Below are 57,671 nucleotides of genomic sequence, written 5' to 3'. Positions count from 1 at the left end.
GCTCGCTCGAACTGCAGGTGGCACGCACGCATACGGAACTCGCCGCGCTCGACAATGACCTCCAGAAGTACCTGCTCCTCTCCGATCTGCAGGCGAGAAACGAGACCCTGTTCTACGCCACGATCATGTCCGATCCGGCGACCTTCATGCCGCTCGTGTACACGCCGACCGTCGGCGAGGCCTGTCAGAAATTCAATCATATTTTCCGGGCGACGCGCGGCATGTATGTGCCCATCTCGGCGCGCGGCCGCGTGAAGGAGCTTCTCCAGAACTGGCCGGAGAAAGAAGTCCGGTTCATCGTGGTGACGGATGGTGAACGCATCCTCGGACTCGGCGATCTGGGGGTGGGCGGCATGGGCATTCCTATTGGCAAGCTGTCGCTTTACACCGCGTGCGCCGGCGTGCCGCCGCAATATTGCCTGCCGGTCATGCTCGATGTCGGCACGAACAACAGCGATCTGCTCGATGACCCCCTTTACCTCGGCTTGCGGCAGGAACGCGTGCGTGGCGACGAATATCATGCATTCGTGAACGAGTTCGTTGAAGCGGCGCTCGAGTTGCATCCGCAGTGCTGCGTGCAATGGGAAGACTTCGCGAACTTCAATGCCGTGCCGCTGCTTGCGCGTTACAAGGACAAGATCTGCACCTATAACGACGACATCCAGGGCACCGCTGCGGTCGCGCTGGCGGGCATCTTTGCCGCGCTGCATATCTCGAAGCAGAAGCTCGTTGATCAGCGTTTTCTGTTCCTCGGCGGCGGTTCGGCGGGGACCGGCATTGCCGAATTGATCAGCCAGGCAATGGTGCTGGAGGGGCTGACCATAGACGAAGCGCGCGCCCGCAATGCGCTATTCGATGTCAACGGCCTCATGGTGAAATCGCGCACCGACCTTGCTGATTTCCAGAAGCCCTTCGCCGTCGATCACGCGCCTGTAGACACCTTCACCGACGCGGTGAAGGCGCTGAAACCGACCGGCATCATCGGTGTGAGCACAGTGCCCAAGCTCTTCAATCAGCACGTGATCGAAGCAATGGCCGAAATCAACGAACGCCCGATCATCTTCCCGTATTCCAATCCCACCTCCCGCTCGGAATGCACGGCGGAAGAGGCCTACAAATGGTCGTCGGGCCGCGCCATCTTTGCAAGCGGAAGCCCGTTTCCTCCGGTGGAAATCGAGGGGAAGACGTTCGTGCCGGGGCAGGGCAACAACGTCTATATTTTCCCGGCGCTCGGCATGGCCGTGTTCGCCACGCAGGCGAGCCGCGTGACCGATGAGATGTTCATTGCCGCAGCGAAGGCGGTCGCCGAGCAAGTGTCCGACGCGAGTCTTGCGACCGGTTTGATCTATCCGCCGCAAAGCAAGATCTTCGAGGCGTCACTGCATGTGGCCGTGCGGGTAGCCGAATGCATCTTCGATAACGACCTCGCACGCGTGCCGCGACCTGACGACATCACCGCAATGATCCGCGATTGCGCTTACAAGCCGGCTTATACGCTCTAGGCCGGCTGCATCAGGCGAGAGCAGCCCTGATCCGCGCGATCGCATCGATCTCCGGTGCGCCTTTTGCAAGTCGATCGCGCGGGCACCATGGATAGGGCAAGTCCTGCGCCCATTGGAGGATGGGTTCGGCCGTTTCTTGCGGCAAGCTCATCATTTCTTCGATGGTGATCCGCAGCGCCCGCACGCGCCCGGTATCATCGGCCGTCCATTCGTACCGGCCGAACCCGGCGCGCGCCGATCCTGTCTCTTTCTCCGACATGCACACAAGCCAGTCGCACTCGAACATGGTTTCGGCGCCTGGTTTTTCACCGATACAAAACGTATAGACGTTTTCATAACGCACTGCGAATTCGCTGACCAGCACATCGGAAATGGCTTTCGCGCCCTTCACGGCCGGCGGAAACGCGATGTCCCGGGTATTGATTTTCATCGTCAATTCGGCGTCGGCGGCGAACGCCTGGGCGATCAGATGCGGCCGGTTGCCATCCTTCGCGCGAATGTAAGTTTCGATGGATTTTTGAAGCGTGATCATGTGAAGTGCCTGCGCGCGAGGGACGAGCCGTCAAGTGTAAGGTCGCACTAAGTCCGCGGCCCGAAAGGCCCCTGCGCCTTGATGGACAAGGCATCCAGCGCATCGGCAGGTCACTTCCGCGCAGCCGGGCGTTGCCTAAGTTGTAGGGAATCACTTCCTCGAACGCAACTTTTCGCGTAGATTTGCGACCGCGAAACAAATGTCACCCCGGTAAAGTAAGAGGAATCCATCCATGTCCACGGCCAAGCGAATCCGCGAAGTGTCCAAGCTGAGCGGCGATTTTCTGCTGCGCTCAGGCAAGCGCAGCAATACCTACTTCGATAAATATCGCTTCGAATCCGATCCGTCCCTGCTCAAGGAGATCGCCGAGGCGATGGTCCCGTTGATCCCGCCCGGCACGGAAATCCTTGGTGGCCTCGAGATGGGCGGGATTCCGATCGTGACGATGCTGAGCCAGGCAACCGGCCTGCCCGCGGCGTACATCCGCAAGGAAGCCAAGGAATACGGCACGTGCAAGTACGTCGAAGGTGCGGATCTGACCGGGAAAAAGCTCGTGCTGGTGGAAGATATCGTGTCGAGCGGTGGTGCTATTGCCGATGCAACCGCGAAGCTGCGCGCTGACGGTGTGCCGGTTTCGGTGACGTTGTGCGTGATCGATCGAGAAAGCGGCGGCAAGGAAATGCTGGAAGGCATCGGCATTGAACTGAGGTCGCTTTTCACGTTTTCGCAAATCGAAGGCGCTTAAGCTCTTTCCAGCACACTCCTTATGCAGCTTCTTGATCACGTGTCGATTGGCGTGCCCGATATGGATGCTGCCCGGCGTTTCTACGATGCCATCATGGACGCCCTCGGCGCTGCGAAAGTCTACGACTTGCCGCATGCGCTGGGGTACGGCGAGCGTTGCACGCCGAAGGATGCGGCGTCGACCTGTCTTGCGGTGTATCTCGACCACGGGCAAGTAACGGATTCGAAACGCCACTGGTGTTTCAAGGCTGCGTCGCGCGAACAGGTCGATGTGTTTCACGCTGCAGGGCTCGCTGCGGGGGGGCGCTCGGATGGTGAACCCGGTTTGCGCGCTGATTACCATGCCGGATATTACGCTGCGTTCCTGTGCGACCCGGCGGGTAATCGCGTAGAAGCGGTTTGCCATCTTCTTGCGTGAGCGGCTGTTCAAGCCTGCGCGCTGCCCGAAAAATAGTTGTATGCGCCGGAGGAATCGTCGTCGGTGATGGGCTGTTCGCCGCTTTTATCGATGATCCTCTTTCCCTGACGTTTGAGCACGAAGCGCGGTCTGCCCGCGCGTGAATCCACGCTGAGATGGGTGATTCCGACGTGGACATCGATCTGCCTGTCCGAATCCGCGCCCGGCAATTGCACGATCAGCGTGGCGGGGGCTGTCAGGAACACCGATACGTGGATACGCGTCGAGAGCGGCGTTTGACTCTGCGGTGGCGTGCCCGCAGCCGAAGCCGGCGGATTCAACCGATAAAAATAAAACAACTGGTCGCGCAAGATCGCCGGTTGTTTACCGGTCTTGAACCACTGAATGTAATAGGCGCTGGCATCGAGGTAAGCCGCGTGCGAGGGCAACTCCCCAAAGCGGTCATCGTAGACATGAGCACGGCCGGCAGCTCCGGCAGGCATGGGCAAGGGCGCCACATACGTGGACTCGGCCCAGTCGTTCCACGTCACGATCTGCACCCACGACGCATTCGATGCGATCGCCGCCTCCCATTCGGCTGCCATGCCCGAGAAACCCTCCGTCTCGAACGCACGATAATTCGTGCCCGCAGGCAATCCGCGATAGTACGGCGTCACCGGCGCCATGAAGAGCTTGCCGTGTGCACGCAGTTCTGGGCCAAGAGACTCGACGGAATCCGCGATCAGCTCCGGCAAACCTGCTGCTCCGAAGTAGAAATACCCATCGGCGGTTCCTAGCCGCTGCACGATTTGATCGGCTGCAACGGGCGTGATGAGTCGCTCTCCGGTCTCGGGGAAAAAGTGCGGCACGAAGAACGCACCAAGCCTTCGGGCGTGGTCTATCAGCGCGGCGCCATTGCTGAATCCTTTGCCTCCGGCAGCGTATGCCGAAAGAACCGGTTTGCCATCCATACGTAATTGCGCTTTCAGGTCGCGCGTACTTTCGACTATATCGTCGATCTCGTCCTGCGCGTGGCCATCGGCGGAAACAAAAAGCGTGAAGTCGAAATCAAGGCTCCCGGCCGCTTCATACATGCTCATCACACGTTGCTTGTATTGCGGTTCGCTTCGGTGCCAACCGCCGCAATTCAACGCGAAGCCATCGATTCCGCGTGCGTGTGCATCGCGCATTTCAGATCGATAAGACTCGATGCTCGCCTGTCGTCCGCCCCGCGGCCATGCAACCATGTAATGAGCGAAGACTCGTTTGCGATTTTCGTCGAGACCTGATAACGGCGCAATGGCGCGAGCAGTGATGGGCACCGGCAATGCGCAAGACAGCGACAAGCAAGCGAGTATCAAGCGACGGCGGCTTTGGAGAGGACCTGGATTCACGACGGCGACCAAGAGAAGTGTCGCCGTCATGGTAGCTGCATCGCGCGGCGCATGCTGCTTGGAATTGCCAGGGAAACGAGCTTCGAAACCGACCGTGCAATTGTGAATGAGAATGCGCGCACAACCTTGTCTACGCTACTTCGTCAATGATCAGGTATCCAAACGTATAGAGGGATTCGCGAGATGACAGGATGAAAAAAAGCCCATCGCTCACGATGGGCCAAGCTGCAGTCACTTACACCACTCACAACACGTCTTTGGGAAAAGACGCACCTTCAGTTTAAACGCGCTTGCTGTCCGCTTGGTTGCGGAGCCGCTTACATGCATTACGCGGCGTGACAGGCGTCGAAACAACACGGCGAAGTGGAACGCGGCTTGCGATTGAGCAATGGTGAACACTTTCAGTTCACGGGCAGGCATCTGGGTCAGGCTTACACTTTCAAATTCGTAAGCTTGTACGGGCATACTGCCACTACCCGTTACTCTATGGAAAACATTATGAAGAAGATCGCTCTCACGCTTACAGTCGCGATATCGACGTTCTGCGCAATTGCTCCTGCGTTTGCCGCTGATAATCATCACCATCGCGAATGCCATAAGGTGAAGGTGCATCACCACTGGGTTAATCGATGCCACTGAGCTGAGCTTCCTGCTAGAAGCCTGGCGCCGGTAAGCCGTTCCTTCGCGGGAACGGCTTTTGCGCTTTATGGAGCGATTAAAGGTGCTGTAATGGCAATAGAATAGGCGCTTAGCGGGAACACATTAAAATAAGCCTACAGTGTAACTGCGGCGGGTGCACACTTGTAGTTAGCGGAATCTAACGCTGAATGCCCGTTTTGCAGACCGCAGCCTTGAAGGAAGATGGAACCCCGGCGGCAACGCTGGCGATTCCGGCCACCAAGCATGTAAAAAGGTCATGGTGAAATGCCGAAAACCATCGCCCGAGCGTTGGAAGCCTTCGAATGTTAAAGAAACCGACCATTTTCTTTCGGCTAAGAGCGGCATTGGCGCGCCACCCGAACGCAATCAGTCTTGGAAGCATTGCATTCTCGATCATCGTGCTCGTCTCTGCGATGGCGATTCTCCTGCAAGCGCGAAACGACGCGACACTTCGTGCAACCGAAAATGCCGACAACCTCGCGCGCGTGCTGGAACACGACATCACGCACACCACCGAACTCACGGATCTATCGATCCAGGCTGCCGTCGACGGCGCGGAAGACGCGGACGTCATGCAGTTGCCGCCGCGTTTGCGCAACGAGTTGCTGTTCGATCGGTCCGCCAGCGCAAGCCGCTACATAGGTTCTTTCCTGTGTCTCGATGCGCATGGAAAGATCATCGTCGATTCGTCGAGTATCGTGCCGCGTGGTAACAATCTCGCCGACCGTGTCTGGTTCACCATCCACCGCGACAATCCGGGCATTGGCTTATATGTCAGCCGGCCGCTACAGTCGCGTCTGATTCCGGGTGAAGTCGATCTGATGTTCAGCCGCCGCGTCAATCGGCCCGATGGATCGTTCGCCGGCGTGGTCGTCGCGGCGTTCCGGCTGGACTACTTCAAGAACCTGCTGTCTGGCGTTAGCGTCGGGCCGGGCGGCATCATCACGCTGCTTCAGGACGACGGCCATGTGATCCTGCGTTATCCCAACGACGGAACCCGCGTCGACGAGAACTTCGCCGGGCGCAAGAATTTTGAGCGGTTCAAGTCGACGGGCGTCAGCTCGTTCTTCGGTGTATCGAAGGACGGTACCGAGCGGCTTTACAACTTCCGGCGCTTCGAGAAGCTCAAGATGATCGTGATCATCGCGCCAACGAGCCATTACGTGTTCGCGGACTGGAACAGCCGGGCGTGGTACATCGGCGTTGTGACACTGCTGCTGGTCTTCGGGCTGGTGTCGGCGGCGCGGCTGTTATCGGTCGAGTTTCAGCATCGGCTGGAAGTCGAGGCGCGTCTGCGCAACATGACACGGGTGGATGGACTTACCGGACTGAGCAACCGGCGCAATCTCGATGAACGTCTGCTGTTCGAATGGCACAGGTCGAAACGTTCGGGCGAACCGCTGGCTATTCTATTCGTGGATATCGACCGCTTCAAAAGTTACAACGATACCTACGGACATCAGTCCGGCGACGACGCGCTGACCGCTGTCGCGCAGGCGATTGCGAAAATCAGCCAGCGTCCTGGCGATATCACCGCGCGTTTCGGCGGGGAAGAGTTTGTCGTGGTGCTGCCGGGAACGAACAGCAAGGGCGCCACGCTCGTTGCTTCGGCGATCCATTGCGCCGTGCACGCGCTTTCGATTGAACATACGGGCAGCGAGCACGGCATGATTACGGTGAGCATCGGAGTTGCATCGACGCAGGCAGACGATATCGCCGATGCGCTCGCGTTGATCAGGGCGGCTGACCGCGCTGCTTATCGCGCGAAGGCCTCAGGCCGGAATCAGACGAGCGTGGCCGGGCCTTATAGCGATGAAGTGCTGATCAGCTAGCAATGCGGGCAGCAACTCAGCTTGCGCGCAGCGTCAGCGCGTCATCTCATTTCAGCAACCCGAACACGGCGACCCCATTTGTCGTGCCGACATAGACCTTCCCGGCTGCGATCATCGGCGTGATGAACTTGTTGCCAGCGCCGAACTGATCGCGCGCGCCGGCCTGATTGCTGTTGTACAACTCGTGCGCGAGGTTGGTGGCGTCGTAGGCGTGCAGCGCTGCGACCGTGCCATTTTCCGCCGCCCACACAATACCGTTGCTGGCGCCGTTCGCCGAGATGGCGGGCGTTGCGCCGGGATAAGGAAACCGCGTCGGGCTCCGCGAGGACGCCGCGGTGGCGAGCAGTGCGTTAGTGACAGGCAGCGCCTTGAGCGCATCGGTCTGTCCGCCGTAATAGACCACGTTGTTGTAGTACGCAGGCGACCCCCAGATACCACCGGCCAGGACCCCGGTCAGCGTTTGCCAGATGTTGTTCGACGTCGGGCTGAACTTGCCCATGTTGTCTCGATCGACCACGTAGATGTTGTTGTCCTTGCCCGCGCCCACCGCCAGATGCTTGACCGTCCCGTTCGCAGTGGTTTGATCGGGCAGCAGCATTGCGCCTCCTGAGCCGAAATCGTTGTCGGCAGCAGCTTGTGCCACGACATCCGACATGGCGAAGTAGTCGGTGACGGCCGGCGTGGCGGTTGCGGACAGCTTGATGAACGCATCGCCGAGATCACCGTCTGCCGGGAAACCCTGCGCGTTCAGATTCGTGCCGAAGGTGCCGTTGCCATCGATGAAATAAATCGATGTCCCGTCCGACGCCATGCCCGAACCCGCCATCCAGATCGATCCCTGGCTGCCGTTCGGCGTCACGGGAAGCGCGCTGGTTTGCTTGAGCGTAGCCGCGCTGTAGGTCATCAGCCAGCCGTTGTAGCTGCCTGACATGCAGTGCGCTGTCCACCCCATGTAGATGTTGCCGTTGACGAGCGTCAGCGCCGCACGCACCGTGTGCAGGGCCGGATTGAAAGTCAGAACTCCGTTGACGCCTTCTGCGCCGGTGCCTGGATAGGTTGCAGAAATTTCAGTTGGGCCCCCGAACAATTCCGCACCGGTCGCAAGATCGATTGCATGCAGGCGGTGATGAACGTTGCCGCTCGCGTCCGTGCTCATGGCAACGGCATAGAGCGCGCCGTTCGCACCGCGCGACCGGTCGATGACCGGCGTGGCCGTAATCCCGATCTCCGGCGTGAGGTCCTGGCAACCGGTATCGAGGCTCGGCGTTTCTCCAGCACCGGCCAGCGATTTTTGCCACAGTGCGGCACCGCTGTCGGCGTCATAGGCATAGACGCTGTCGTGCTCAGTGACCACGTAGACGACGTTATGCGTCGCGGCGCCTATCGTCAGGCTGGTGACGAAGAGCGGCTGGCCATCGACCTTGCCGTCAGCGGGAAGGAAGCGCAGTTTGCCGAACGTTGCCGAATTGACATTAGCGAGCGTGAGTGTTGTTTCCGCCAGCATCTGACCGGTTCGCGCGAGGTCGTTGTGATGCATCAGCACGTCCGTTGCAAAGGAGGGGACGGGCGTTGGCGTGGTGGTCGTCGAACCGGAGTTCGTGCCGCTGGACGCGGGCGTGCTGGGCGTGGCGGGGGTGGCGGGTGTCACGGCGGGTGTGGTCGCGGATGGCGCCGAGCTCGCGCCTGGACTTGCGGCGGTTCCGCTGGCACCGCTGGCGCCGCTCGCACCCCCCGCACTGGCCGATGTGGAAGGACTGCCGCCTGAACCGCCGCCACATGAACCGAGGCATACCGCGATCAGCAATCCTGCACAACTCTCGAACAGACGACGCTGACAGACTGCGTAAACAGCGAATTTGGAGTGCAGAGATTTCACGGCGGTTCTCCCGTGGCAGATGGACACCACAGCACGTGATACCCGCATCGTTCTCGCACGAGTTACTCGTTTCTGATCAGCATGACGAAGCGGCGTGTGGTGTCCCCGATCAGCAAGAAAAGCGCCCGACCAGGCGATGATCCTGCCTGCTTAAAAAGGGCTTAGCTCGCCGGTGCGAACGAGGTTTTCAAACCGCGAATATCAGATGAATGACCTGTTGAAGATGCTCGGGAGCAGAGAGAACCGTATGATGAAAAACGAGGCCCAAGCCGGGCTTGGGCGCGACCCACGACCTCATTGCAAACCGGCAACCACAGCGTCGGCGAACCGCTTCAAATAAACAGGCGAAGCGTCGGTGATTGCCCAGAACACCATCCCGTTCTGCCGCCACTTGATCAGTGAATACCCTTCACTCGTCTCGGTGGTCATGGCTGCAGGCACCGCTGCATGACCTGCGGTATCAGGGAAAACATAGAGATCGATAGGGTGTTTGAGGTAGTGATAAATCATGACAGCCACCGGCCGATGATCTACATAGTCAAGTCTTCCACCAACCAATGGAAATCCTTGCGCTTGTGGGTCGACCACAGGAGGTGCGTAATCAATGCGCCCGTTGAACCACGGCTTCACCGTATGCTGGTCGCTTGAGAGCACATCCATGGTCCGCGACGACATCAGCGCCCGCACGTGGCTCGCAACGATCTCCTGTTCGATCCCGTTCGTTCCACCGGGACGTTGAAAGAACATCATCGAGAAGAACACCAGCGCGCATGCGCAGATCCCGGTGATACCCCCGCCGGCGAACAGCAAGCCTGCAGAGCGCATCGGCCAGCGCAACGAGAACCACCGCTTCTTTTCGTGTTGTTCGTTCAGCCGTGCGCGCACCTGAGCGTGCAGCGACGAAGGCGCGCGTTCGTACAGCGATCCATCGCGCAGCTTCTCGGCGAGTGACACGTTGTTTTCAGTTTCCACGCTTGGACTCCTCGGCGCCGGCAGGCGGTGTTTTCACCAGACGAATGGCAGGGTATTCCGGATTGCCTTGCGCTATGCGCACTGCACTGCACAACAGTCGCCGCGCGCGCGAGAGCCGCGACATGACCGTGCCAATAGGAATGCCCGCAACCTGCGCCACGTCCTTGTAACTCAAGTCCTCCAGTTCACGCAGCACGATCACCTCACGAAATTCCACCGGCAACATGGCAAGCGCGCGATGCACGAGATCAGTCTCGTCCTGTCGCACCGCCATCTTCTCGGGGTCGTCGCCGCTTTCGTCGGACCAGCCGGGAAGCTGTTCATCGACTTGCAGCGAGTCGTCGTAGGGCGTGGAGTCCGCCTGATGACGATGCTTGCGCCACTCCGTGAACCACGTGTTACGCACGATCGCGAGCAGCCATGCGCGCGGGTTGTCACCGGTATATCCATCGAAGAAACGGAAAGCCCGCAGGAAAGCTTCCTGCACGACGTCGTCAGCTTCGGTCGCGCTGCCGCTCAACCAGCGGGCGAGGTTATACGCCGCGTCCAGATGCGGCAGCATCACCTGATCGAAGCGATTCGGCGGGGACTTCCCCATCGGCGTTCTCCTGACTACTCCAGCTGCGAAAGGACGCAAGCACTCGATCTAACTTACCGGCGCTGACATCGATTTATTCCCCGTTACGCGAGTTTGCGGAAAAAATAACCCTGGAATAAGGCAGGGCGTATTGCAGTTCGATGAGCATGGGGCAATCAAACCCATTTCCAACACTACAAGGAACCCGTCATGCCCGACATCACGAAAGATACAGCGGAGCCCGAATCACTCGGCGAACATGGCGCCAAAAGGCGCACCGCGCTGAGCTGCATGGCGTGGGCCGGCGCCGGCATGCTATGGACGCTCAGCGGTGGCGTCCCCGGCTCGAAGCTTTTGGGCGGCACGGCGCAAGCAGCCCAGGTCGACACTCACGCGTTCAGCTTCGTGCAGGTCAGCGACAGTCACATAGGCTTCAGCAAGGACCCGAATCTCGATCCGGCGAGCACGCTTAAGGAAGCCGTCGACAGGATCCGCGCGTCGAACGAGAAACCTGCATTCATGATCCATACCGGCGACATCAGCCATCTGTCAAAGCCGGGCGAGTTTGATACGGCCGCGCAAATCATCGGCAGCGCGGGACTCGATGTCCACTACGTGCCTGGCGAACACGACGTACTGGTCGACGACGGCAATGCGTATTTCGAACGCTTCTCGAAGCCCGCCGATAAAAAATGGTACAGCTTCGACCAGGGCGGGGTTCATTTTATCGGTTTGACGAATGTGCTGAACATGCGCGGCGGCGGCCTGGGTTATCTCGGCGATGAACAACTTGCATGGCTGAAACAAGACCTGGCGCGCCGTTCGAGCAGCACGCCGCTTGTCGTGTTTGCGCACATCCCGCTGTGGTCGTTGTATCCGCAATGGGGATGGGGCACCGATGACAGTGCGCAAGCATTGAGCATGATGAAACGCTTCGGGTCTGTGACGGTTCTGAACGGCCACGTGCATCAGGTGGCGCAGAAGGTGGAGGGCGACATCAGCTTCTACTCGGCAATGTCAACAGCCTTTCCGCAACCTGTGCCGGGCACGGCGGCAGGCCCCGGTCCAATGAAAGTTCCTGCCGACACGCTGCGCACCTTGCTCGGCGTTCGATCCGTGAATTACGTGCCAGGTCACATGGAACTTGCCGTCGTCGACACGAGGTTGAGCGTATGAACCTTCTTTCTACTCTACGGGTGGTACGGATTGCAACGCTGCTTATCGCAACCAGCGGTGCAACGGGTCCTGCATTTGCCGATGTAGGACCCACGGCCGCGGTCGTCATCGATAATTTTTCGTTCAGTCCCGCGCAGTTGTCGGTGGCGGCCGGAGCGACCGTGACGTGGGAAAACCGCGACGATATCCCTCATACCATCGTCAACGATGCTACGCCGCGCACGTTCAAGTCACCGCCGCTCGACTCCGGCGAGAAATTCTCTCAGGTGTTCGTCAAGCCCGGTACGTATAAGTACTTCTGTTCCTTGCACCCGCATATGACGGGGACGATCGTCGTGAAATAGGCAAGCACGCAATCACGCACCATGCCGCACGCCCACGCGATACCAGGTGACCTGCCTGTACGTTTCGCCAGGGCTCACGATCACACTGCCGGCATCCGGCATGTTGACCTGGTTTGGAAACGCGCCCGCCTGCAGGCACAGGCCGGCGTGTTTGCCGTAGCGCCGGCCATGCCGTCCGACGATGCCATCGAGATGATTGCCCGTATAGAACTGCACGCCGGGTGCATTCGTGCCCATGGTCAGTTCGCGGCCGCTGCCCGGGTCGTAAAGGCGCACCACGGGCCTGTGTGAATCACCGCGTTCGCCCACTACATAACAATGATCAAAACCACCTGCGCGCGACAACTGATCGTGCGGCCAGTCGAGCCGTGCACCCAGCGGGGCGCTCGCGCGAAAATCGAACGCGTGGCCCGCGACTTCGGCGCGGCCCTCGGGGATCAGGGCGGCATCGACTTCAAAAAAGGTATCGGCGTCTATGGAGATGACATGGCCGCGGATATCGGCTGTGTCGTCGCCCGAGAGATTGAAGCACGCGTGGTTCGTGAGGTTGACGGGCGTCGGCGCGTCGGACACCGCTTCGTATGCGAGCGTGAGCGTGCCGTCGTCGTCCAGCGTATAGCGCAACGTGGTCGATACCGCGCCGGGAAATCCCGCCTCACCTTCCGGCGATTCATGCGTGAGTTCGATACCGCCATCGACTTCCTGCGCGTCCCATAACGCCCGGTGAAACCCCGCCGCGCCACCATGCAGCAGGTTGCCGCCTTCGTTGCGATCGAGCGAATAGGCCACGCCGCCAAGCGCGAAGCGCGCGTTCTCGATGCGGTTCGCCCAGCGTCCGATCACGCCGCCAAGGTACGCATGGCCGGCGAAGTATTCGGCGGGGGTGTCGTGGCCCAGCAGCACGTCCGCCACGCGGCCTGCGCGGTCGGGCGCGTTCCATGAAACCAGCGTCGCGCCCAGGTCACTGATCGCCACGCGCATGCCGTGCGCATTGCGCAGCGTGAACAGCCGGGCGACATCGCCGCCGGGCAGCGCACCCCAGCGTTCGGCGCTTACGCGGACAGAGCCTGGTCGGGCGATGGTAGGCATGGCAGCAAGGTTCATGAAAGAGGGGTCAGCCGGTCTGGTCGCATGGCGCGACGGGCAGCCGCTCCTGATACTCGCGCGGCGTGCAGTCGAGCTCGCGCCGGAATACGGCGTACATGTATTGCAACGACGTAAAGCCACATCGGATGGCGACTTCCGCGCTGGAAAGGTCGTGGCGCGCGAGAAGCTGCTTCGCGACATCGAGCTTGTGGTTAAGGATCTCCTGATGCACCGTATGACCGAGTTCACGCCGGAAATAATCCTCAAGCGAGGAGCGCGATACGCCAACATAATCGGCCACCTGTTCGGTCTTGATGCCCTGGCACGCGTACTGCCGGATGTAGTGGCGAGCACGCATGACATAGGGGCTCGAAACCGGTTGATGGCGTGTCGATTCAAGCACGTTGATGCCGACAGGCGGCACGAGAATCCGTCTGCCATGGAATCGGGCACCGCCCAGCATCTGATGAAGCAGATGCGCGGCGGTTCGGCCCATTTCTTCGGTACCCTGAATGACTGAAGAAAGCGGAATGCGTGTAAGCGAGCGCGTCAACGGATCGTTGTCTATGCCGATGATCGCAACCTGTTCGGGCACGGGTATGCCCGAAATAAGGCACGCCTGAAGCAAGTGACGCGCGCGGGCATCGGTGACGGCGATTACACCAACGGGCTTCGGCAGACTCTCCAGCCACGATGTCAGTTGCGCACTTGCCTGACTCCAGACCGGCGCGCTGGTCGGCAATCCGCGATGAATATCGGCTTCAAGTCCATCCGCCGCAAGCAGCGCCTTGAATGCCAATTCCCGTTCCTGCGCCCAGCGGTTCTCGGGCGACTCCGGCAGGCTATAAAGCGCGAAACGCTGCAGGCCCGCGCCTATCAGATGGGTGTACGCCAATGACATGAGCTTGGCGTTATCGGTGGCAATGTAAGGCAGGTTGGCCGGATAACATGCGGAGTCTGCATACGATGAACCCACTGCAACCACGGGCAACTGCGAATCGCCGAGCGCTTCGGCCACGGCGGGATCGTCGAAGTCCGCGATGATGCCATCGCCTTCAAAGCGTTCAATCCCGTTAAGCCGGCAGCGGAAATCCTCCTCCAGGAACAGGTCCCACGCAACGCGCGTAGAGAGCAGGTAGTTGCCAATGCCCGTGATCACCTCGCGGTCATACACCTTGTTCGCGTTGAACAGCAGCGCGATCCTGTGCGAAGCCTGAGCGGTCTGGGGTCGTGTCATCGAGCTCCGGACGGGTCTCGCGCCGCATTGCAGCGAGATGCCCGTCATCTCCGTTGCGGCGCAATATGCGCCTCTGTGTTTTGTTCTCGCCGCTTTTTAGCGTTTGCTGATTCTAGGCCTCGTGACAGGTCTGCCGCCAGCCTGATTTCCACTTAGCCCAAGAATCACCATGCGCGCTGGCGGATTTCGCAATTGCCCCGAGGCGGACCAAGCTGGCAGCATGGCGTCACATTAAAAGACGGAGACGCCCATGTCGTATTTCGAACACCTGCCGGCCGTGCGCTATGAAGGCCCTGAGTCCGACAACCTGTTTGCCTTCCGTCACTACGACCGCGACAAGCTGGTGCTCGGCAAACGCATGGAAGATCACTTGCGGCTCGCCGTCTGCTACTGGCATTCCTTTGTGTGGCCGGGCGTGGACATGTTCGGGCAGGGCACGTTTCACCGGCCGTGGCAGCAACCCGGCGACGCCATAGAACGTGCGCATCTGAAGGCCGACGCCGCCTTCGAGTTTTTCGCAAAACTCGGCGCGCCGTACTACACCTTCCACGATACCGACGTCGCCCCCGAAGGCGACAGCATCAAGCACTACGTCAACAACTTCAAAGGCGTGACCGACTATCTTGCGGCCAAGCAGGAAGAGACGGGTATCAAGCTGCTGTGGGGCACGGCAAACCTCTTTTCGCATCCGCGTTATGCTGCGGGCGCTGCAACCAGTCCGAATCCTGAAGTGTTTGCTTTTGCGGCCACGCAGGTTTTTCAGGCGCTGGAAGCGACGCATCGTCTTGGTGGCGAGAACTATGTGCTGTGGGGCGGGCGCGAAGGTTATGACACGCTGCTGAACACCGACCTCAAGCGCGAACGCGACCAGCTCGGTCGCTTTCTCAACATGGTCGTGGAGCACAAGCACAAGACCGGCTTCAAGGGCGCTCTGCTGATCGAACCGAAGCCGCAGGAGCCGACCAAACATCAATACGATTACGATGTCGCCACCGTCCACGGGTTTCTCACGCAGTTCGGTTTGCAAAATGAAATCCGCGTGAACATAGAAGCAAATCATGCAACGCTCGCGGGTCATTCATTTCACCATGAGATCGCGACGGCTTATGCGCTCGGCATCTTCGGCAGTGTCGATGCGAACCGCGGCGACCCGCAAAATGGCTGGGATACCGATCAATTTCCGAATAGCGTTGAAGAGTTGACGCTTGCGCTCTATGAGATCCTGGAGCACGGCGGCTTTAGCACAGGCGGCATGAATTTCGATGCAAAAGTGCGGCGCCAGAGCGTTGCGCCGGAGGACTTGTTCTACGGCCATATTGGCGCAATCGACGTCATTGCGATTGCCCTGGAACGAGCGGCCGTACTGATTCAAAACGACAAGCTGGAGGAATTCAAGAAGCACCGTTATGAAGGCTGGGATACGGAATTCGGCCGCAAGATTCTCTCGGGCGGTTACTCTCTTGAATCGCTTGCCATTGACGCACTCGGACGCCGCGTTAACCCTCAGCATGTGAGCGGGCAACAGGAGTATCTGGAGAACATCGTCAACCGGGCGATTTACGGCTGACGTTCAAGTCTGAAAACCTCAAGGAAAAACGTTAAAGCGCCCGGCTGATTTCGCAATTGCGTCAGATGCGGGTAAAGGCGAGGCTAAGCAAAAATCCAAAGACACAAGCTTTCGTAAAACGACGACCGTGAACACGAATTCGCGGCGCACGCAGTAGATTCCGCCGACGTCTCTTTCTCTCGCACATGCGTGGCCGTGACCGGCTACGCAGGGGATGCATCGGCTAGTCAACCATAAAAAAGGAGTGAGACATGAAGTCTGCAATGCGGAAGTCTGCAATGCGCCGTTCAATTCTGGCCACGTTCGCGTGCGGTGCGATGTTCGCCAGCGTATCCCTGATTCCATCGCTGGCGCATGCCAGTAAGGACAAACCCGAGATAGGCTTTTGTATCGATGACTTGCGGGTCGAGCGTTGGTCACGCGACCGCGACTATTTCGTTGCAGCAGCGACCAAGCTGGGCGCGAAGGTATCGGTGCAATCCGCCGATGCCAGCGAGGCGCGTCAGATCTCGCAGATCGAAAATCTGATCTCGCGCGGAGTCGATGTCATCGTGATCGTGCCTTTCAATTCGAAGACGCTCGGCAATGTAGTTGCCGAAGCGCACAAGGCGGGTATCAAGATCGTGTCTTATGACCGCTTGATTCTCGATGCAGATGTCGATGCCTACATTTCCTTCGACAACGAAAAAGTCGGCGAAATGCAGGCGCAAGGGGTCTTCAACGCGCAGCCCAAGGGCAATTACTTCTTGCTGGGCGGCGCACCGACCGACAACAACGCGAAGATGTTGCGTGAAGGTCAGATGAAGATTCTGAAGCCGGCCATCGATCGCGGTGACATCAAGGTCGTCGGTCAGCAATGGGTGCCGGAATGGAGCGCCGCAACCGCGCTGCGCATCACCGAAGATGCGTTGACGGCGAACAACAACAAGATCGACGCTATCGTGGCATCCAACGACGGCACAGCCGGCGGCGCCATTCAGGCGCTTGCCGCGCAGAAACTGGCGGGCAAGGTGCCCATTTCGGGCCAGGACGCAGACCTGGCCGCAGTCAAGCGCCTCGTTGACGGCACGCAGACCATGACGGTGTACAAGCCGCTCAAGCTGATTGCGGGCGACGCAGCCAAGCTCGCTGTCGATCTGGCGAAAGGACAGCCGCCTGCCTTCAACGCCAAGTACGACAACGGCAAGAAGCAGGTCGATACCGTGTTGCTGCAGCCGACGCTCCTGACGAAGGCCAATGTCGATACCGTCATCAAGGATGGTTTCTATACCCAGTCGCAACTGGCTGGCAATTGACACTTGGTGCATGGATGAGCGGCGCGTGAGGGTCTGAAGAGCGCTTCTATAACGGCCTTCACGCGCAATCACGTCAGGGACATATGCATGGCAAACGCGCTGCTGGAAATGCACGGCATCGTCAAGACGTTTGGCGGGGTGAAGGCGCTCGACGGTATCGACCTGGTGGTGGCGCCCGGTGAATGCGTCGGCTTGTGCGGCGAAAATGGCGCGGGCAAGTCGACGCTGATGAAGGTCCTTTCAGGCGTCTATCCGCATGGAACATGGGATGGCGAGATCCTTTGGGAGGGTGAGCCTTTACGTGCGATGAACATCCGCGATACCGAGAACGCCGGCATTGTCATCATCCACCAGGAACTGATGCTCGTGCCGCAACTGTCGGTCGCGGAAAACATCTTCCTCGGCAATGAAATCACGCTGAGCGGCGGCCGGATGAACTATGCCGCGATGTATCAGCGCGCCGACGAATTGCTGCGCGGCCTCAACATCAGCGGCATCAACGTCGCGCAGCCTGTGATGAACTATGGCGGTGGTCATCAGCAACTGATCGAGATTGCGAAGGCCTTGAACAAACGCGCGAAGCTGCTGATTCTGGATGAACCATCGTCGTCATTGACGGCAAGCGAGATCAGTATCCTGCTCGATATAGTGCGCGATCTGAAGAAGCGAGGCGTCGCGTGCGTCTATATCTCGCACAAGCTCGATGAAGTCGAAGCCGTTTGCGACACAGTCACTGTGATCCGCGATGGCAAGCACGTCGCCACGCAGCCCATGAAGGGTTTGGGCACGGACGCCATCATCGCGATGATGGTGGGCCGCGAAATCAAGAACCTGTTTCCACGGGAGCCGCATGAGATTGGCGGGGTGATTTTCGAGGCCAGGAACGTAACGTGTCTCGACGTCACCAATGCGCAGCGAAAGCGCGTGGACAACGTTTCTTTCTCGCTGCGCAAGGGCGAGATTCTCGGCGTGGCAGGGCTGGTGGGTGCGGGGCGGACCGAACTGATGCAGGCCATCTTCGGCGCGTATCCCGGGGTGAGCGAGGCGGATGTTTATCTGAATGGCAAGAAACTGAAGATCAGGACGCCCGCCGATGCCATCAATGCCGGTATCGGGATGGTGCCGGAAGACCGGAAGCGCCATGGCATCGTGCCGCAACTCGGGGTGGGTCATAACATCACGTTGGCTGTCCTCACACGCTTCGCAAAGGGCGGCCGTATCGATTCCGCTGCGGAACTCGACACCATTCACACCGAGATGAAGCGGTTGTCGGTTCGCGCCGCGACGCCCATGTTGTCCATTGCGAGCTTGTCGGGCGGCAACCAGCAGAAGGCCGTGCTGACCAAGATGCTGCTGACGAACCCCGCCATCCTGATCCTCGATGAACCCACTCGCGGTGTGGATGTCGGCGCCAAGTTCGAGATCTACAAGCTGATGTTTGCGCTGGCGCGGCGAGGGGTATCGATCATCGTCGTATCATCGGAGCTCAATGAAGTACTTGGTGTGAGCGACCGCGTGCTCGTGATAGGCGAAGGCGAACTGCGCGGCGATTTCATGAACGAAGGACTGACGCAAGAACATATCCTGGCTGCAGCCATTGGCGCGCCATCCCAGGCAACCCCTATCCAAGCGAGCGTCGCATGACACCTGACGTGACTTCGTCCCCAAAGCGCAGCACAGCCGGTAATGTGCGCACGAGCTCCGGTCAACGCTTCAGGCAAGTGTTCACGCGCTATAAGCTGCTTGCGCTGCTGCTTGCGGTTGCGGTCATCTGGATCTTCTTTTCATTCCTGACCGATGGCGCGTTCGTCACGCCGCGAAACCTGTCGAACCTTCTGAGGCAGATGTCGATTACCGGCATGCTTGCATGCGGCATGGTCTTCGTGATCATTGCCGGTGAGATCGACTTGTCGGTTGGATCGCTGCTTGGACTGCTCGGCGGCGTGGCCGCGATTCTCGATGTTTCGTATCACTGGCCAATCCAGTTCACGGTGCCCGCCGTGATGCTGCTTGGCGTCGCGATCGGGCTCTTCAATGGATGGTGGTCCACGTATCTGCGGGTGCCCTCGTTCATTGTGGGTCTCGGCGGGATGCTGGCCTATCGCGGCGTGCTGCTCGGGGTGACAGGCGGCTCGACTATCGCGCCTGCATCGGAGCATCTGGTCTTCATCGGGCAGGGGTACTTGCCCCGACTGGCCGGCAACGCACTGGCACTGGTCATGTTCGTGATACTCGTTGCGTTGTCCGTGCGTCAGCGGCAGAACCGGCAGCGATACAAGCTCGCCGTCGTGCCGCTCTGGCAGGATGGCGTCAAGATAATCGCGGCAGGTCTGGTGCTGGTTGCGTTCGTGACGACGCTGAACCGGTATGGCGGGATCCCGGTGCCTGTACTGTTGCTGCTGGCGCTGCTTGGGATCTTTACCTACATTGCCACGCAGACCGTGTTTGGCCGGCGCATCTATGCCGTGGGTTCCAATCTCGAGGCGACCCGTTTGTCGGGCGTGAATACCAATCGCGTGAAGCTGATGATTTTCGCGCTGATGGGATTGATGTGCGCGCTTGGCGGGCTGATCAACACCGCACGGTTGGCGGCGGGGTCGCCATCTGCGGGGACGATGGGCGAACTGGATGCAATCGCGGCATGTTTTATCGGCGGGACATCGATGCGCGGCGGTTCCGGCACGGTGTACGGAGCGTTGATTGGTGCGCTGGTGATGGCAAGCCTCGACAACGGCATGTCGATGCTCGATGTCGATTCTTACTGGCAGATGATCGTGAAGGGCGGGATCCTGGTGCTGGCGGTGTGGATCGATGTGATCTCAGGGGATCGGCGTTAAGGCGATAACGGGGGCATGCACATGCCCCCGAGCGTCAGGCACTATACGGTCCAATCCAGAATCACCTTTCCGCTCCGCCCGGAAAGCATGGCGGCAAACGCTTGCTGATAATCATCGACCGCAAACCGATGCGTCAGGATCGGCGAAAGATCAAGCCCGCTCTGCAACATGGCCACCATCTTGTACCAGGTCTCGAACATCTCGCGTCCGTAGATGCCCTTGATTTCCAGTCCCTTGAAGATGACCTGGGTCCAGTCTATCGCCATCTCCGCTGGCGGAATGCCCAGCATCGCGACCTTGCCGCCATGATTCATGGCCTCGAGCAGCCCCTTGAATGCACTCGGCACGCCGGACATTTCCAGTCCCACATCGAAGCCTTCCGTCATGTGAAGTTCCGCCATCACATCGCGCAGTGCAGTCTGCGTAACATTCACCGCCCGCGTGGCCCCCATCTTCCGCGCAAGTTCGAGGCGATATTCGTTCACATCGGTAATCACCACATTGCGGGCGCCAACATGCTTGGCAATCGCCACGGCCATGATGCCGATAGGGCCTGCGCCTGTAATCAACACGTCTTCGCCGACGAGATTGAACGACAACGCCGTGTGCGTGGCGTTACCGAACGGATCGAAGATCGCCGCGAGGTCATCGGAGATTTCCGGCGGGATCTTGAAGGCGTTGAACGCTGGAATCACCAGGAATTCAGCGAACGCGCCCGGCCGGTTCACACCGACGCCGACCGTGTTGCGACACAAATGCCGCCGTCCCGCACGGCAATTACGGCAGAAGCCGCACGTGATATGGCCTTCACCCGAGACGCGATCGCCGATTGCGAACCCGCGTACCTCTTGTCCCATTTCCACGATCTCGCCAACATATTCGTGCCCCACATGCATGGGAACGGGAATGGTTTTTTGAGCCCAGTCATCCCATTTCCAGATATGGATGTCGGTGCCGCAGATCGCGGTGCGCGTGATGCGGATCATCACGTCGTTGTGCCCGACCTCGGGCTTCGCCACGTGCGTCAGTGTCAGCCCCGGTGCGCGTTCCAGCTTGGCCAATGCTTTCATGATGGTCTCGATGTCCTAGATGATGCCGAGTGAACGGCCGACACGCGCGAACGCATCGACGGCGCGATCGATTTGCTCCGGCGTATGCGCGGCGCTCATCTGCGTGCGGATGCGGGCGCGACCCTTGGGCACGACCGGAAACGAAAAGCCGATCACGTAGACACCTTCCTGCAGGAGTGCATCGGCCATGCGGGACGCAACCTGGGCGTCGCCGAGCATCACGGGGATGATCGGATGTTCGCCCGGCACGAGCGTAAAGCCGAGCGCGCTCATGGCGTTGCGAAAACGCGCGCCGTTGCTGCTTACACGCGAGCGCAACTCGGCGCCTTCGGCGCTGCCGAGCAGTTCGAGCACCTTGAGCGTGGCCGCGGCAATGCTCGGCGTGAGCGTGTTGGAAAACAGGTAGGGACGGGAGCGCTGGCGCAACAACTCGACAATCTCGCGGCGCGCGGCAACATAGCCACCCGATGCGCCGCCGAGCGCCTTGCCGAGCGTACCCGTGATGATGTCGATGCGCGAAAGCACGCCGCAATGTTCAGGCGTGCCACGCCCATGCTCGCCGATAAACCCCACCGCGTGCGAGTCATCGACCATCACGAGCGCGCCATAACGGTCCGCCAGATCGCAGATGCCGGCGAGATCGGCAATGATGCCGTCCATTGAAAACACGCCGTCGGTTGCGATCAGCTTGAAGCGCGCGCCGGCTGCGTCGGCTTCACGCAGCCTGGTTTCCAGATCGGCGAGATCGTTATTCTTGTAGCGGTAGCGCTTTGCCTTCGACAACCGCACGCCGTCGATAATGCTCGCGTGATTGAGTTCGTCGCTGATGATCGCGTCGGACTCGTCGAGCAAGGTCTCGAACAAGCCGCCATTGGCGTCGAAGCAACTCGAGTAAAGAATGCAGTCGTCCGTTTGCAAAAACGACGCCAGCGCCTGTTCGAGTTCCTTGTGAACGCTTTGTGTGCCGCAGATGAATCGCACCGAGGCCATGCCGAAACCATCGCGGTCGAGGCCTGCTTTCGCTGCTTCGATCAGGCGGGGATCATTGGCCAGGCCGAGATAATTGTTGGCGCAGAAGTTGAGCACTTCGTCGCCGGTGGCGAGCTGGATATCGGCTGATTGAGGACTGGATATGACGCGCTCGGACTTGTAGAAACCGTCTGCGCGGATTTGGTCGAGCGTATTGCGTGCATGTGCAATATACGGATCATGCATGGACTGGTCTCCTGTGTAATGCGAGGTCCGCTGGGCCACTTGTGATGGCTTTGCGTCCAATGGCGGTTTGTTGCGCTAGGCTTCTTGATCAGGCATCAGCTTAGCTGATTTGATCGTGATCCCGAACAGCATTTTGCGGCGGCCGAGCGCCTGAATGCGCCGGCAGAAAAATACGGCGGTGTTGGGCGACAGTATCTGGCACGGCTAGCCGCCCGCCCCCGACCTTAAACTGCCGCGATCATTCCCTGGCCCGCATCCTGGTCCGTCGCGATCGGCGATGCGTCGGCGCAAACCCGGTTACGCCCCGAGTCTTTCGCCCGATAAAGCTGCGCATCCGCCGCTCCGATCACGCTGTCCTCGGTCACGCGCGCTGTGCTGCGTGCACAATCCACGACCACCACGCCGAAGCTCGCGGTAGCACGTATCTCGCGTCCGTCCCATGCTTTCGACGCAGCCATTTCGAATGCCTGCCGGATGCGTTCTGCGAGCGCCGTGGCGCCGGCAATATCGGTTCGCGGCAACAGCAGGACGAATTCTTCTCCGCCATAGCGAATGACGCTGTCCACGTCATGGCGTGTGTGCGCGAGCAACAAGGCTGAAAATGTCCGGATGACTGCGTCGCCGGCGGGGTGGCCGTGACTGTCGTTGATCTGTTTGAACTGGTCGATGTCGCACAGGACCACCGCGAGTTTCGACCGGGTTTCGCGTGCTCGCTGGAGTTCCGCGTTGAACAGCACGTCGGTGAGGTAGCGCCGGTTGAAACAACTTGTCAGGTAGTCGCGAACCGACAGATTCCTGAGCAGCGCGTGCTGGCAGAACTCGTCGCGTGCGAGCCGGTTATGGCGGCGGGCAGTGACGTAGCCGAGGGCGTTGGTAAAAACGAGCAGCATGGACGAAGTCAGCAGCGACGACGGATCGAGCATGCGCGACGCCGAGGAAATGGCGATAAATGCAAACGTCGCCGCCACGCTGATCGCGAGAGCGTAGACCAGCTTGTTCGGAATGAAGTTGTAGGCGACGATCAACATGATGCACATGGACATCTCGTGAACCGACATTCCGCCCGACCGCAGCCACGTGATCAGCATGAAGACCGCGAAGCCGACGATTTCCACTACGCTCGCCGCCGCACGCAGCGCGGGGACGGAATTGCGCTGTGCGCTTGCGGCACGCAAACAGATTGCGCAGGTCAGTCCGACCAGGCAGCGCGCCAAGAACAGCAGGAAAGCCGCCCGGGAATAGCCAAGGGCGCCGACGTCGGTGATGGCGAAGGCGATATAGAAAAGGCTGCAGAAAACGAGCGTCCGCACGAGCGCAGTGTGGTGCGCGACGCGCTGATAACGCTGGAACTCGTGTTCCACCGACGCGTCTTCGAACTCCGACCATAGCCTGTCAAGTTTGAAATTCGTCCCGGCGTCAAACCGTGAAATTTCGGTCAGTTCTGCCATCTCTCGCCATTTTTTCGATGTCGCCGTTTGGGGCAACATGATAAGTCATTTTTATCGTGCGCAAGATAGCGCGCATTGCGATGCAATTATCAGTACGCGAGCGGCCCGATTGAAGGTTTTTATTAGAAGTCGGCCTAGCCGGAAAATAACCTATCTCAAAATACATTAAATTAACTCATGTGCAGCGCGTAAGCTGTCACATGAACAATAGCCTGCCGACCGATACGCTCATCTCTTGTGAAAACGAGCCGATTCAAGCCCCTGGGAGCATCCAGCCGCACGGGGCACTGATCTGTTTCGCCTCGGACGGCCGTATGCTGGCACGCAGCAGCACGGCTGAAACATGGCTGGGCACCTTGCCCGGAATTGGCGAGGCGCTGACTCCGCGCTATCTGAACGCCTCAGCACGCATTGCGATCGATGCCGCCCTTCAAGACCCCAGCCACGCCGGCGACAGCGTCGAGTGGGAAAGAAGTGACGGCATGCGATTTGACCTGGTCATGCATTGGTCCGACGATAACCTGATGGTCGAGTGGGAGCATATCGCCGACCAGACCGTCATGCTGGCACATTACGCAGCGCTCGCCCGGAGCACGATCCGGCGTTTGCAGGAGCGCAAGTACACATCGGTCAACGAAGTGCTGCAGGCCGCGGCGGACACCGTCAGGGTCATGACCGAATGCGACCGGGTGATGGCGTACCGGTTTCTCGCGGACGATAGTGGAGAGGTCATTGGCGAGTCGCGTCGGGAAGACCTGGTGTCGTACCTGTATCAGCGTTTTCCCTCCGGCGACATCCCCGCACAAGCGCGCCGGCTTTATGTGCTGAGTCCGATCCGGCAGATCTCCTCGGTCAACGCTGTCGCTGTGCCGATGGAACCCTTGTTGAATCTTGAAACGAATCGCCCTTACGATCTCAGCCACTCCGTCTTGCGCAGCGTGTCGCCGGCTCATATCGAATATCTGAAGAACATGGGCGTTGCTGCTTCAATGAGCATTTCCATTGTCATCAACGAGCGCCTGTGGGGCATGATCGCCTGCCACCATATGAGCGACCACCGCGTTCCTCATGCAATCCGGCTGTCGTGCATCTTGTTCATGGAAGTGGTGACCATCCTGCTTCAGCAACTCGAACTCGAACAACGCGTCACGGCCGAGCAAAGCGTGCGGGTCCTGGGTGCGGAAGTGGCCTTTGCGATGCGGCAAGCCGACGATCCCGTCGCAGGTCTGGTGGCCGCAGCAAGCGGCATTTCGGCAATGATCGGAAGCGATGCGGTGGCGATTGTCGTCGATGGCCAGACCGTGATGCTCGATGCACCCTGGCTCGTCGATAAAGCGGCGCTCCTTGGTATTGCGGAGCACATGCGCGAAGCGGGTTCCGACTTGATCGTCATTGAATCGCTCGCCGACACGCAGCCGCACCTGATCAGGCCAATGACACCAACGGGCGTTGCCGCGGGACTGCTTGCCATTCAAATGAACGGCGACGCGCGCATCACGATCATCTGGTTGCGCAACGAACTCGTGCAAACGATCAACTGGGCGGGTGCGCCGGACAAAGTGGTCTCGATGGGGCCGAACGGAGCGCGTCTCACGCCGCGCGCTTCGTTCGAATCGTGGAAACAGGTCGTGACCGGACGTTGCCGCGCCTGGACGGAGACCGACGTTTTCGCCGCGCGCGAACTCAAGTCTATTTTGCAGGACGTCGCGCTGCAGCGTTTGCGCGACGCGGATCGCTCCCGGATGATTTTGTTGGCCACGCTCGCTCACGATTTGCGCGATCCGCTGCAATCGGTGGATCTGGCGGTCCAGCTCATGCGCAGCGGTCTGGCAAGCGTGCAAGACGCGGCGCAGCGTGTGGAGGGATCGACACGGCGAATGCAATCGCTCATCACCTACATACTCGATGTCAGCCGCATCAGAGCGGGCATGGGCCTGATCCTCGAGCGCCGGAAAACGCCGCTGACCGAATCATTGAATGCGACGGTCAATCAGCTTCGCCAGACTTACCCGGGCATCACCATAGAATATGCATGTCCTGAACTGGGCGATGCCGAACTCGATGAAGACCGGTTTGCGCAAGCCCTCGGGAACCTGGTCAATAATGCGCGCCAGCATGGGGACATGAGCGAACCGATCCGGATTGCCGGGGCGCTGAATGGCGTCCTCAGAACGATTGCAATTCGCAACCGTTTGTTGCGCAAACAGACGGTGTCGTTTGCGCGACTGGTGGATCCCTTCAAGAGCGGTGCGCTTGCCAGTCCGAACAACAAGGGCGGAATGGGCCTTGGCCTCTACATTGCCAATGCCATCGTCAGAGGCCATGGTGCAACGCTCGATGCAGTCTTCACCGATAATGAAGCGTGTTTCACCGTGACGATTTAGCCTTGCAGGAGGACGGCGGCCCATGAATGACTTCATTTTGCCGCCGCAGGAAAATCGCGCGAAGCTCTGGCGCGAGCCGTCGTTGTTCAATACAGAGTTCCTGCGCGCGACCTATCCGACGCATACCTTCCCGCAGCATTCCCACGACGAATACGCGCTTGGTTTTATCGAACGTGGCGCGCAGATGTTTTCCGAAGGCCAGCGCGAGCGCACGGTCATGCCGGCCGGCACGATCTGCGTGATCAACCCGGGCCAGTTCCACGAGGGCGGCCCGGCGACCGAGGGCGGATGGGACTATCGGATGATCTATCTGCCGCGTTCGGCACTGGCGATCATCCTTGGTATTGAGGGAGCATTGCCGGAAAGTGCCTTACCGTATTTCAATGACCCTGTAATCGACGATCCCGCCTTGGTTCGCGTGATGCGGGCAGCGCATTCGTGCTCGGAATCACCGGACGTGTCGTGGCTGGAAAAAAGCACCCGGCTTACGCTGGCGCTTCGCCAGCTCGCGTCGCGCCACGGACAGGGCGAGCGGCCTGGCTTTCTGCCGGGCGCCGCGTCTGGTGCAGTCACGCGTGCGCGGGAATATATCGACAGTTGCATTGAAGCGAACCCCACACTCGATGAAATCGCCACTGCAGCCGGCCTGAGTTCCTTCCATTTGTTGCGTCAGTTCAAGCTTGCTGTCGGCTTGCCGCCCCACGCCTATCTGATGCAACGGCGCGTCGATCAGGCAAGGCGGTTGTTGCTCAAAGGTCACCCGCTTCGCGAAGTGGCGATCAGGGTCGGCTACGCAGACCAAGCCCATTTCAGCCGTGAATTCCGCCGCTTCTATGGCGTCTCGCCAAGCACCATCCGTTAAATAAACCGCAAGATTCTTCAAATCGCATCGTCAGCCTGCGTCCATGATGGGAATGCGGTTCAAGCCCGTATTTTCAATCACTAGCCGAGGTAACAAGATGCCGTTAGTCAGAGTCGATTTGTCCAGGGATGCATCCCCGGAAGTGGTCAGTGGCATCAGCGATGCCATCTACGAAGCCATGATCACCGTGGCGAACGTGCCCGTGCACGACAAGTTCCAGGTATTTTCGCGTCATGCCGCGAACGAAATCATTTACCCGAAAGAGGGATATCTCGGTGTGAGTTACACGCCGGAGATCGTGTTGATCCAGGTGACATGGAATGCAGGACGCAGCATTGAAGTGAAGAAAGCGTTTTATCTTGCGGTGGCGAATGGCATCCATGAAAGAACCGGCCTGCGAAAGGAAGACATCTGCATCAATCTGGTCGATGTCAACCGCGAGGACTGGTCGTACGGCAACGGAGAGATGCATTACGCACCGAAATAGCGGCCGATCTGGCCGCGAAAACCATTTCGGGCGGCGTCTTAAATCCGGGTTCAATCGAACAACCGGATCAACGATTGAAGGTGGTGTGACCATGAACCCCGCATATCCGGCATTCGCTTTATTGGGTTTGATATGGGGTACGAACTTTCTGTTCATGAAATGGGCAAGCGTGATGATCACGCCCGTGCAGATCGTAGCGTTGAGGGTGCTTTTCGGTTTCGTACCGCTGCTCGTATATGCGCTTTTGTCGCGATCCCTGAAATGGCGCCACGCCCGGCATGCCCACCATTTTGTCGTCATGTCCGTATTGGCCACGGTGGTGTACTACTATGCGTTCGCCAAGGGTGCATCGTTGCTGCCGTCGAGCGTGGCCGGCATGCTGAGCGGCGCCATACCGCTGTTCGCGTTCGTATGCGCCTGGGCCCTGCTTCGTGCTGAACGTCCGACAGGGCGCATGATCGCGGGCGTGGTCTGTGGATTTGCCGGTGTCCTGCTGATCGCCCGGCCATGGGCTGCATCTACTTCGGCCGTGAGCTTGCCGGGCGTGCTTTACATGATTGCGGGCTCGATGAGCGTAGGGTGTTCATTTGTCTATGCGCGCAGGTTTATATCGAAACTTGACATATCCCCGGTCGCGCTTTCCACCTATCAGATCGGGCTGGCACTGGCCATCATTGTGTGCGTAACGGATTTTCGCGGCGTCGCTCGAATCGCAGATGACCTGCGGGCGTTGACCGGCCTCGTCCTCGGCTTGGGACTGCTCGGGACGGGCGCGGCATATATTCTTTATTACTTCATCGTAAGGAGGCTGGGTGCGATCGCCGCGTCAGGCGTCACCTACATTCCGCCGGTCATCGCACTTCTAATGGGCGTGTGGTTCGCACATGAATCCATCAGGCCCCTCGATCTGGTCGCGATGTCGTGCGTCCTCGGCGGAGTCTATCTTTTGCAGACAGGACGGCGCGTGCCTGCAGTCGCTCGCGTGATCAAGGAAGTTTGACTGGCCGGGAGACCCTGCTGCTTCAATCGGGCATGCCGTCATGCTCGCCGAGCGTTCTCGTGGGCCAGTCCACCCAGCGATCCGGGCGCGCACGTTCGTAAGCTTCGTTAAGCGGATAACGTATGCGGTTGTCGTCGCGCGGACGCTCGCCTATCACCATCAGCCTGACTTCCTCTTTTGTGTTGTTGATAAACGTGTGGCAGATCCCGGTCCCTGCCGGGAATGCAACAGAATCGCCTTCTGCAATGGCGTGCAGCACGCCGTCGATCCAGACATCCGGCTTGCCTTCGAGCACGTACACAAACTCCTGCTCCGTACTTTCAGCGTGCGGATATGACGTCCGCCGTCCCGGCAGGAGTCTTACATGATGAATGCCAATACGCGTGATGCCGAGTGCATCGGAAAGGGGCGCGTCGAGCGCCATGCGTTCCGTGTCACCGCGATACACGTGCGCCTCGGCTTCTTCCAGTTCGGTCCAGTGTTTGATGAATTCAGGTCGGCTCATTCTTTGTTTTTCCTGTGGGGGAAGAATGATGATACCGGTTGAGGAGCAAGCGGAGTGGGGCAATCAGCGCATTGCTTCCTGTTCACGTACGTTGGTTTAGCCAGGCTCAGCTACCATGATTTCGTACGTATATAGCGTACACGCTATATACGCAGTTTTATCGAGGCGCTTGTCGGCCAACCAGTCCATCGAGGTTTTCCCGATAAATGTGCACGTGCAGCAAACTATCACCAAAAAATGGCACTTGTGCACCAAAAAAACAATACGAAAACTTCTTGGAAAAAAATAATGTGTACGCTAGAGTTAGTCCATCAACTTAGAGCACTAAGTAAATCTCGACGTGGTCCTGAGGCAGGTGCTTCGAGTTCTGAAAAACATATTTAAAAGACAAGGCCACCAAATCGGCCCAATCGAGTGGGCAATGACAAGCCCGTTCCAGGCAATATGTTTAGGCATACATACGAAGCTGGAAGCAGTTTTCCTGCACATTTTTTTTGTTCGATCTTTTTACAAAACTCTGGAGATGGCAATGTACGACGTATTCCAAACCGACCGACTGATCGATACGTGGCTGGCAGAAGACATCGGATACTGCGACCTGACCGCTCAGGTCATGATCGAGGCGAATGAAACGGGCGCTTTCTACATGAACGCCCGCGAGGACCTGATCGTGTCAGGCATCGACGTGGCGGCCCGTGTGTTCAAGCGCTATGACCCCACGCTGGAAGTGGCGGTGCGTGTCAGCGACGGCGACCGGCTTAAAAAGGGCGCTGTCATGCTCGATGTGCGCGGCAACGCGAGGAGCGTACTGACGGCGGAACGTACGGCGCTCAACATCGTGCAGCGTATGTCGGGTATCGCCAACCTCACGGCGGAATACGTGAAAGCGGTGGAAGGCACGCGCGCTCGCCTCATCGATACGCGCAAGACCACCCCGGGGCTTCGCATGCTGGAGAAGCATGCCGTCACGTGCGGCGGCGGCCTGAATCATCGGCTTGGACTCGACAATGGCGTGATGATCAAGGACAACCACATTGCTGTATGCGGTGGCATTGCGAAAGCTGTGCAACGGGCGCGCCGTCAACTGCCTGTGCTGACGAAGCTCGAAGTGGAATGCGACCGGCTGGAACAGGTTCAGGAAGCGCTCGATGCCGGCGTGGACGTCATCATGCTGGACAACATGTCGGTGCAGGAGATGTCGAAGGCTGTGGAACTCGTCGGTGGCCGAACGAAACTGGAAGCATCCGGTGGCATCAACCTCACGACCATCGGCGAAATTGCGAAGACGGGCGTGGACTATATTTCCACCAGCAAGATCAACCAGGCTTCCTTGTGTGTGGACATCGGTCTGGACGAAGCGGAGTAATCGCGCCATGTCCGACGGAATCTTCTTTTTTGTTGTGGGCCCGAGTGGCGCCGGCAAGGACTCGCTTATCGATGCGGTGCGTGGTGCAGACCGTCCGTTCGAGATTGCACGAAGGGTCATCACCCGGGCTCACGGTTCGCCGGGAGAAGACCACGAAGCGCTCAGCGAAGCCGAGTTTTCCGCGCTGGAACGTCAGGGCGGATTCCTGATTACGTGGTCCGCGCATGGCTTGAAATACGGTTTGCGCCGCGAATTGCTCGGTGTCCTGGCGCATGGCCGCCACGTCATTGCCAACGGATCTCGCGCGATGGTCGAGGCGCTTCGCGCTTGTGTTCCGAATCTGGTCGTCATCGAGGTGAGTGCACCGGTTTCCGTGCTCGCCGAGCGCATTCTCGCCCGGGGCCGGGAAACGCCGGAAGAGGTCCGGCAACGCGTGATGCGCAAGGTCGAACCTTTCCCGGCGGACGTCGAAGTCGTCAGGGTATCGAACGATGGAACGCTGGAGCAGGGCATCGAACGTTTCATCATGGCGCTTGATCGCGCGACGCAACCGCCTGCGCGGAGCATGGCCGCGATGAAAGCCAAGCTTGCCGGCGATGCGCTCAATGAAACCCAATACGGCGCGGTGCTCGATGACATTCTCGCGTTGCGCTATTCCGATCGCGATATCAACGCCTTTCTTCTGCAGGCATCTCAGCATCTGAGCGACCCTGAAGTGTTGGCTCTTGCAAAGGTGCGCGCACGGCTGTCACCCCGCATCGAATGGAATGAACCCATGCTCGTTGACAAGCATTCAATGGGCGGCATTCCCGGCAGCCGCATCACGCTGATTGTCGTACCGATCGTCACGGCGTTCGGCCTCGCGATGCCGAAGACGTCGTCACGTGCGATCACGTCGGCAGCAGGCACCGCGGACGCAATGGAGACTGTCGCCCGAGTCGACCTCACTCGGGCGGACGTGCAGCGGTGCGTACAGGAGGCGCGTGGCTGCATTGCATGGAACGGACGCCTGAATCATTCAATGATCGATGACCGGATCAACGCATTCACCCGGCCGTTGGGACTCGATTCGAACCGCTGGTCGGTCGCATCCATCCTGTCGAAGAAATGGTCGGCTGGCTCCACGCATGTGATCATCGATTTGCCTTACGGCCCGCGTGCCAAGCTGAAAGATGAAGCCGAGGCCCGCGCGTTAGGCCAGCTTTTCGAATACGTCGGCACAGGCCTGGGCATGCACGTCAAGGCCATGGTGACCGATGGCCGGGGGCCAGTCGGGCGCGGCGTGGGACCTGCGCTGGAAGTGCGCGACGTCAGACTGGTGCTGACCAACGCGGCAGATGCGCCCGCCGACCTGCGGGAAAAGGCGCTGCTGTTTGCCGCGGAGATTCTCGCCTGGGCACCGGGCGTGGAAACAGTGGTGCAGGGGCGGGAAGTGGCTGAGTCCCTTCTTGCTTCGGGACAAGCGCTGGCGTCGTTTGAACGCATTATCGATGCACAAGGTCGCCGGGCACATCCGGTCTCGCCCGGCAAACGCGTGCGCCAGATCGTGGCGCAGCGCAGCGGCGTCGTTACGAGTGTCGACGGGTGGGCGATTGCAGGCGTGGCGCGCGCAGCGGGCGCGCCGGACGACCTGAGCGCCGGCGTGGACTTGCTCGTGTCTGTCGGACAGACCGTGGAAGTCGGCGATCCACTGTTCCAGATCCACGGTGATGACGCCGAACACGTGTCCGCTGCGGCCCAGTCCGCCAATAGCCTTTCTACGCACGTTATTTCCGCGGAACGGCTCGCTCGCTCCGTCAGCATTTCTGCATGATCCCTCGAATATTGGGGACGTGAATCCAGTTTCTTTTGGTTTCCTATAATCCGTGTGACCGTTATCACCTGGAGTGATTAAATGCCAAACAAGATCGGCAAGTTGCGGTGGGGGATTGTTTCGATGCTGGTCGCTCCCATCACCTTCGTGATGACGCTGGATCGGGCGGCCATGACGATTGCGGCGCCTACCATTCAGAAAGAGCTGGGCCTCTCGCTGGTCGAGATGTCGGTCATCCTGACTGTGTATTTCTGGGCCTACGCTCTGGGGCAGGTTCCTGCGGGTCGTCTGGCCGAGCGGCATGGTTCACGCAAGGTTCTGGCGGGAACGAGCGCGCTGTGGTCTTTCATGATGATCCTGACGCCGCTGGGAACGGGGTTCAACTGGCTCGTCGGTTGCCGGGCCTTGCTTGGCGGAGCGCAGTCCGCTGACTGGTCGAGCGGCGTGCTTGCAGTGAAGCGCTGGTTTCCGAAGAGTGAACGCGCAAAGGGGAATTCCTTTCTTCTTGGCGGCCTGTACCTCGGGCCGATCGTCTCCGCGCCGCTTACCGCGTGGATGATCCTGCAATTCGGCTGGCACTCTGTCTTCTATGTGTTCGGCGCAATAGGCATCCTGCTTGGCGTTGCATGGTGGTTTGGTTATCGCGATGTTCCCGCAAAACATCCTTTGATCGGTACTGAGGAGGCGGCTTACATTGCGGCGGGGCAAACGGAATCCGAAGTCGCGACGAAGGGCGTATTTTTGAAGTGCCTGAAGCATCCTCGTTTCTGGCTGTTCGGCATCCAGTACTTTCTGCTGGTCTTGATCCAGAGCTTTTATACGACCTGGCTGCCTACATACCTGATGCGTGCACGAGGACTGTCGCTCAAGTCGATGGGGTTCGCTGCATCGCTGCCATGGATTGCGGTATTCGTGGCGGTGTTTGCAGCGGGTATCGTTTGCGACAAGATATTGAAGCGAACTCAATCGGTGTGGGCGGCACGTGTGCCGGTTGCAATGGCGGGCTTCCTTGTCAGCGCGGTGACGCTGTGCCTCGCATCATTCGCTGTCAACATTGCTGCGGTCATCGGGTTCTTGTGTTTGTCGTTTGCTGCGGTGGGATTCGTGCAGGTCGTCGTGTGGTCCGCCACGCAGGACCTGGGCCGGAGCTTCACGGGTGTGATGTCGGGCTGGACCAACCTATGGGGCGCTGCGTCGAACGTGGCGGGGCCCATGAGCGTTGCGCTCATGGTCAAGCTGACGGGAAACTGGGCGAGCGCTCTGGTCGTCATCGCGTTGGCGGCGGGGCTGGGGACCGTGCTCTGGTTGTTCGTTCATCCGGAGAAACCGTTGTTCGATGCGCCTCCGGCAGAGCTGGCGCCATCGACGAGCAAGGGGCTTTCATCGGCGATAAGTGCCGAGGCTTCGGAAGAAGTCCCTTCATGATGGTTGGTAACGCAGGGCTCACAACTTCGGCCAGACCACCTCGAGCTCGAGCGCGATCGAACGAGCCAGCCCTTCCAGATCCGGGAACAACGACGCGTTAGTGATGTTCATCCGGTACAGCGAGCGCATTCCCTCGTCTCGCACCGAGAACGGGATGACGATCTTCCGGACCAGATCGTCGTCACTCGCGTAATGATCGAAGATCTTGTCGAGCGGTTCGTGCAGCAGGCCCGGCACCATGAACGTTCCCGCTTGAGCAATCAGCCGCCGGTCCATCTCGGTCGGCTCGCCAAACCAGATGATCGGGTTGGTATCGGGAAGAAAATACTTTTCGAAGTTCCCTGCTCTGCGGGGATCGATCATGTCGCGCGTGAGATCGGGCGCCGTTTTCGGTATTGCGCGGTCAGTGTAGAGAGCAGGCGTATTCACTGCGTAGACGGCGGACTCGCCAATGGCGCGTTCCAGTGCGAAGAACGCTGCTACGTAGGGAGATTTGGTGAAATCGAGCAGCCTTGTCGGCGCGCCATGATGCTGCATCAATCCAAGGCATCGAAGGTCATCTGACAGCACGCGTGCATCGGCAATGTAAGTATGCGCCTTGCGCCGGAAGATGCGTATTGCCCGCTGTTCCTGTACACGCCAGTTGGATGCGTTGTGAACGAACGAGGACAGGTAGCGTGCGAGCGAACTCTGCAATAACCAGTTGGCGTCCTGCTGGCCTCGAAACGCCCAGCCGTCGAGTTCCAGACTCAGGTCGGTGAACTCTTGCCAACTGGAGACCTTGATCGTTTCCAATTTTATCGATTCCTTTGAGTTGCGATTCGGGAGGCGCTGCAGAAGCTATTGTAGGTACGGAAGATTGCGGGGAGCTGACTAGTGGATGTAGCCATGCCGGCTCAAGGTAAGCGTAGCACGCAAGTCAGCGTACCAAACTCTTTCGAAACACGGGCTTCGACGTACGGGTTATGCGTCTGCCGGCTTGCACCGGCTTAAGATCAATCAGCGCGTGGTGCATGGTAGGTGCTGGAAAGCTTGGCGACATTGGTCGAGTTTGCCAAAGCATGGTGAAATCACGCCTAACGTAATTTTGCCACCGAAGGCCGATCGATCACATGCCTGTGCCAAGTGACTTCTCCAACCCCATCGAGCTTGTGGACCCGGATCTCGTGCCTCGACCGGTTGTGACCTTCAGTGCCGGCGGTTCGGTTCGCGTCGATGTCAGTCGTCACGAAACGGCTTTTCATTGTCACTCCAGGGGCGAATTGCTTGCGCTGCACCGTGGCGTACTCACGTGCGAGATGGAAGGCGGCCTGTGGCACGGGGTCTTCGGTCCAGCAGGTTGCGGACGACCTCGGTTATGAGAGCGCCGGCAGCTTCGTCGCCATGCTTCGCAAGGCGTTCGGCACCTCGCCAGGACGCTATGCGGCGCAACTGCACATACAGCGCGCTTGCGGTGCGAGTCGCAATTTCATTCGCTCGCTGCCGCTCGACCCCGGCATTTCCAACCTCTTGATGTTTCCAATCCAATGCCCGCTCGACGCCTCACTCGCTTGTTGACGATCGCTGCGGCATTATGCGCGGGTCCGCTTGGGGCAGAACCTCTGCATTTACAGGAGTACCTCGCAATGCATGGGCGCGCCGCAGATGAACACATCCCATACGGTCCGGCTCCGTCGCAATTCGTGGAGCTATTTCGCGCCCCTGGCAGCGGTCCGTTTCCTGTCGTTGTGCTGCTTCATGGTGGCTGTTGGGCGCATCAGTATGGCGGCTTGCGGCAGATCGCGCCTCTCGCCAGTGCGCTCGCGGAGAAGGGATGGATGGTGTGGAACATCGAGTATCGCGGCATCGACGAAGCGGGTGGCGGCTTCCCCGGGACGTATCTCGACGTTGCGCAGGGGCTGCAAAAACTTTCGGACGAAGCGGCGCGCTTGAACATCGACCTTTCCCGAATGGTCGTGGTCGGACATTCAGCGGGCGCGCAGCTTGCGCTATGGGCTGCTGCAAGAAATCGCATTGCCCCGGACAGTCCGCTTCATTCGGCCAACCGGATCCATCTGCCAACTGTGATCGGGCTTGGCGTGCTGCCTGATCTTGGAGATGCAGACGGTATCAAGCGAGCATGCGGCGCAAACGCCGCGGTGCTGACCGGTAAGCCGCAACCCGGCCGCACGGATGTATTCGCCGACACCTCGCCGCAAAGCATGCTGCCCATCGGCTCCACGATGATCCTGATCAACGGCGAGCTGGACACCGTAGCGCCGCCCGCGCTCGCGACGCACTTCGCGAATGAAGCGCGCCGCGCGGGCGATGACATTCGTCATCTCGTGGTTCCCGATGCAAGCCACTACGACGAAGTCTCGATTGATTCGCCCGTCTGGCCGGTGCTACTTAAGACAATCGAGTCTGCAACCAGAGCTGGTGTCGACTGATTGCATGATTCGAAACGGACCTTGAACCCATGAACAGTCCGGAATTCGTCGATGAGGTATTGACTACTGTGGCTGACATACAGCGCGGACCAACACTGTGTGCGGGCAGGGACGGGGCTCGAAGCGATACAATCGTCTGCGTTTTTCCCGGCTATCGCCTAAAGTTGCAATCAAAACGCCTTTGTTGTCAGGAGCCAAATCGTGAATGTCTTGCTTGTTGATGACAACCGCGCATCTGCGGATGCCCTCGCAGCCCTTGCGTCGACCATGGGGCACGAAGCCACCACCGCATATGACGGCCATGACGCAGTGGAACTTGCGCGCGGCACCACTTTCGATCTGATCCTGCTGGATCTTCGCCTGGGTGATGCAGACGGCAGGGAAGTGTGCGCCGCGATCCGGCGTGAGGGTTTGTCCCGACATTCGCGAATCATCGCGATGACAGGGCATGTCGGATTGGAACAGGAGGTGAGCCTGGGCGACTTCAATGGGTACGCCCTCAAGCCTCTTGAGTTTGACCGGCTGGAAGACCTCCTGACCTCCTAGCGGATGGCTTTGAAACCAGGTCAAGGTTCGCTGGCCCCTACAGCTAACCATCAGTCTTTCAGCAATAGCGTCCCGGGACGGCTCGATTCCCCACCCTTGGCGTGGAGCGGGCTTCGTTGCAGACATCCCTGTCTGCACATGGCAGGCTAGGGTGTCGTTTGCGAAGTGCCTTTCGCTGGCGCGCTGCCGTTATCGTGGCCGTTCATGCCAGTTCCCTTCTTATGAGCCCGCGCCGGTGCCGAGCCCGTCCCGGTCCCCATGCCGCCTCCGACAGAGGTTGTTCCATCTGGTCTCGCTCCTGCGCTCTTTTGGCCTCCGTTCGAACCTCCTCCAGATCCACCACCGCCGCCGGACCCACCGCCTGATTGTGCGTAGATGGCCGACGCCATGGCGAGGCTCACGGTGGAAAAGACAATTGCCATTATTTTCCGTTTCATTGCGTAACCACCTTTTGGTCGATTGATTAGCCAACAGAGATCGTTCGAGAGCGCCTGTGCGATCAGACGGGGCGCGCAATTTAACCGCTCGTCTCCAAACGCGCGAGACGCGTCGAGCGGCAGGAACCCCTCCGCATTTTTAGTGCCCACGTGGGGTTAAGGGAAAAAGAGACCGACGTTCCCATTCACGAACGCGCAGGCAATAGAGATGCGGCGGTACCGATACTGTCGCTGCTACCTCAGCCACCAGCAAACGGCGCGAATAATGGGGTACGGACAGGCGAAATCCCGCTCCCCTAAAAAGAATTAGCCTTTTCCCGCTGATTTGTGTTCCCCTGAGGCAGCACCGACTGCGCGGGGAGTACGCGTGGTCGCTGGTTGCGCAGCGCCGCTGCATGACTGCCGAACAGGAGAATTGCAGAAATGAATCGCAGTATTGTAGAAGGCCTGCTGGCGGAACACGGGGAAGGAAAGTTCGTTTTAAGCCATCGCATACATGGTAACGACTTCGAAGTGATGGTTTCACTGCTGCAAAATTCAGGAAATACGTTCGTGCGGAATTACTGCGCGAGAGCCCCCATTCTCAGCGGAATCAACGGACTTGGCGATGCCGCAGCGCAAACCTTTGGCGCTGCGCACGCCACGATCAAGGAAGATCTGCTCAACAAACCCGCAGGCGTGTCTCTGTTTGAGCATGTCAGCGATCCGGCCAAACGACGCGGGTTTATTCGCCCGTTCGATTAAAGCGGATCGCGCAACGTTGATTGAATGAACCCAGCCGGGGCGCACGCCCGCTTGCTGGCTGGATTCTGCGCCCGTTTCGGATGCCATGCGCCAGGCTTCCTTGATCTCTACCCCATCCGGCGCCCACATCGGGGATGACGCCTCTTGCGTCGTGGTTCATATGGGATTTCCTTGGCACTTCGTTCTCCGACGATAGCCAAGCGCCTTCGCGCGTCCTGCCGAAAGCTGTCACGCACGCAACATGGACATCGATGGACTTATTCCGCTCCAAATCAACGCGCAAACCCAATTTGCTTCTGGCCACCTACGCAAAATGGAAAACGCAATCCCGGGCGTTGCCGCCAGAGCCCGCGTTGCGCGCCGAGCTTTTCAGCGCGGACCAGATGGAACTGCACGGGTCGCATCTGGCGGGCTTGCACCGCTTGAGTACCGGGTCAGGGTCAGACCACCTGCTGCCGCGGCTCACCAATAACGAAGCGGCGCTGCTGAACGCCTACGAACGACTCACGAAAGCAACGCTCGGCAGCTACCGCGTCACGCCTGCTGCCGAGTGGCTGCTCGACAACTACTATCTGATCGCAGAACAGATCCGCATTGCGCGTCACCATCTTCCCAAAGGATACAGCCGCGAACTGCCGCGCCTTGCAAACGGGCCATCGAGCGAATTGCCGCGCGTCTACAGCATCGCGCTGGAGACCATTTCACACGGCGACGGACGGGTCAACAACGAAAGCCTGTCTCGCTTCATCGCTGCATATCAGACGGTGACACCGCTCACGCTCGGCGAGTTGTGGGCCATCCCGATCATGTTGCGCCTGGCGTTGATCGAAAATCTGCGGCGTGTTGCGAGCCGTGTGACGACCGACCTGGACGACCGCAACCTGGCAGGGCAGTGGGCGGACCGCATGACCGAGACGGCCGGACGCGATCCCAAGAGCGTGGTGTTGACGGTCGCCGACATGGCGCGCTCCAGGCCGCCGGTGGCAAGCTCCTTCGTGGCCGAACTTGCGCGGCGCCTGCAGGGTCAGAGCGCGACCCTGGCGTTGCCGCTGACATGGATCGAACAGTTGCTCGCGGAGTCGGGCCTGAGCATCGACCGCATGGTGCAGATGGAAGCGCAGCAGCAGGCGGCCGACCAGGTGTCGATCAGCAACAGCATCAGCAGCCTGCGCTTGCTTTCGTCCACCGACTGGCGCGATTTCGTCGAGAGTGCAAGTCTTGTCGAGCAAGTCCTGCGGGAAGATCCAGCCGACGTCTATCGGGCGATGGACTTCGCCACGCGCGACCGCTACCGGCATAGCGTTGAACGGCTCGCACGTGCGAGCAAGCGTCCGGAAGAGATCGTGGCGCGTGCCGCGATCAACCTCTCCCGCGATGCCGTGAAGGCGACGCCTGTCCGCGGTGTCGCACACCACGTTGGGTTTTATCTGTTGCGCGATGGCGTTGCGTTGCTCGAACGGCATCTGGAAGCGAAGGTCAGTGCAATCGAGGTGTGGCGTCGCATCCTGCGGCTGGCGCCCCTGCCAATCTACCTGACGCTCGCCGCGCTGATCACCTTCGCGTTCGCGTGGCCGTTCCTTGATGCTGCGCATCGTCACGGCTGGCACAGCGGCCTGATTGCGCTCCTCGCCGTGCCCGCGCTGCTCATGGCGAGCCGCCTTGCGATCGATCTGGTCAACTGGTCCGTCACGCTGACGGTCCAGCCCGACTGGTTGCCGCGCCTCGATTTCACCAAGGGCATCCCGGCGCAAATGCGCACGCTGGTCGTGATTCCATCGTTGATCGGCAGCGCAGAGGACATCGAGGACCTGGCGGAAGGGCTCGAAGTGCGGTTCCTCGCGAATCGCGATCCGCATCTGCATTTCGGCTTGCTGTCCGATTTCATGGATGCGGCCACCGAGCACCTGGACCAGGATGCCAGCCTCATGCTCCGCGCGCAGTTCGCCATTGAAGCGTTGAACGAAAAATATCGCGACACGGAAGGCGACCGGTTCTTCCTGTTTCATCGGCCGCGACGCTGGAACGCTGTAGAAAAAGTCTGGATGGCGCATGAGAGAAAGCGCGGCAAGATCGCTGAACTCGATGCGCTGCTGCGAGGCGAGGGACGAGACCGGTTCTCGCTGATCGTGGGGAACATCGTGGCGTTGCCCCGCGTGCGCTACGTGATCACGCTCGATACGGACACCCAGCTTCCGCGCGATGCAGCCCGCCAGTTCATCGGCGCAATTTCGCATCCGCTCAATGCAGCAGTCTACGACGCGCACAAGAAACGGGTCACATCCGGCCACGCGATCCTCCAGCCGCGCGTAAGCGTCAGTCTGACGAGCACGGCACGCTCGACATACGCGCGGCTGTTCGGCGGCGATGCCGGTATCGATCCGTACACGCGGGCAGCGTCCGACGTGTATCAGGATCTGTTCCGAGAAGGGTCGTTCATTGGCAAGGGGATCTACGAAGTCGATGCGTTCGAGCAGGCAGTAGAGGGGCGTTTTCCCGATAACCGCATCCTCAGTCACGACCTGGTGGAGGGCTGCTATGCGCGCGCCGCCTTGCTGAGCGACGTGCATCTCTACGAGGAATATCCGTCGCGTTACAGCTCGGACGTCAACCGTCGGCATCGATGGATTCGCGGCGACTGGCAACTGCTGCCCTGGATCTTCCCTTGGGCGCCGACACAGGATGGCGGCCTCGCGCGCAATCCGCTTTCGCTGCTGTCCCGCTGGAAACTGTTCGACAACCTGCGCCGCAGCGCCGCGCCGGCCGCCTTGCTGGCCATGTTGCTGACCGGCTGGATCAGCGGCTGGCAGCCGGCCGTCTGGACCATCGCGATCGTCGCGCTGAGTCTGGGAATGCCGCTGAGCGCCAGCCTGATCGAATTGCTCCAGAAACCGCACGACATGCCGTTGCGCCGGCATATCGCGTTGACCACGCAATCAGCAGGTCGTCACCTCGCGCGGGCGCTGCTTGGGCTAGCGTGGCTGCCACACGAAGCGCTGTACAGCATGGACGCGATTGTCCGCACGCTTTGGCGGGTCGGTTACAGCCACAGGAAGATGCTGCAATGGAATGCTTCGCGCGAGGTGGAGCGGGCCGCAACGAACGACCCGAGGGCGCTCTACAGGCAGATGGCGATCGGCCCGCTGCTTGGGGCAGCGTCGATAGTACTGTTCATCCGGACACCGGAAACGCTGGCGGCCGTATTGCCGTTTGCGCTGGCGTGGCTCGTATCTCCGTTGCTTGCATGGTGGATCAGCCGGCCACCTGTTCAGACCGAGAGCGCTTTTGCTGCCGGCGAAACGCAGTTCCTGCGCGCGTTGGCCAGGAAAACGTGGGCTTTCTTCGACGAGTATGTCCGCGCCGACGACCACTGGCTGCCGCCCGACAACATCCAGGAAATGCCGACCACCGGCGCGATGGTCATCGCGCGCCGCACGTCGCCGACCAACATGGGGATGGGCCTGCTTGCGCATCTGGCCGCGTTCGATTTCGGGTATCTGAGCGCGGGACGCATGCTCGCTAGAGTCGGGGAGACGCTTGCGACCATGGACGGCCTCGAGCGTTATCGCAATCATTTCCTGAACTGGTACGACACGAGTACGCTGGAGGCGCTTGGACCGCGCTATGTCTCGACGGTCGACAGCGGCAACCTCGCAGGCCATTTGATGACCTTGAGCCGCGGCTTGCTGCAACTGGCCGACGAACCGGCGTTCGACCGGCGCGTGTTCCCGGGTCTCGCCGATACCCTCGATGCCTATCGCGCAGCAGCCCACGCTGCAGAGTTCGATCTCGACGCATTCCTGCCGCTCTCGGGTCTTCTGGGCGCAGCGTCGGCAACGCCGCCGCGCACGCTTAGCGAAGCAGTTGCGGTCATGCGCCAGGTATCGGTCCTGACGGACACGCTCGTTCACGATATCAAGGGCGGCGCCGACAGCGATCTCGCTTTCTGGTCGCGGGCGCTCAAGGCGCAATGTCTCGACATCGCGCATGAACTCGATCTCTTCGACCTGAGGGCCGCGCCGGATTCAAGTGCAGCCCTGCCGACCATCCGCCAACTCGCTCGACTTGATATGAGCGCGTGGCATGACCCGTCGGACACGCGCGTTGTTGAAGTACGGAACGCGGCGGTCGACCGTATTGCGCAAGCTGAACGCCTGGCACAACTGGCGGGCGAGCTTGCCACGATGGACTTCAAGTTCCTCTACGACCGCAGCCGCGAACTCTTGAGCATTGGATACAACGTGGACGAACGGCGTCTCGATGCCGGCTTCTACGATCTGCTTGCATCTGAAGCACGATTGACGAATTTTGTTGCCATCGCGCAGGGCCAGTTGCCGCAAGAAAGCTGGTTCACATTAGGACGCTTGCTGACGAGTACCGGCGGTGTTCCCGTGTTGCTGTCGTGGACCGGTTCGATGTTCGAGTACTTGATGCCGATGCTCGTCATGCCCACATACGACGGCACGCTGCTCGACCAGACCTGCCGCGCAGCGGTCGCCCGGCAGATCGAATACGGTCATCAGCTCGGCGTGCCGTGGGGCGTGTCGGAATCCGGCTACAACGTGCTCGACGCGCAGTTCAATTACCAGTACCGCGCGTTCGGCGTGCCCGGGCTCGGGCTCAAGCGTGGACTTGGCGACGACGTGGTCATTGCGCCTTACGCGACCGCACTCGCGTTGATGGTGGCGCCTGACGCCGCATGCCGCAACTTGCAGCGTCTCACCGCAACCGGCGCGGCCGGCCGATTCGGTCTGTACGAAGCCATCGATCACACCCAGGCTCGCGTGCCTCGCGGCCAGAGCTCTGTCGTGATCCAGTCGTACATGGCGCATCATCAGGGCATGAGCCTGCTGTCGCTGGCAAGCGTCCTGCTGGGGCAACCCATGCAGCGGCGTTTTGAATCAGACCCGCAGTTCAAGGCGACCACGTTGTTGTTGCAGGAACGCATCCCGAAGACCGCGACGGAATACCTGCCGACGCCCGGGCTGCCTTCCGAGGATTCCGCCGCGCTGATTGCCGAAACCAAGTTGCGGATCTTCACGGACCCCGACCGGCCGAGACCTTCCGTGCAATTGTTGTCGAACGGCCGGTATCACGTGATGGTCAGCAGCGCGGGCGGCGGTTACAGCCGCTGCGGCGATCTGTCGGTCACGAGGTGGCGCGAGGACATGACCTCCGACAACTGGGGCATGTTCTGTTATCTGCGCGACGTTGCAAGCGGCGAATTCTGGTCGAGCGCGCATCAGCCAACGCTTCGGCATCCTGATCTTTACGAAGCCATTTTCTCCGATGCACGCGCCGAATTCCGTGTGCGCGAACGTGATTTCGATTCTCATACCGAGATCGTGGTTTCGCCTGAAGACGATATCGAACTGCGGCGTGTTCGCATCACCAATCGCGCGCGGGTCCGGCGGACCATCGAACTGACGAGCTATGGCGAAGTCGTGCTTGCACCGGCGATTGCCGACGCGGCGCACCGCGCGTTCAGCAACCTGTTTGTCCAGACAGAGCTGCTTGAGCCGCTGCAGGCGATCCTCTGCACGCGGCGCGCCCGGTCGAGCAAGGAAGTGGTGCCCTGGATGTGCCACTTGCTGGCGGCGCATGGCGTTGATATCGATGCCATTTCGTACGAGACCGATCGTGCCCGTTTCATCGGCCGGGGACGCAACGTGGCGCATCCCGCTGCGATGGACGACGGTTCCGACACCCAGGGCCGGCTCTCCAACAGCGCGGGGTCGGTGCTCGATCCGGTCGTCTCCATTCGTTGCAGGATCACGCTCAATCCGGGGCAGTCGGCGACCATCGACTTCGTGACCGGTATGAGCGACAGCCGCGACGGGTGCCTGCACCTCATCAACAAGTATCGCGACCGTCAGCTTGCAGACCGTGTGTTCGACCTCGCGTGGACGCATAGCCAGGTGTCGCTCAGGCAGATGAACGCAACGGTCTCCGATGCCCGGCTTTACGAGCAAATGGCGGCATCGATCATCTATGCGAACGCTTCGTTGCGCGCAGAATCCGGCGTGTTGAGCGCGAATCGTCGCAATCAGTCGGGACTGTGGGGCCAGTCGATATCGGGCGACTTGCCTATCGTTCTGCTGCAGATCACCGATATGGCGAACATCGAACTGGTCCGGCAGATGGTGCAGGCGCACGCGTACTGGAGGCTGAAGGGTCTGGCTGTCGACCTCGTGATCTGGAACGAAGACCATGCCGGGTACAGGCAGGATCTCCAGGACCTGATCATGGGTCTGATCGCTTCCGGCACGGAAGCCAACCTGATCGACCGCCCGGGGGGAATCTTCGTTCGACCTGCCCAGCAATTGTCACGGGAAGACCGTGATCTGATGCAGGCGGTCGCCCGCATTATCGTGAGCGACACGCGAGGAAGCCTTGCCGAGCAAGTCGAGCGGCGGCGTCCTGAAACAAGCGAAGCGCCGTTCGAGCCGACGCCGGGGTATGCCGAGGAACCCTCGCTGGAAAGGCATCCTGCCGAAAAGCCGCGCGCGCTGATTTTGCAAAACCCCTATGGCGGTTTTTCGGAAGACGGCGCCGAGTACATCATCAGATTGCAGCCTGGGCAAGCGACACCCGCGCCGTGGTCCAACGTGCTGGCGAATCCGGGATTCGGGTCGGTCGTCTCGGAGAGCGGGGGCGCCTATACATGGAGCGAGAACGCACACGAGTTCAGGCTGACGCCATGGATCAACGACCCTGTCAGCGACAGTAGCGGCGAGGCATTTTATTTGCGCGACGAGGAGACCGGTCACCACTGGTCGCCCACGCCGCTGCCCCGGCGCGGCAGCGGCACATACACCACGCGTCACGGATTTGGATACAGCGTCTTCGAGCATGAGGAAGAGGGCATCCGGTCCGAGTTATGGGTGTACGTCGCGTTGCACGCATCGATCAAGTTTTCGGTGCTCAAGATCCGCAATGTCTCCGGTCGTGCGCGACGCCTTTCTGCGACCGGCTATGTGGAGTGGACGCTCGGAGACCTGCGCGAGAAATCCGCCATGCACATCGTCACCGAAGCCGATCCGCTGACGGGGACGCTCTTTGCTCGCAACGACTATTCGATGGAATTCGGCGGTCGCGTCGGGTTCTTCGCCGTCGACGAAGGGGTGTCGAGTTTCACGTGCGATCGCCGCGAGTTTATCGGCCGCAATGGCAGCCTTCGTGCGCCAGCGGCCATGCGGCACGCCCGATTGTCCGGACGTGCGGGCGCCGGGCTCGATCCCTGCGCGGCACTGAAAGCGGACTTCGATATCGCCGATGGCGACAGTCATGAAATAGTTTTCCAGATGGGCGCGGCACACGATGCGCAGTCGGTGGAGGGTCTTGCGAAGGCGTTTCGCGGGGCGGCAGCAGCGGCCAGCGCGCTCCATGAAGTGCGTGAGCACTGGCGGGCGACGCTTGGACGGGTGCAGGTGAAGACACCCGAGCCGGCGGTGGACGTGCTTGTGAACGGCTGGCTCATGTATCAGGTCATCGCTTGCCGGTTCTGGGCTCGCAGCGGCTATTACCAGTCGGGCGGCGCATTTGGATTCAGGGATCAGTTGCAGGACTCCATGGCGATGATTCACGCCACACCGCAGCTCACCCGCGCGCATTTGCTGTTATGCGCCGCGCACCAGTTCCCGGAGGGTGACGTGCAGCACTGGTGGCATCCGCCGCTTGGACGCGGCGTGCGCACCGAATGCTCGGACGACTACTTGTGGCTCGCCGTTGCGACCAGCCGGTATGTCGCGATTACAGGCGACCGCAGCGTGCTCGACGAACGCGTCGGATACATAGAAGGACGCGCAGTCCACGTCGGCGAGGATTCTTACTACGACTTGCCGGGAACTTCGCCGCTGGTCGAAACGCTCTACGCGCATTGCGTTCGCGCGATCGAGCATGGAATGACGAAGGGCGCTCACGGGCTCCCGTTGATAGGCAGTGGCGACTGGAACGACGGCATGAACCTGGTAGGCGCACAGGGCCGGGGTGAAAGCGTGTGGCTTGGCTTTTTCCTCTACGACGTACTGCTCAAGTTCGCCGACACCGCGCTCATGCATGGCGATGCCGGGTTCGCAACCCGCTGCCGGAGCCAGGCAGTCCTATTGCGCGATCACCTGGAACTGCATGGCTGGGACGGCGATTGGTACAGAAGAGCGTATTTCGACGATGGCACTCCACTCGGATCTGCCGCCAATGACGAATGCAAGATAGATTCGATTGCGCAAAGCTGGTCGGTGTTGTCCGGCGCGGGGTCTGCCGACCGGCAGCGCGAGGCAATGGCGTCGCTCGATCGTTATCTGGTGAAGCGCGACGCCGGGCTGATCCAGCTTCTGGCACCGCCGTTCGACCGTTCGGCGCTCGATCCCGGATATATCAAGGGTTATGCGCCCGGCGTGCGTGAAAATGGCGGCCAGTACACGCATGCAGCAATATGGGCGACGATGGCTTTCGCCACGCTGGGTGACAGCGAGCGCGCCTGGGAATTGCTGCGCATGATCAACCCCGTCCTTCATGGCAGAGGTGGCCCCGCGATCACGCAGTACAAGGTCGAACCGTATGTGATGACAGCCGATGTCTATGGCGTCAGTCCCCACGAAGGCCGAGGCGGGTGGAGCTGGTACACGGGCTCGGCGGCCTGGATGTACCGGCTGGTGGTGGAATCGTTGCTTGGTTTGAGCGTGATCGGTGATCGCTTGAGCGTCGCACCGCTCTTGCCGGCGAACTGGCGTTCCTTCGAGATGACTTATCGGTACGGGGATACGCCGTTCCGCATAACGGTCAATGAGGCTGCGATCGATAGCGCGAAGCACGCCATTCTTGATGGTGTGCCACAGCAAGGCGGTGAGGTGATATTGGTCGATGACGGCCGGGAGCACACGGTCGAAATGGGGTTTCCACGGGCGGCGCAAGGATCGGCGCCTATCGTCGTCCTGGAAGATTCGTGACGTTGCATCTCGCTGATTGCGGCGGCACAAGCCGGCACCATGCGGATGGCGCAGAATAGCGCGGCAGGCGAGTGCAACGGTGTCTGAGAACGAAGGTGGCGCCTGACACAACGGGTGTCAGCGCCAAGGTGTTGGGCGAATTCATGCACTGCAGAGAGACTTATGAAGAAAGGGAAAACAAAACTGACTCGCCAGGATGCCGAGCGTCTTTTCGAGGGCCTGCCCGCCGGGAACGCCAAGGCATCGAGCCGGCCCGAGAATCCGTTCGAAGCGGGGGTGTTCGACGTCGTCAAGCGCGTCGACGATGAAACCAGGCTCTGGAAAGACAATCTCATCACGCTTCCAACGGCAATCGAATTGCCGGCGGGGTATGACTCTGCCTCTCACCTGCGCGAGGCAATGACGCGATCATTACGCGTGAAATGGGTGAGGGAAGGTGCAAGCGAGATTGTTGCCGAGTTCCCCGAGGGGTGGACAGCCGTTCGTCCGGACAGCGGGCCCATAGAGCTGCGCGATTCATCCGGCGTGGTCCGCGCGCTATACGGGTGGGCCAAGGATGCCGAGCTCAGGGTTTTGCCACGGTACCTGGTTGAGTCACAAACGAACAGTTCCAGCGGACTCGGCAGCTTGCTGATCCGGGATCGCGCGATGGGTCAGGTCCTCGAAAGGTCATCGATCTGGTCTGCTCAAACGGGCACCAACCATCCGGATTGGACGAGGTTGTCCGCGTGGCTTACTGCCCGCTATCCAAAACATCGCGACCCGCTGCGGTATTGGGAGGATTGCGAAGAAAACAATCCGGAATGAAGCCGAATGGGATCGCCGCAAACAGGCGTGTCATTCCTGCAAGATTCTGCTTTTTATGTCGCGCTGGTCTGACGCACGCCATGGTGGCGTGTCGTCATGTCCTTTGATGGAAAGCGATTACAGGCTGAAGCCAAGTTGCGCTTTACCGAGGGGCGTCAAGTCTTCGACTGTCGCTCGCCCGACAAAATCGACCTCGAAATTGTCGGCCGGGAAGTCGGGCGGGCTCTTGCCTTCAATGAAGCTGGATAACTGCCGCTTGAGGTATTCGTCGTTTTTGGCGCATGAGGGCGCCGACGCGATGTACATCACATTGCTGTAGCCCGCACCGCGGTGTGCGTCTTCCACCGCGTGGATCACGTCGCTGTGCCAGAACACGGTGTCGCCCGCCTGCATGTGTGGGATCGACGAGAGGGCGTCGAACAGCGGCGCATGAAATTCCGGCTTGATGGAAAGTGCGCGGCCGGGCATGGCGCCGCACAGGTCGTCGTCGGCAACATCGTCCTGAAGGGCGCGCAACAGGATGTATGCCATTGAATTCGCAATGGGCACGAGTTGCAGCGTGCCATCGCCAGGTCCTTGTGGCGTGAGCGCAGTCCACCCCTGAAACGTGCGAAACATCGAACATACTGCAGGCGATGCAATCTCCTCGACGTCCGGCCGGAACGCGGCGTCGAACGGGTCGTACTGACGCCAGTTCCCATTAAATACGTGTCGATAAACCTTGCGGAAATTGCCCTCGATCCAGCGCTCGACCGAGCCGCCATCGCAATGCGCCGACAAGCCCAATGACTCGGAGCCGGGTGGCCGCCGGCGCATCCGGTCCGCATAAGCCGGCACGCGCTCCGGGTCGAAGTGGACCCGGCCTTCACTTTCGTTGCACCACAGTCGGTTCAAGAACACGCGCGCCGCAGTCAGCGACGGCGCCTGCCGCGCAAGTACCTGCGGCTTCGACCAGTACACGCCATAGATCTGCGGCTTGCTCGATGCAAGCTGCCCAAAATACTTGTCTTCTGCACGGGTCTTCAGTCGTGTATCCAGGTCGTTGCGCTCCACGTACTCTGCAATGTCACGGTCCCATTGCTCGACCTTCGAGCGGTCGAAGACGTTGCGGATTACACAAGCACCGCGCGTTTTTACAAGGTCGATCTGCGCGGCACTCACGCGCTGCTCCGCGATGTCCGAGAACTGGATTTCGGGGATTACGTTTTCGCCGCGACCGCGTTGTGCGGCGAGCCTGGCGGCTTCGGCGCGAATAGCTTCGTCCACCTCCGCGAAGACATCTCGGTAGTTCGGCAGGCGCGCACGAAGTTCCTGCTTGGCCTGCCGGATGGCTGCGGGAAGGTCGTCGATTTTCAGTGCCATGATTGTCTCCTTATGGGTTCCGGGTCATCCAGAGCATAGGCTGACCGTCTCCGCGATAGTGATACGATCCGGACAATTACTTTGCGCCTTGTGCCATGAAACCCGCTTACGAACGCGTTCATTTCGGAGACGACTGCTCCGTCAGGGTTTACCACCGGCGTCTGCCGCACATTCCTTTCGAATGGCACCACCATCCTGAATACGAGCTGACACTGACGCTGAATAGTCACGGGAAGCGCTATATCGGCGACTCGATTGCGGCCTATGCCGATGAAGACCTGGTTCTCGTGCCGCCCAATCTTCCGCATACGTGGGCGTCGAATCGCTCGATCGATCCGGCGTCCCCGCAGGTTGCAATCGTGATCTGGTTTGGTGGCGACTGGGCGCGGCGACTTGCCGATGTCTGTCCGGAGTACGCGCCTTTGCGCAACCTGTTACGCAGGTCGGCATGCGGACTTGCGTTCAGTCCGGAGGTCGGCGCCGCAATGCACACGCACGTCGACAAGCTGCTATCCAGCACATCTCGAGAACGCCTCGCCGCAGCGTTGAATGTCTTGTGCACGCTTGCCGAAGCGCCCGGCGAACCGCTCGCTTCGCCCACTTCATTCAGCGACCGGACAGAAGGGCCATCGGGCCATGAACCCGAACGCATCAATCGCGTTCTGTCGATGATCGACTTGCGCTTCGCCGAGCCGCTGCGTCTATCGGAACTTTGCGAAGCGGCGAATGTGTCGGAACGTTCGCTGGCCCGCTACTTTGAGCAGCACATTGGAGAGAGCGTCGGGCGATATATCGCGCGGATTCGGATTGGACATGCCTGCCGGATGCTCGCGCATACCTCCGCACCCGTTTCCGTTGTTGCAGCCCGCTCCGGATTTCCGAACGTCGCTAACTTCAACCGGCAGTTCAAGGCGTTGAAGGCACTCACGCCTGCTGCGTATCGCAAGCAATTTGCGGCTGGAGATATTGCTGAAGGAGACTCCGGCCCGCAGATCACCGAGCGCTCGCCTTCCCTGCAACGCAATCCGCGACTGCCTCGATCGATTGCCTGAGTCGACTCCAAAAAACGGCGTGCATCGCGCAAGGCGCTTCACAAGCGCCTTTTTTCTTGTCTGGTCATGCCCGATTTGCCCGATGTATTGATTATTTTGATAAATATCTTGCAGATTTTTGTTTGCCTACACTGAAACCGGGCAAATCAAACACAATCGCATGCGGAGCGAATCGATGACTATGGAATCCGGATCTCGTCGTAAAGCGTTGAAATTTGGAGCGGCGGCCGCGGTAGGTGCACTGGTGGGGCCGTACGTCACCCGCAACGCATCGGCGGCGGAGCCGATCAAGCTGGGAAGCCTCCTGGATGGAACCGGCGCGCTGGGCCTCGAGGGCCGGCGCATGATCCAGGCGACGGAATTCGCCGTCGGGCAGATCAACGACAAGGGCGGCCTTCTCGGGCGGCCGGTCAAGCTGATTGCCTACGACACACAAAGCAGCATCCAGCTCTACACGCAATATGCGCAGCAACTGGTGCTGCAGGACAAGGTCGACGTGATCCAGGGCGGCATTACGTCCGCTTCGCGTGAAGCCATCCGGCCGATCTTCGACCGCAGCAAGACGCTCTATTTCTACAACACGCAATACGAAGGCGGTGTGTGCGACCACAACGTGTTCTGTACCGGCACGACGCCCGCGCAGACGGTAGACCACATCGTCGAATACGCAATGAAGAACTGGGGCAAGAAGGTTTATATCATCGCGGCTGACTACAACTATGGTCACATCACCGCAAGCTGGATGACGAAGTTCGTGAAGGCGGCGGGCGGCACGGTGGTCAATACCGATTTCTTCCCGCTCGATGTCACCAACTTTTCCTCCACCATCAGCCGCATTCAGGAAGCGAAGCCGGACATGGTGCTCTCGGCGCTGGTCGGGGCGAACCATGTTGGTTTCTACCGGCAGTGGGCTGCAGCGGGAATGAAGTCGAAGATCCCGGTGGGTGCGACCGTGTTCGGTCTCGGCGATGAACTCACGACCATGGACGCCGCGACCACCGACGGCATCATCACGTGCTTCGGCTTCTACAACAACCTCAACACGCCAAACGCGAACGCCTTCGTCAAAGGCATGCAGGCGAAGTACGGGCCCAGCCTGACGGACCTCGGCGAGCTCGATACCGCCACCTACGAAGGCATCATGCTGTGGGCAGAAGCGGTGAAGAAAGCCGGGTCTGTAGAGCAGGCGAAGGTCGTGACGGCGCTCGAGACCGGCATCACGATCGAAGGACCATCGGGTACGGTCAAGATGGATCCGGCGACGCATCACACCATTCGGAACGCCTACCTTGCACGGCCGAAAGACAAGGTGTGGGACATCCTGCAGACATTCCCGAACCAGTTCCCGTCGGACACGGGCGGCGCGTGCGATCTCATCAAGTCACCCCGCACGAACAAGCAGTTCACGCCGGCCTGAGGAGGCGCAACCCATGGACCTGACCGGGCTACTCGCCTTCAACGTGCTGACCGGCGTCGCCACGCTCGTGCTCATCACGATCGGCCTCGGCGTCATCTACGGCATGATGCGCATCATCAATCTCGCGCACGGCGAGTTCATGATGCTCGGCGCTTACACAGCCGTGACGGCCAGCACGGCAGGCGTCAACATCTGGGTTTCGATGCTGATCCTGCCGCCTATCGTCGTCGGCCTGGTGGGTCTGATCCTCGAGCGCACCATCATCCGGTTTCTTTACGGCCGCATGATGGACACGATGCTCGCCACGTGGGGCATCAGCCTGGGTCTCATCGGGCTGATCACGTCCATCTTCGGTAACGTGGTGAAGTCGGTGCAGATGCCGGTGGGGAGTTTTTCGATCGGGCAATACCGCGTGAGTGCGTACAGCCTGGTGATCATCGGCATAGGCATTGTCGTGCTCGCTGCCTTGCTCGTGCTCTTGCGCCGCACGCGCTTCGGCCTGATCCTGCGTGCCACCATGCAGAATCCGGCGATGTCGGCTTCGCTCGGGGTCAGGCCGTCGGCGGTCTACATGGCGACGTTCTCTCTTGGCGCCGCGCTCGCCGGTCTTGCGGGCGGCGTGCTGTCGCCGATTTCAGGTGTCTCGCCCGGCATGGGCGGCGCGTACATTGCAAAGGCGTTCATTACCGTGCTGGGTGGCGGCCCTGCGATCATCGCGGGTACGGGACTCGCGGCGGGGCTCTTTGGCTTCATCAACGAGATCGTCTCGTTCATGTCTACGCCTGTCATAGGCGATATCGCGCTGCTTGCTTCAGCGGTCTTGCTGATCCGCATCCTGCCGCAGGGCATCACCGGACGTTTCCTCAGGCGCAGCTCATGAAATCGCTTCGGTCGAGATCTTTTCTGGGCGGCACGCTGGCGGTCGTGATGATCTGCCTCGTGGTCATGTTCGCATTGCCTCGCACCATCAGCGCGTTCGGCGTAATGCAGGCAACGCTGTTCGCGGGCATGGCCATCTACGGCTTGAGCCAGGGTTTCGTGTGGGGGTATGCGGGCATCCTGTCGTTTGGGCAAGCCGCGTTTCTCGGCATCGGCGCCTACACCTACGCCATTGCGGCGATCAATTTCGGCGATACCACGCTGGCCGCCGCAATGTCGATCATCGCCCCCATGTTGTTCGCCGCGTTGCTCGGCTACTTCATGTTCTACGGCCGTATCTCCGATGCCTACATTGGCGTGATCACGCTGACCGTTTCGGTGATCCTGTTCGAACTGATGAACTCGACCTCGGGCAGCCAGTATCACATTGGTGAAGCGGTGCTCGGCGGCTTCAACGGCATCCCTGCCATCCCCGTGTTTGCGCCGCCAGGAAAACCGGACGAGCAGCTCGACCAGATCGGTGTCTGGTATGTCGCAATGGGCGCGCTGATCGTGGTGTACGGGTTGCTCAAGTGGATTCTCGCGTCGCGTTTCGGACGGGTCGTGGTCGCCATCCGCGAGAACGAAACCCGCGCCATGCTGATCGGCTACGACCCGCGCATGTACAAGCTGATGTCGTTCATGGTCGGCGCGGGCATTGCGGGCGCGGCGGGCTGCATCTTCGCGAACTGGGGTGGCTTCATCAGCCCGACAGTGTTCGCGCTCACCATGTCGGCGCAGGTCATCATCTCCGTGCTGATCGGCGGGCTGGGCACGCTGATTGGACCGATACTCGGCGCGGTTGCCATCCAGTATCTGATCAATATTGCTGGAACACAGCATGTGATCGACCCGAGTCTGGGGCTTGGCATCGTGCTCGTCGCGTTTGTGCTGCTCGTGCCGCAGGGCGTCGCGCCTGTCGCGCGCTCCTTGTTGTTGCGACTGGGCTCGCCGACAAAAGGCGCTGCCGGCGCGCCGCCTTCGTCCGCCACCGCCAAACCGGAGTCGCACTGATGAATGCTCTTCCTCCGCTTCTCCAGGCCAAGGGCGTCACCATGCGCTTTGGCGGTGTGACCGCTGTACGCGAAGTCGATTTCACGCTGCGCGAAGTCGAACTGCGCTGCCTGATCGGCCCGAACGGCGCGGGCAAAAGCACCTTCTTCAAGATGCTTACGGGACAGTTGAAACCGACCGAAGGCAGCATTCATTTCCGCAGCCACGATGTCACCGGCAGCAACCCGCATCAGATCGCTCGGCTGGGCGTGGGTATCAAGACGCAAGTGCCCAACGTGTTCAACGGACTCAGCGTGCGCGAGAACGTGTTCATTGGCGCGGGGCGGCGCAAGTCGCTGGCGCATGCGCGTCGTATCGTGGATGAAACGCTGACCCGGCTCAAACTCGACGGCATCGCGGACCGGATCGTCGGTCAGCTCGCGCACGGGCAGCGGCAATGGGTCGAGATCGCAACGGTACTTGCTCAGGAACCCGAATTGATTCTACTCGATGAACCTGCCGCCGGCATGAACCACGAAGAAGTGCATCGCACCGCGGAGCTGATTCAGGAAATCAACAAGACGCAGGCGCTGGTCGTGGTGGAACACGACATGCAGTTCATTCGCATGATCGCGCGCACCGTAACTGTCTTCTCGCAAGGTGCGGTGCTGGTGGAAGGATCGGTGGACACTGTCCTGTCCGACCAGCGTGTGAAGGATGTGTATCTCGGGAGGCGTGCAGCATGAGCGGCGAAAACGCAGGCACGGTGCTCTTCGAGGCGACGCAGTTATGCTCCGGCTACGGACGCATCCCGATTCTCAATCAAGTGAATTTCTCCGTGAAGGCAGGCGAGCGCGTGGGGATTCTCGGCCATAACGGCATGGGCAAGACCACGCTGCTGCGCACGCTGACCGGGCATTTGCCGACGACCTCCGGAACCGTGCGCTTCAATGGCGTGGACATCACGCATTACAGCGCCACGGCTCGCGCCAAGGCGGGAATTGGCTATGTGCCGCAGGGCCGCGAGATTTTCCCGACATTGAGCGTGATGGAAAACCTGCGCGTGGGATGCCTGCTGTCAAAGCGCGGCGAGGCCGAAACAATCGCGGAAATCCTCGAACTGTTTCCACGTCTGAAAGCGTATCTCGACCGCCCGGGCGGCGCGCTCTCGGGCGGGGAGCAGCAATTGCTGGCGCTCGCGCGATGCCTGTGCGGCGGACCAAAAATCGTATTGCTCGATGAACCCACGGAAGGGATCCAGCCGTCGATCATCGACGAAATCATCGACACACTGAAGGGTGTTGCCGAGCAGCGCAGCCTCACCATCTTGCTGGTCGAGCAGAACCTCAATTTCATTGCGTCGCTGTCGCAGCGCATCCTGATCCTGCAAAAGGGCACGGTCACGCGCGAGATTCCGCCCGAGATCGTCACGGACCCGGCGATGCTCGACGAGTTCGCCGGTATTGCCTGAAGCGCCTGAACCACTCCATTCATTGCTCGTTTGAAACCGGATATTTTTCCATGACCAACACGACCATCGATGTCACCGAACTCACCGTCGAACAAGTCCAGTCCGGCTTTGCCAGCGGCGCGATGACTTCCGAGTCGCTGACTGCTGCGTTCCTCGAACGTATAGCAAAGTTCAATCCGCGCTATAACGCGATCATCTTCCTTAACCCGGACGCACTCGATGATGCCCGCGCCATCGACGCCCGCCGCGCGGCCGGTGAAACGCTCGGGCCCCTCGCGGGCGTGCCGGTGGTCGTGAAGGACACCATGGACATGGCGGGTTTCCCCACGACCGCCGGCTGGACGCTGCTTTACAGCCCGACTGGCGGCGTGGACCTGATGCCGTCCACGGACTCTCCGGTCGTGGCTCGCATGCGTGCGGCGGGTTGCGTGATTCTCGGCAAGACGAACGTACCCGTGCTCAGCGCCACGGGTTCGCATGCAAACGATAGCTGGGCGGGTCCCACGCTCAACGCGGTCGACACGTCGTTCATGCCTGGAGGCAGCAGCGCAGGCACGGCGACGGCGGTCGGTGCGAGCATGGCCGTTCTTGGTCTCGCGGAGGAAACGGGCGGTTCGATCCAGAACCCGGCATCGGCGCAGGCGCTGGTCGGTATCAAACCAACCTTCGCGCTCGTTCCCAACGCAGGCGTGATGCCGCTTGCAGGCAGCACGCGCGACGTGGTCGGCCCTATCGCCCGTTGCGTGCGCGACGCGGCGCTGACGCTCGACGCACTCGCGGGTTTTTCCGAAGAGGACGTGAAGACCGTGGCCGGTGTCGGCATGAAGCCGCCCGGTGGGTACGCGGCGGGCTTGCGTGACGACGCGCTCAAGGGCAAGCGGCTGGGACTTTACGGTCCGGGCTGGCGTGACCGGGGGTTATCGGAAGAAACAATTGCGCTTTATGAACGCGCACAGGAAGAGCTCGAAGCACGCGGCGCGATCCTGGTTGCAGACCCCTTCGCCGGCAGCGGCTTCGCAGCGCTAGGCAAGCATGCGCCGGGATCGGATCACTTCGATGCACGCGGCATGGAAAGCCTTCCGTACGATATGCAGAAGTATCTCGAGCGTCTCGGTCCCGGCAACACGATCAAGACATGGACGGATTTCGTCCATGCGACCCGCGCGGAAGATCCGTTCGGGCCCGGGGGCGTGCTGACCTACATGTCGACGCTGCCCGACATGGAAGCGAACCTGCAAGACGCAGCAGCGCCGCCGGTGATCGGCGCGTTCTATGCGCTGCGCGAAACCTATCTGTCGATCTTCGAAGACGTCATGACGAAGCATGCGCTCGACGGTCTCGTGTTCCCGCAATTGCGCGACGCGTTGCCGCCGCGGGAGGGCACTGAAACGCTGCACGAAACGACGGTGTGCGAGATCAATATCGCAGGCTTGCCGGGCGTCACGTTGCCGGCCGGATATTACGAATCGGGCTCGCCGTTCAACCTGATTTTCGTCGGCCGCCGATGGAGCGAGCCGGCGCTGCTCGCGATGGCATACGATTACGAAACCGCCGGAGGTCATCGGCGAACGCCCGTCCTTCAGGATTGAGGACGGCTGCCATCGTAGAAGAGCAAGAACAGAACAATTCATGTCCGAGCATAGATATCAGGAGATTTTGACCCGGCTTCGCGACAACGGGCGCGTCTCGGTGACGCCCCTTGCCAAGCTCTTGAGCGTGTCGGAGGAAACCATCCGCCGCGACCTCAAGGAGCTCGAGCAAAGCGGCATGTTGCGGCGCATCTATGGCGGCGCCGTGCCGCCGCGGCTGGATGTCGAACGTCCCGTCACGGAGCGGGGCAAGGTCAACGTGCGCGGCAAGGCGCGTGTTGCGGAACTGGCGGTGCCGCTGGTGGAGGACGGCATGTCGCTGTTCATCGATTCAGGAACGACCACCGTTGCATTTGCCCGACGGCTGATCGGACGCAACGTGACGGTGACGACGAACTCCATCGATATTGCACTGCTGCTCGGCACGAGCGTCACCCGCGTGAACTTGACGCCGGGCATGCTGCGCGGCAAGGACAACGCGCTGGTCGGCTACGAGACGCTGTCTTACGCGCGACGTTTTTTCTACGATGCCGCGTTCATGGGAATCGCCGCCTGCGATCTGAAACATGGCTGGATGGATTATGAAGAACACGAATCAAACCTGCGCGGTGTGCTGAAGTTGCAGACGCGCTTGTCGGTGATCCTCGCCGACATCGACAAATTCGGACGCGAAGCGTACCTCAACACTTTTCCGATCACGGAAAAAGTGACGGTGGTCTGTGACCGCGCGCCACCCGCTCCATTCAAGGACATATTTGCTGAGCATGACATCGAACTCATCCATCCCTGATGCATCCGAGACCGGCAAGCTGGCGAGCCTGCTCGCCCGGTTTGCGCAGTTCGGCGGCCTTGCGACCGGTGGCGTGACGCGCCTGTGCGCAAGCGCGGAGGACGGCGAGGCGCGCGATGCGTTCGCCGCGCTGTTGCGGGAGGCCGGCGCCGAAGTTTCGAAGGATGGCGTCGGCAATCAATTCGGCATCTTCCGTCTCGCGGATCGCGCCGGTGCGCCCCTCGTGATGATGGGCTCGCATCTCGACAGTCAGCCGCGTGGCGGGCGCTTCGATGGCGTGCTCGGTGTGCTGGCGGCCTTCGAAGCAGGACGGCGGCTGATGCTGGCAAAACGCGCGGGTGTATCGTTCGACAGCGATTTTTGCGCGGTGAACTGGACGAATGAAGAAGGCGCGCGGTTTCGTCCGAGTCTGCTCGGCAGCGGAACGTACGTTGGCAAGATGAGCATGAACGATGCACTCGCGAGCCGCGACGACGACGGCGTGACGCTTTCCGACGCCCTCGCGGCGATTGGTTATCGCGGCACGGACGCGCCGCCCTGCGTGCCATCCTGCTATGTCGAGTTGCAT

46 protein-coding genes (2 of these 46 running past the window's edge) are annotated in these 57,671 nt (G+C 60.2%); 32 read left to right on the top strand and 14 right to left on the bottom strand.

Annotation, left to right across the window (positions count from 1 at the left end):
- Window positions 1-1,502, top strand: the 3' portion of a protein-coding gene (locus AX768_RS26485) for an NAD-dependent malic enzyme (RefSeq protein WP_062003048.1). It extends 127 nt beyond the left edge of the window; only the last 1,502 of its 1,629 coding nucleotides appear in the window; its start codon lies off the left edge, out of view; it ends in the stop codon at window positions 1,500-1,502.
- Window positions 1,503-1,512: 10 nt separating this feature from the next.
- Here AX768_RS26485 and AX768_RS26480 read toward each other — a convergent pair whose 3' ends face one another.
- The gene (locus tag AX768_RS26480; protein ID WP_062003047.1) at window positions 1,513-2,034 is read right to left on the bottom strand and encodes a hypothetical protein; all 522 of its coding nucleotides are present in this window, start codon (window positions 2,032-2,034) and stop codon (window positions 1,513-1,515) included.
- Window positions 2,035-2,266: 232 nt separating this feature from the next.
- On the opposite strand from AX768_RS26480, the gene pyrE reads away from it, so the two are divergent.
- Together pyrE and AX768_RS26470 are read left to right on the top strand one after the other, a co-directional pair.
- Window positions 2,267-2,779, top strand: a complete 513-nt coding sequence (gene pyrE / locus AX768_RS26475) for an orotate phosphoribosyltransferase (protein ID WP_062003046.1) — start codon at window positions 2,267-2,269, stop codon at window positions 2,777-2,779.
- A gap of 21 nt (window positions 2,780-2,800) precedes the next feature.
- Window positions 2,801-3,196 (top strand): VOC family protein, encoded by a 396-nt coding sequence (locus AX768_RS26470; RefSeq protein WP_062003045.1) that lies wholly within the window; start codon window positions 2,801-2,803, stop codon window positions 3,194-3,196.
- An 8-nt stretch (window positions 3,197-3,204) separates the two neighbouring features.
- Here AX768_RS26470 and AX768_RS26465 read toward each other — a convergent pair whose 3' ends face one another.
- Both AX768_RS26465 and AX768_RS33010 read right to left on the bottom strand, forming a co-directional pair.
- The gene (locus tag AX768_RS26465; protein ID WP_231941559.1) at window positions 3,205-4,422 is read right to left on the bottom strand and encodes a glycoside hydrolase family 71 protein; all 1,218 of its coding nucleotides are present in this window, start codon (window positions 4,420-4,422) and stop codon (window positions 3,205-3,207) included.
- Window positions 4,423-4,800: 378 nt separating this feature from the next.
- Window positions 4,801-5,205: a hypothetical protein gene (locus AX768_RS33010; RefSeq protein ID WP_155524344.1), complete on the bottom strand. Its 405-nt coding sequence runs from the start codon at window positions 5,203-5,205 to the stop codon at window positions 4,801-4,803.
- A gap of 326 nt (window positions 5,206-5,531) precedes the next feature.
- On the opposite strand from AX768_RS33010, the gene AX768_RS26455 reads away from it, so the two are divergent.
- Window positions 5,532-7,061 carry a GGDEF domain-containing protein gene (locus tag AX768_RS26455; RefSeq protein WP_062003042.1) on the top strand — a complete coding sequence of 510 codons (1,530 nt, stop codon included), beginning with the start codon at window positions 5,532-5,534 and terminating at the stop codon, window positions 7,059-7,061.
- A 46-nt stretch (window positions 7,062-7,107) separates the two neighbouring features.
- Here the strand turns inward: AX768_RS26455 and AX768_RS26450 are convergent, their stop codons facing one another.
- The 3 genes from AX768_RS26450 to AX768_RS26440 all read right to left on the bottom strand — a co-directional run bounded on the left by AX768_RS26450 (window position 7,108) and on the right by AX768_RS26440 (window position 10,507).
- Entirely contained in the window at window positions 7,108-8,985 is a 1,878-nt protein-coding gene (locus AX768_RS26450) for a pyrrolo-quinoline quinone (protein WP_172812027.1), read from the bottom strand.
- A 246-nt stretch (window positions 8,986-9,231) separates the two neighbouring features.
- On the bottom strand, window positions 9,232-9,909 hold the full coding sequence (locus tag AX768_RS26445) for an anti-sigma factor family protein (protein ID WP_062003041.1): 678 nt from the start codon (window positions 9,907-9,909) through the stop codon (window positions 9,232-9,234).
- Window positions 9,899-10,507, bottom strand: a complete 609-nt coding sequence (locus AX768_RS26440) for an RNA polymerase sigma factor (RefSeq protein ID WP_062003040.1) — start codon at window positions 10,505-10,507, stop codon at window positions 9,899-9,901. The genes AX768_RS26445 and AX768_RS26440 overlap by 11 nt, the downstream gene beginning before the upstream one ends.
- Before the next feature lie 189 nt (window positions 10,508-10,696).
- On the opposite strand from AX768_RS26440, the gene AX768_RS26435 reads away from it, so the two are divergent.
- Both AX768_RS26435 and AX768_RS26430 read left to right on the top strand, forming a co-directional pair.
- Complete coding sequence (locus AX768_RS26435) at window positions 10,697-11,662, top strand: metallophosphoesterase family protein (RefSeq protein ID WP_062003039.1); 966 nt, start codon at window positions 10,697-10,699, stop codon at window positions 11,660-11,662.
- Window positions 11,659-12,006, top strand: a complete 348-nt coding sequence (locus AX768_RS26430; protein ID WP_062003038.1) for a cupredoxin domain-containing protein — start codon at window positions 11,659-11,661, stop codon at window positions 12,004-12,006. Before AX768_RS26435 ends, AX768_RS26430 begins: the two co-directional genes overlap by 4 nt.
- 12 nt (window positions 12,007-12,018) lie before the next feature.
- On the opposite strand, the gene AX768_RS26425 is transcribed toward AX768_RS26430, so the two are convergent.
- The gene (locus tag AX768_RS26425) at window positions 12,019-13,110 is read right to left on the bottom strand and encodes an aldose epimerase family protein (RefSeq protein ID WP_062003037.1); all 1,092 of its coding nucleotides are present in this window, start codon (window positions 13,108-13,110) and stop codon (window positions 12,019-12,021) included.
- A gap of 10 nt (window positions 13,111-13,120) precedes the next feature.
- Window positions 13,121-14,329, bottom strand: a complete 1,209-nt coding sequence (locus AX768_RS26420; RefSeq protein WP_062003693.1) for a XylR family transcriptional regulator — start codon at window positions 14,327-14,329, stop codon at window positions 13,121-13,123.
- 250 nt (window positions 14,330-14,579) lie between these two features.
- On the opposite strand from AX768_RS26420, the gene xylA reads away from it, so the two are divergent.
- From xylA to AX768_RS26400, 4 genes are all read left to right on the top strand, one after another.
- Entirely contained in the window at window positions 14,580-15,896 is a 1,317-nt protein-coding gene (xylA, locus tag AX768_RS26415) for a xylose isomerase (RefSeq protein WP_062003036.1), read from the top strand.
- Between the two features lie 251 nt (window positions 15,897-16,147).
- Window positions 16,148-17,191, top strand: coding sequence for a D-xylose ABC transporter substrate-binding protein (xylF, locus tag AX768_RS26410; RefSeq protein ID WP_231941558.1), 1,044 nt, complete (start codon window positions 16,148-16,150; stop codon window positions 17,189-17,191).
- Window positions 17,192-17,278: 87 nt separating this feature from the next.
- On the top strand, window positions 17,279-18,835 hold the full coding sequence (xylG, locus tag AX768_RS26405) for a D-xylose ABC transporter ATP-binding protein (RefSeq protein ID WP_062003035.1): 1,557 nt from the start codon (window positions 17,279-17,281) through the stop codon (window positions 18,833-18,835).
- Window positions 18,832-20,028 (top strand): sugar ABC transporter permease, encoded by a 1,197-nt coding sequence (locus tag AX768_RS26400; protein ID WP_062003034.1) that lies wholly within the window; start codon window positions 18,832-18,834, stop codon window positions 20,026-20,028. Before xylG ends, AX768_RS26400 begins: the two co-directional genes overlap by 4 nt.
- 41 nt (window positions 20,029-20,069) lie before the next feature.
- On the opposite strand, the gene tdh is transcribed toward AX768_RS26400, so the two are convergent.
- The 3 genes from tdh to AX768_RS26385 all read right to left on the bottom strand — a co-directional run bounded on the left by tdh (window position 20,070) and on the right by AX768_RS26385 (window position 23,761).
- Window positions 20,070-21,098 (bottom strand): L-threonine 3-dehydrogenase, encoded by a 1,029-nt coding sequence (tdh, locus tag AX768_RS26395; RefSeq protein ID WP_062003033.1) that lies wholly within the window; start codon window positions 21,096-21,098, stop codon window positions 20,070-20,072.
- A 15-nt stretch (window positions 21,099-21,113) separates the two neighbouring features.
- The gene (locus AX768_RS26390; protein WP_062003032.1) at window positions 21,114-22,313 is read right to left on the bottom strand and encodes a glycine C-acetyltransferase; all 1,200 of its coding nucleotides are present in this window, start codon (window positions 22,311-22,313) and stop codon (window positions 21,114-21,116) included.
- 224 nt (window positions 22,314-22,537) lie between these two features.
- On the bottom strand, window positions 22,538-23,761 hold the full coding sequence (locus tag AX768_RS26385; protein WP_062003031.1) for a GGDEF domain-containing protein: 1,224 nt from the start codon (window positions 23,759-23,761) through the stop codon (window positions 22,538-22,540).
- 200 nt (window positions 23,762-23,961) lie between these two features.
- Between AX768_RS26385 and AX768_RS26380 the strand changes: the two genes are divergently transcribed.
- The 4 genes from AX768_RS26380 to AX768_RS26365 all read left to right on the top strand — a co-directional run bounded on the left by AX768_RS26380 (window position 23,962) and on the right by AX768_RS26365 (window position 28,494).
- Window positions 23,962-26,145, top strand: coding sequence for a GAF domain-containing protein (locus tag AX768_RS26380; RefSeq protein ID WP_062003030.1), 2,184 nt, complete (start codon window positions 23,962-23,964; stop codon window positions 26,143-26,145).
- A gap of 22 nt (window positions 26,146-26,167) precedes the next feature.
- Entirely contained in the window at window positions 26,168-27,007 is an 840-nt protein-coding gene (locus tag AX768_RS26375) for an AraC family transcriptional regulator (protein WP_062003029.1), read from the top strand.
- 97 nt (window positions 27,008-27,104) lie between these two features.
- Window positions 27,105-27,494, top strand: a complete 390-nt coding sequence (locus tag AX768_RS26370) for a tautomerase family protein (protein WP_062003028.1) — start codon at window positions 27,105-27,107, stop codon at window positions 27,492-27,494.
- A gap of 91 nt (window positions 27,495-27,585) precedes the next feature.
- Entirely contained in the window at window positions 27,586-28,494 is a 909-nt protein-coding gene (locus AX768_RS26365; protein ID WP_062003027.1) for a DMT family transporter, read from the top strand.
- 22 nt (window positions 28,495-28,516) lie between these two features.
- Here AX768_RS26365 and AX768_RS26360 read toward each other — a convergent pair whose 3' ends face one another.
- Window positions 28,517-28,999 carry a cupin domain-containing protein gene (locus tag AX768_RS26360; RefSeq protein ID WP_062003026.1) on the bottom strand — a complete coding sequence of 161 codons (483 nt, stop codon included), beginning with the start codon at window positions 28,997-28,999 and terminating at the stop codon, window positions 28,517-28,519.
- A gap of 529 nt (window positions 29,000-29,528) precedes the next feature.
- On the opposite strand from AX768_RS26360, the gene nadC reads away from it, so the two are divergent.
- The 3 genes from nadC (at window position 29,529) to AX768_RS26345 (ending at window position 33,603) form a co-directional block, all read left to right on the top strand.
- Complete coding sequence (nadC, locus tag AX768_RS26355) at window positions 29,529-30,365, top strand: carboxylating nicotinate-nucleotide diphosphorylase (protein ID WP_062003691.1); 837 nt, start codon at window positions 29,529-29,531, stop codon at window positions 30,363-30,365.
- 7 nt (window positions 30,366-30,372) lie between these two features.
- The gene (gene phnN / locus AX768_RS26350; RefSeq protein ID WP_062003025.1) at window positions 30,373-32,178 is read left to right on the top strand and encodes a phosphonate metabolism protein/1,5-bisphosphokinase (PRPP-forming) PhnN; all 1,806 of its coding nucleotides are present in this window, start codon (window positions 30,373-30,375) and stop codon (window positions 32,176-32,178) included.
- An 81-nt stretch (window positions 32,179-32,259) separates the two neighbouring features.
- Complete coding sequence (locus AX768_RS26345; protein ID WP_062003024.1) at window positions 32,260-33,603, top strand: MFS transporter; 1,344 nt, start codon at window positions 32,260-32,262, stop codon at window positions 33,601-33,603.
- Window positions 33,604-33,621: 18 nt separating this feature from the next.
- Here AX768_RS26345 and AX768_RS26340 read toward each other — a convergent pair whose 3' ends face one another.
- Complete coding sequence (locus tag AX768_RS26340; protein WP_062003023.1) at window positions 33,622-34,398, bottom strand: FRG domain-containing protein; 777 nt, start codon at window positions 34,396-34,398, stop codon at window positions 33,622-33,624.
- 420 nt (window positions 34,399-34,818) lie between these two features.
- Here AX768_RS26340 and AX768_RS26335 point away from each other — a divergent pair, with 420 nt between their 5' ends.
- From AX768_RS26335 to AX768_RS26310, 6 genes are all read left to right on the top strand, one after another.
- Window positions 34,819-35,160 (top strand): helix-turn-helix domain-containing protein, encoded by a 342-nt coding sequence (locus AX768_RS26335; RefSeq protein ID WP_082779097.1) that lies wholly within the window; start codon window positions 34,819-34,821, stop codon window positions 35,158-35,160.
- 68 nt (window positions 35,161-35,228) lie between these two features.
- Complete coding sequence (locus AX768_RS26330; protein WP_062003021.1) at window positions 35,229-36,032, top strand: alpha/beta hydrolase; 804 nt, start codon at window positions 35,229-35,231, stop codon at window positions 36,030-36,032.
- Between the two features lie 201 nt (window positions 36,033-36,233).
- Window positions 36,234-36,578 carry a response regulator gene (locus AX768_RS26325; RefSeq protein WP_062003020.1) on the top strand — a complete coding sequence of 115 codons (345 nt, stop codon included), beginning with the start codon at window positions 36,234-36,236 and terminating at the stop codon, window positions 36,576-36,578.
- An 860-nt stretch (window positions 36,579-37,438) separates the two neighbouring features.
- Entirely contained in the window at window positions 37,439-37,759 is a 321-nt protein-coding gene (locus AX768_RS26320; protein WP_062003019.1) for a hypothetical protein, read from the top strand.
- Window positions 37,760-38,010: 251 nt separating this feature from the next.
- On the top strand, window positions 38,011-46,704 hold the full coding sequence (locus tag AX768_RS26315; protein ID WP_062003690.1) for a GH36-type glycosyl hydrolase domain-containing protein: 8,694 nt from the start codon (window positions 38,011-38,013) through the stop codon (window positions 46,702-46,704).
- Window positions 46,705-46,866: 162 nt separating this feature from the next.
- Entirely contained in the window at window positions 46,867-47,511 is a 645-nt protein-coding gene (locus tag AX768_RS26310) for a hypothetical protein (protein ID WP_062003018.1), read from the top strand.
- 117 nt (window positions 47,512-47,628) lie between these two features.
- On the opposite strand, the gene AX768_RS26305 is transcribed toward AX768_RS26310, so the two are convergent.
- Window positions 47,629-48,873 carry a DUF1479 domain-containing protein gene (locus AX768_RS26305; RefSeq protein WP_062003017.1) on the bottom strand — a complete coding sequence of 415 codons (1,245 nt, stop codon included), beginning with the start codon at window positions 48,871-48,873 and terminating at the stop codon, window positions 47,629-47,631.
- 95 nt (window positions 48,874-48,968) lie between these two features.
- On the opposite strand from AX768_RS26305, the gene AX768_RS26300 reads away from it, so the two are divergent.
- From AX768_RS26300 to AX768_RS26260, 9 genes are all read left to right on the top strand, one after another.
- Window positions 48,969-49,925: a helix-turn-helix domain-containing protein gene (locus AX768_RS26300; protein ID WP_062003016.1), complete on the top strand. Its 957-nt coding sequence runs from the start codon at window positions 48,969-48,971 to the stop codon at window positions 49,923-49,925.
- 175 nt (window positions 49,926-50,100) lie between these two features.
- Entirely contained in the window at window positions 50,101-51,342 is a 1,242-nt protein-coding gene (locus AX768_RS26295) for an urea ABC transporter substrate-binding protein (protein ID WP_062003689.1), read from the top strand.
- A 13-nt stretch (window positions 51,343-51,355) separates the two neighbouring features.
- Window positions 51,356-52,222, top strand: coding sequence for a branched-chain amino acid ABC transporter permease (locus AX768_RS26290; RefSeq protein WP_062003015.1), 867 nt, complete (start codon window positions 51,356-51,358; stop codon window positions 52,220-52,222).
- On the top strand, window positions 52,219-53,274 hold the full coding sequence (locus AX768_RS26285) for an ABC transporter permease subunit (protein WP_062003014.1): 1,056 nt from the start codon (window positions 52,219-52,221) through the stop codon (window positions 53,272-53,274). Before AX768_RS26290 ends, AX768_RS26285 begins: the two co-directional genes overlap by 4 nt.
- On the top strand, window positions 53,274-53,999 hold the full coding sequence (locus tag AX768_RS26280; protein ID WP_062003013.1) for an ATP-binding cassette domain-containing protein: 726 nt from the start codon (window positions 53,274-53,276) through the stop codon (window positions 53,997-53,999). The genes AX768_RS26285 and AX768_RS26280 overlap by 1 nt, the downstream gene beginning before the upstream one ends.
- Window positions 53,996-54,724 (top strand): ABC transporter ATP-binding protein, encoded by a 729-nt coding sequence (locus AX768_RS26275; protein ID WP_062003012.1) that lies wholly within the window; start codon window positions 53,996-53,998, stop codon window positions 54,722-54,724. Before AX768_RS26280 ends, AX768_RS26275 begins: the two co-directional genes overlap by 4 nt.
- A 50-nt stretch (window positions 54,725-54,774) precedes the next feature.
- Complete coding sequence (locus AX768_RS26270; RefSeq protein WP_062003011.1) at window positions 54,775-56,313, top strand: amidase; 1,539 nt, start codon at window positions 54,775-54,777, stop codon at window positions 56,311-56,313.
- Window positions 56,314-56,353: 40 nt separating this feature from the next.
- Window positions 56,354-57,103, top strand: coding sequence for a DeoR/GlpR family DNA-binding transcription regulator (locus AX768_RS26265; RefSeq protein ID WP_062003010.1), 750 nt, complete (start codon window positions 56,354-56,356; stop codon window positions 57,101-57,103).
- On the top strand, window positions 57,078-57,671 hold the start of the coding sequence (locus AX768_RS26260) for a Zn-dependent hydrolase (protein ID WP_062003009.1). The gene runs 696 nt beyond the window's last position; the window shows 594 of its 1,290 coding nt (coding positions 1-594); it begins with the start codon at window positions 57,078-57,080; its stop codon lies beyond the right edge, outside the window. The genes AX768_RS26265 and AX768_RS26260 overlap by 26 nt, the downstream gene beginning before the upstream one ends.

The sequence above is a fragment of the Burkholderia sp. PAMC 28687 genome, from assembly GCF_001577465.1.
Classification (GTDB): domain Bacteria; phylum Pseudomonadota; class Gammaproteobacteria; order Burkholderiales; family Burkholderiaceae; genus Caballeronia.
Note: the sequence above shows the minus strand (reverse complement) of the source record. Positions and strands in the feature narration are given on the sequence as shown.

Bases quoted from the DNA above. Each gene is read 5' to 3' on its own strand.
- AX768_RS26335 (WP_082779097.1), top strand. From the start codon at position 34,819: ATGTCAGTCGTCACGAAACGGCTTTTCATTGTCACTCCAGGGGCGAAT.
- AX768_RS26300 (WP_062003016.1), top strand. From the start codon at position 48,969: ATGAAACCCGCTTACGAACGCGTTCATTTCGGAGACGACTGCTCCGTC.
- AX768_RS26270 (WP_062003011.1), top strand. From the start codon at position 54,775: ATGACCAACACGACCATCGATGTCACCGAACTCACCGTCGAACAAGTC.
- AX768_RS26320 (WP_062003019.1), top strand. From the start codon at position 37,439: ATGAATCGCAGTATTGTAGAAGGCCTGCTGGCGGAACACGGGGAAGGA.
- AX768_RS26400 (WP_062003034.1), top strand. From the start codon at position 18,832: ATGACACCTGACGTGACTTCGTCCCCAAAGCGCAGCACAGCCGGTAAT.
- xylA (WP_062003036.1), top strand. From the start codon at position 14,580: ATGTCGTATTTCGAACACCTGCCGGCCGTGCGCTATGAAGGCCCTGAG.
- AX768_RS26285 (WP_062003014.1), top strand. From the start codon at position 52,219: ATGAAATCGCTTCGGTCGAGATCTTTTCTGGGCGGCACGCTGGCGGTC.
- nadC (WP_062003691.1), top strand. From the start codon at position 29,529: ATGTACGACGTATTCCAAACCGACCGACTGATCGATACGTGGCTGGCA.
- AX768_RS26365 (WP_062003027.1), top strand. From the start codon at position 27,586: ATGAACCCCGCATATCCGGCATTCGCTTTATTGGGTTTGATATGGGGT.
- AX768_RS26275 (WP_062003012.1), top strand. From the start codon at position 53,996: ATGAGCGGCGAAAACGCAGGCACGGTGCTCTTCGAGGCGACGCAGTTA.
- AX768_RS26425 (WP_062003037.1), bottom strand. From the start codon at position 13,110: ATGAACCTTGCTGCCATGCCTACCATCGCCCGACCAGGCTCTGTCCGC.
- AX768_RS26280 (WP_062003013.1), top strand. From the start codon at position 53,274: ATGAATGCTCTTCCTCCGCTTCTCCAGGCCAAGGGCGTCACCATGCGC.
- AX768_RS26290 (WP_062003015.1), top strand. From the start codon at position 51,356: ATGGACCTGACCGGGCTACTCGCCTTCAACGTGCTGACCGGCGTCGCC.
- AX768_RS26420 (WP_062003693.1), bottom strand. From the start codon at position 14,329: ATGACACGACCCCAGACCGCTCAGGCTTCGCACAGGATCGCGCTGCTG.
- AX768_RS26465 (WP_231941559.1), bottom strand. From the start codon at position 4,422: ATGGTTGCATGGCCGCGGGGCGGACGACAGGCGAGCATCGAGTCTTAT.
- AX768_RS26310 (WP_062003018.1), top strand. From the start codon at position 46,867: ATGAAGAAAGGGAAAACAAAACTGACTCGCCAGGATGCCGAGCGTCTT.
- AX768_RS26345 (WP_062003024.1), top strand. From the start codon at position 32,260: ATGCCAAACAAGATCGGCAAGTTGCGGTGGGGGATTGTTTCGATGCTG.
- AX768_RS26295 (WP_062003689.1), top strand. From the start codon at position 50,101: ATGACTATGGAATCCGGATCTCGTCGTAAAGCGTTGAAATTTGGAGCG.
- AX768_RS26380 (WP_062003030.1), top strand. From the start codon at position 23,962: ATGAACAATAGCCTGCCGACCGATACGCTCATCTCTTGTGAAAACGAG.
- AX768_RS26315 (WP_062003690.1), top strand. From the start codon at position 38,011: ATGGACTTATTCCGCTCCAAATCAACGCGCAAACCCAATTTGCTTCTG.
- AX768_RS26385 (WP_062003031.1), bottom strand. From the start codon at position 23,761: ATGGCAGAACTGACCGAAATTTCACGGTTTGACGCCGGGACGAATTTC.
- AX768_RS26265 (WP_062003010.1), top strand. From the start codon at position 56,354: ATGTCCGAGCATAGATATCAGGAGATTTTGACCCGGCTTCGCGACAAC.
- AX768_RS26370 (WP_062003028.1), top strand. From the start codon at position 27,105: ATGCCGTTAGTCAGAGTCGATTTGTCCAGGGATGCATCCCCGGAAGTG.
- xylF (WP_231941558.1), top strand. From the start codon at position 16,148: ATGAAGTCTGCAATGCGGAAGTCTGCAATGCGCCGTTCAATTCTGGCC.
- AX768_RS26305 (WP_062003017.1), bottom strand. From the start codon at position 48,873: ATGGCACTGAAAATCGACGACCTTCCCGCAGCCATCCGGCAGGCCAAG.
- AX768_RS26330 (WP_062003021.1), top strand. From the start codon at position 35,229: ATGCATGGGCGCGCCGCAGATGAACACATCCCATACGGTCCGGCTCCG.
- AX768_RS26455 (WP_062003042.1), top strand. From the start codon at position 5,532: ATGTTAAAGAAACCGACCATTTTCTTTCGGCTAAGAGCGGCATTGGCG.
- AX768_RS26435 (WP_062003039.1), top strand. From the start codon at position 10,697: ATGCCCGACATCACGAAAGATACAGCGGAGCCCGAATCACTCGGCGAA.
- AX768_RS26430 (WP_062003038.1), top strand. From the start codon at position 11,659: ATGAACCTTCTTTCTACTCTACGGGTGGTACGGATTGCAACGCTGCTT.
- pyrE (WP_062003046.1), top strand. From the start codon at position 2,267: ATGTCCACGGCCAAGCGAATCCGCGAAGTGTCCAAGCTGAGCGGCGAT.
- AX768_RS26360 (WP_062003026.1), bottom strand. From the start codon at position 28,999: ATGAGCCGACCTGAATTCATCAAACACTGGACCGAACTGGAAGAAGCC.
- AX768_RS26440 (WP_062003040.1), bottom strand. From the start codon at position 10,507: ATGGGGAAGTCCCCGCCGAATCGCTTCGATCAGGTGATGCTGCCGCAT.
- xylG (WP_062003035.1), top strand. From the start codon at position 17,279: ATGGCAAACGCGCTGCTGGAAATGCACGGCATCGTCAAGACGTTTGGC.
- AX768_RS26480 (WP_062003047.1), bottom strand. From the start codon at position 2,034: ATGATCACGCTTCAAAAATCCATCGAAACTTACATTCGCGCGAAGGAT.
- phnN (WP_062003025.1), top strand. From the start codon at position 30,373: ATGTCCGACGGAATCTTCTTTTTTGTTGTGGGCCCGAGTGGCGCCGGC.
- AX768_RS26470 (WP_062003045.1), top strand. From the start codon at position 2,801: ATGCAGCTTCTTGATCACGTGTCGATTGGCGTGCCCGATATGGATGCT.
- AX768_RS26375 (WP_062003029.1), top strand. From the start codon at position 26,168: ATGAATGACTTCATTTTGCCGCCGCAGGAAAATCGCGCGAAGCTCTGG.
- AX768_RS26390 (WP_062003032.1), bottom strand. From the start codon at position 22,313: ATGCATGATCCGTATATTGCACATGCACGCAATACGCTCGACCAAATC.
- AX768_RS26450 (WP_172812027.1), bottom strand. From the start codon at position 8,985: ATGCGGGTATCACGTGCTGTGGTGTCCATCTGCCACGGGAGAACCGCC.
- tdh (WP_062003033.1), bottom strand. From the start codon at position 21,098: ATGAAAGCATTGGCCAAGCTGGAACGCGCACCGGGGCTGACACTGACG.